The sequence below is a fragment of the Burkholderia sp. Se-20378 genome, assembly GCF_017104665.1.
In the GTDB taxonomy this organism is placed as follows: Bacteria; Pseudomonadota; Gammaproteobacteria; order Burkholderiales; family Burkholderiaceae; genus Burkholderia; species Burkholderia lata.
In genome coordinates, this window is record NZ_JAAGPG010000025.1 from 1 (window position 1) to 42,544 (window position 42,544).

A 42,544-nucleotide genomic window follows, 5' to 3' on the forward strand; every position below is an offset into this window, starting at 1 on the left:
GCGCTCTGCCGATAGAGGGGTGAGCGCGCCGACCGCATGGCCTTCGCGGGCCGAACGCGGCCGCGATTCCGGTAGCGCGCGCCAGACGAGTGCGAGGTTGAGCGCATTGAGCACCGCGGCCGCGACGAACGGCGCGCGCACGTGCAGCGCGCCGAGCAGGCCACCGAGCAACGGGCCCGCGATGAAGCCGATGCCCATCATCGCGCCGAGCTGGCCGAAGCGTCGTGCGCGATCGGGCTCGGCGGTGACGTCGGTGACATAGGCAGTCGCGACCGCGACGTTCGCGCCGGTGATGCCCGCGATCAGCCGCCCCACGTAAAGCCACGCGAGTGTCGGCGCGAGCGCCATCAGCAGGTAGTCGAGCGCGGCGCCCGCGAGCGACACGAGCAGGACGGGCCGGCGGCCGAAGCGGTCGCTCAGCGCGCCCAGCAGCGGTGCGCACAGGAACTGCGCGAACGCGTACAGCGCGAGCAGGATCCCGTAATGGGTGTCGGTGCTGCCTGCGTCGGCGAGCGAGCGCAGCAGCCCGGGCAGGATCGGCATCACGATCCCGACGCCGATCGCGTCGAGCAGGACCGTGGCCAGGATGGCAATCAGGGACGGATTCAAGAGCGTGACTCTATCGGTGATAGAGTGGCGATTATTCCACAGCTTTCCCTATCGGTGATAGAGATGAAGGACACAGGGGCGCGGCTGACGCGCGACTCGGTATTGCGCGCGGCGCTCGAACTGCTCGACGAAGTTGGCATCGACGGGCTGTCGACGCGGAAGCTCGCCGAGCGGCTCGGCGTGCAGTCGCCGACGCTTTACTGGCATTTCCGGAACAAGGGCGAACTGCTCGATGCGATGGCCGAGGCGATCATGCTCGAGCGTCACGATGCGTCGCTGCCGCGGCCGGGCGAAGCGTGGGATGCGTGGCTTATCGACAACGCGCGCAGTTTCCGTCGTGCGCTGCTGGCCTATCGCGACGGCGCGCGCCTGCATGCCGGTACGCGGCCGCGTGCGCTGCATTTCAGCTCGATCGAACGCAAGGTCGCGCTGCTCGGCGACGCGGGTTTCGCGCCGGACGAGGCGGTCGACTTGATGTATGCGCTGGGTCGCTTCGTGGTCGGATGGGTGCTGGAGGAACAGGCGGAACCGGACGGCGACGCCGATGCACCGCTGCCGGACGCGACCGAGTATCCGCTGCTCGCGAAGGGTTGGGCCGCGCTGCGCACGCGCGGCGGCGACGAAGCGTTCGAGCGCGGCGTCACCTTGATCGTCGACGGCGCCCGCGCGCGCCTGGCAGCGCGCGAGCGCGGCTGACGCGGTCAGCCCGGCGTGCTGCCGTCGCGCACGTGTTCGAGCGCGTCGAGTGCGCGGGCCGTCGAGTCCGGTGCGATGCAGTCGACGACGATCCGCTCCGGCATCGCGCGCAACCAGGTGATCTGGCGCTTGCAGAGCTGGCGCGTCGCGAAGATGCCCTTGTCGCGCATCGTCCGGTAGTCGGTGTCGCCGTCGAGGAATTCCCACGCCTGCCGGTAGCCGACGCAGCGCATCGACGGCAGGTCGGGATGAAGGTCTTCGCGACGGCGCAGCCGCTCGACTTCGTCGATGAAACCCGCGTCGAGCATCGCGTCGAAGCGCTGCTCGATTCGTTTGTGCAGGACGGCGCGATCGGACGGTTCGAGCGCGACCGGTACGAAGCGGTAGGCGGCGGCCGCATCGTCCGTGCGCCGCGGTGCCGCGAGCAGCGTCGACATCGGCTGCCCGCTCAGCATGAACACTTCGAGCGCGCGCTGGATCCGCTGCGAATCGTTCGGCGCAAGCCGCGCGGCCGTGTCGGGATCGACTTGCGCGAGCCGCGCGTGCAGCGCAGGCCAGCCGTCGCGCTCGGCTTCGGCATCGAGTGTCGCGCGCACGTCCGGATCGGCGCCCGGCAGGTCGTTGAGCCCCTGCGTCAGCGCCTTGTAGTACAGCATCGTGCCGCCCGCGAGCAGCGGCGTGCGGCCACGCGCGGCGATCTCGCCGATCAGGCGCAGCGTGTCCGCGCGGAAACTCGCGGCCGAATACGCGTCGGCCGGATCGATGATGTCGATCAGGTGATGCGGCACGCTCGCGCGCTCGTCACGCGAAGGCTTCGCGGTGCCGATATCCATGTCGCGGTAGACGAGCGCCGAATCGACGCTGACGATCTCGATCGGGCGGCGCGCGGCGAGCGCCAGCGCCGCGGCCGTCTTGCCCGAAGCGGTGGGGCCGAGCAGGCAGGCGATCGTCGTCGGGCTGGTGTGCGGTGCCGCGCTCATTGGCCGCGCATGAAGAGGCGGTCGAGATCGCTCAGCGTGAGCTGATACCACGTCGGCCGGCCGTGATTGCACTGGTCCGCGCGTTCGGTCGCCTCCATCTGCCGCAGCAGCGCGTTCATCTCGTCGAGCGTCAGGCGCCGGTTCGCGCGCACCGCGTGGTGGCAGGCGAGCGTGCCGAGCAGTTCGTGCTGACGCTCGGTGAGCACGCGCGAGCCGCCGAACGCATGCAGGTCGGCGAGCACCGCGCGCGCGAGCGACTGCAGGTCAGCATCCTTCAGCAGCGCCGGGACCGCGCGGATCGCGAGCGTCGTCGGCGACAGCACCGCCAGGTCGAAGCCGAGCGATTCGAGCGTGTCGCGTTCTTCCTCGACCGTACCGATCTCGACCGGCGTGGCCGTCATCGAAATCGGCAGCAGCAGTGCCTGCACGGCGACCGAGCGGTCGGCAAGCGCGTTCTTGAACTGCTCGTACAGGATCCGCTCGTGCGCCGCGTGCATGTCGACGATCACCAGGCCGTGTGCGTTCTGCGCGAGCACGTAGATGCCGTGGATCTGGCCCAGCGCGAAGCCGAGCGGCTGCTCGTCGTGTGCGGTGGCAGCGATCGGCGAAGCCAGGAAGCCCGGCAGCGGCGCGGCCGGCGCGTCGGCCGAATCGCGGGCGATGGTCGTCGTGCCGTCAGGCGTGCCCGCGCCCGTGTCCTTGCGGCCGAACAGCGCGTCATAGAGCGCGAGCGGCTGCGCGACGGGCAGCGTGCCCTGGGTCATCCGCGCCTGGCGCATCCAGGTATTGCCCGACGAGGAGGCCGAGGACGGCGAGAAGCCGCTGCCACCGAGTGCGTTGCCCTGCTGGCTCTGGCCGAGCGATGTATCCAGGAACGACGACGGCCCGCGCGGCGCCGGTGAGAGTTGCGCGGCATGGCCGCCCGCCGTGGTTTCCGGCGACGCGCCCGCGTGGCGTGCAAGCGCACGCTGGACGGCATGGAACACGTACTGGTGGATCGAGCGCGAATCGCGGAAACGCACCTCGATCTTCGACGGGTGCACGTTCACGTCGACGGCTTCGGGCGGCAGGTCGAGGAACAGCACGTACGACGGGTAGCGGTCGCCGTGCAGCACGTCCTCATAGGCAGCGCGCACCGCGTGCGTCAGCAGCTTGTCGCGCACGAAGCGGCCGTTGACGAAGAAATATTGCTGGTCGGCGCGCCCGCGGCTCGCGGTCGGCAGGCCTGCGCAGCCGTAGACCGCAAGCGGGCCGGCCTGCTCGTCGAGCGGCAGGTGCGCGGTCGCGAAGCTGTCGCCGAGGATCTTCGCGACGCGCTGGGCCGGCTCGGTCGCATTCCAGTGCTCGACCGCCTTGCCGTTGTGCAGCACCGAGATCGCGACGTCCGGCCGCGCGAGCGCGGCGCGGCGGATCATTTCCAGGCAGTGGCCGAACTCGGTCTGCTCGCTCTTCAGGAACTTGCGGCGCGCGGGCGTGTTGAAGTACAGCTCGCGGACCTCGATCGTCGTGCCGGTCGCGCCGGCGGCGGGCGACAGCACGCCCGTCTGCGCGTCGATCTTCATCGCGTGCGCGGCATCGGCTGTCCGGCTCGTGATCGACATCTCGGCCACCGACGCGATCGACGCGAGCGCTTCGCCGCGGAACCCGAGCGTGGCGACTGCCTCGAGCTCCTCGAGCGAGCGAATCTTGCTGGTGGCGTGGCGCATCAGCGCGAGCGCCAGCTCGTCCGGCGGAATTCCGCAGCCGTCGTCGGTGATCGAGATGCGTTTGACGCCGCCTTCTTCCAGCACGATGCGCAGCGTGCTGGCGCCGGCGTCCATCGCGTTCTCGAGCAGCTCCTTGACGACCGACGCCGGGCGTTCGACGACCTCGCCGGCGGCGATCTGGCTGATCAGCTGGTCGGGCAGGGGCTGGATCGCGCGCAGCGGGCGCGGAGCAGGGGCGGGCGCGGCGCCCGCGGCCGTTTCGGTGATATCGGACATGGCCGAATTATAGCGAGGCGGCGAGTGCGTGCCGGGGCGACCGCCGGTTACGTTTTTTCACGGAGCCTTAAGGTAGTTTCGGTATCATGGGTTCGTTACACGCACCGCCTTGACCGGCGGGCGCTTCAGCCTTTTTCGGCCGTTCCGGCCCTATCGCCTTCGAGGAATCGCATTTGGATACGCTGCTTCATTTCGTCAACCTTGTCCTGCATATCGACGCTTTCCTTGGCGATTTCATCCGGCAGTACGGCGCGTGGGTCTATCTCGTGCTGTTCCTGATCGTGTTCTGCGAGACGGGGCTCGTCGTGTTCCCGTTCCTGCCCGGCGATTCGCTGCTGTTCATCGGCGGCGCGTTCGCGGCGACGGGCGAGATGAATGTCGGCCTGCTGATCGTGCTGCTGCTTGTCGCCGCGATTACCGGCAACACGGTGAACTACATGATCGGCCGCTGGGTCGGCCCGAAGGTGTTCAATACGCATATCCCGGTGCTCGAGCGCTTCCTCGATCGCACCGCGCTGCAGAAAACCCATTCGTTCTACGACAAGCACGGCGGCAAGACGATCGTGCTCGCGCGCTTCATTCCGGTTGTGCGCACGTTCGCGCCGTTCGTCGCGGGCGCGTCGTCGATGAGCGTCGCGCGCTTCCAGCTTTTCAACGTGATCGGTGCGCTGGTGTGGGTGCTGCTGCTCGTGCTGCTCGGCTATTTCTTCGGCAATATCCCGTTCATCCGCCAGTACCTGAACGTGATCGTGCTGGTCGGGATCGGGGCGGCGGTCGTGCCGGTCGCGCTTGGCGCGGTGTGGAAGCTGGTGCGCGGGCGGCAGTCGGATGGTGCGCAGAAGACGGGCGGGCGCTGAGCGGGCGCTTCGTTTTCTTTTCGGTGCAATAAAAAAGCGTGGCAGGTGCCACGCTTTTTTTCGTCCGGTGCCGCCGTTACGCGTTGCGATGCGAGATCGGGGTTTCGGGCGTCGGGTATTGCGCGTCGCGGAACGTCTCGATGATCACGCGGTTGGTGTCGCAGTACACCTGCCAGTAGTTTTCGGGGGCCGTGGACGGGCGCACGAACAGCAGCGGGCCTTCCGGCGTGAACTGCAGCACGCCGACGTCCGGCGCCGGGGTGGTCAGCACGTTCGGGATCTGCTGGACCGACGACTTCAGGCGGTTGATCGCGTCGACTGCATCGACGCCGTTCGCGATCTTCGCGGTCAGGTCGACGCGACGATACGACGTTGCGCTGTAGTTGGCGATGTTGTCCGAGAAGATCTTGTTGTTGCCGACGATCGTCACGATGTTGTCGGGCGTGATGATCGTCGTGCCGAACAGGCCGAGCTCCTTGACCGTGCCCGTGACGCCACCCGCATTGATCACGTCGCCGATCTTGAACGGGCGCAGCACCTGCATGAACACGCCTGCGGCGAAATGCGCGAGCAGGCCGCCCCAGGCGGTACCGATCGCGAGGCCAAGGCCGGCGAGCAGGGCGGCGAACGAGGTCGTCTGCACGCCGAAGATCTGCAGGATCGCGAGGATCAGCAGGACCGTCAGCAGCACGCTGACGACGGAGGTCAGGTAGTCGGTCAGCGTCGGGTCGACCTTGCCGCTGCGGCGGACGACCTTGCCGAGCAGGCGCGCGCCGATGCGGATCGCCCAGCGACCGATGAACCACAACACGATCGCGGCGAGGAGGTTGAGGCCGAAGTCGAGACCGCGGGTCATCAGGAATTGCTGGGCTGTGGCGAGATCGATCATGCGTTCTCCGAAGTCAAGAGTAGAAAGGGCGGCGCATGCACCGGGTGGGTGGCGCTTTTATAACCTGAGCCGGGAGGGGCGGCAACCTGTCTGACACTGCTTGACGTAATGGAAAACGGGCAGGACGCGGGTGCGTGCTGCCCGTTGGGGATGTATCGGGATCGCGGCCGTGTGCGGCGCGCGACCCGGATTTTGCCGTGATTACGACGCTGCGCGGCCGTAGGTGTCTTCGAAGCGGACGATATCGTCCTCGCTGAGGTACGCGCCGGACTGGACTTCGATCAGTTCGAGTGGAATCTTGCCGGGGTTCTTGAGTCGATGTGGGGTGCCAAGGGGAATATATGTGGATTGATTTTCGGTAAGGATGATTTCCGCATCCCCGTTTGTCACGAGCGCGGTGCCCTTTACAACGATCCAATGCTCCGCTCGGTGATGGTGCATCTGCAGGCTCAGTTGCGCTCCGGGCGCGACGATGATTCGCTTGACCTGGAAGCGATCGCCGGCATCAATGCTTTCGTAGGATCCCCAGGGGCGAGGGACGCGGCGATGCGTGACTGATTCGAGTCGTCCCGATACGTTGAGTTTTTCGACGACCTTCTTTACGTCCTGGACATGGTCGCGATGCGAGACGAGGACAGCATCTGCGGTTTCGACTATGACGACATCCTGGACACCGATCGCGGCGACCATTCGGTGTTCCGCCCGGAGGTATGAATTTGCAACCTTGTCCGTATAGATGTCGCCGGAGATGGTATTGCCTTGGTCGTCGTGCGCTGAGATATCGGCGAGAGCGCTCCATGAACCAACATCGCTCCAGCCGAGTTCGGCCGCGACTACCACGGCTGCACGCTCAGTCTTCTCCATGACTGCATAGTCAATGGAAATGTCCGGGCAAGTGGCAAACGCTTCGTTGTCGAGGCGCAGAAAATCGTAGTCCTGCTGTGCGCGCTCAAGCGCCAGTGTTGCCTGCCGACTGATATCGGGTGCGTGCCGTGCGATTTCGTCGAGATAGACCGACGCGTTTAGCAGAAACATACCGCTGTTCCAGTAGTAGCGACCGTCCCGGATGAATTCGACGGCGCGCTCGCGGTCGGGCTTTTCGACGAATGCGTCGACAGCGTGAGCGCCATTACCTGCCTCAAAGGCTTCACCGCGGCGGATATACCCATAGCCGGTATGTGGCTCGGTAGGCGGAATCCCGAATGTGACGAGGTGTCCCTGCTTTGCGATTGCGACCGCTGTGTCGACGGCAGCGACGAATGCTGGCAAATTCTGCACGACGTGGTCGGACGGCAGCACAAGAAGCAACGCGTCCGGATCATCGCGCAATGCGATATGTGCCGCAACAGCAATCGCCGGCGCAGTGTTGCGACCGAGCGGTTCCAGCACGATGGCTTGTGGCTTGATCCCGGTGTGCTGGAGTTGTTCCGCAACCATGAAGCGGTGTGCATGATTCGCGACAACGATGGGAGGCGCGACTCCCGGCATTTCACTCGCACGCAGGACGGTTTGCTGGATAAGGGTCTGTTCACCCGCAAGCTTCAGATACTGCTTCGGGTAGTTGCTACGGGACATCGGCCACAGTCGACTGCCGTTGCCGCCGCATAGGATGATCGGGTGGATACTCATGCGGGGAATGCCTGGGCCGGGCCTCAGTTGTCGGGGCGAGCCATTCTAGCAAAGCAGGTGCTACGAAGTGTCAATTCGGTTGCCTATAGCTGCCGCGTAAGCACGGCTAGACCGAGCGTCCTCGCGTCATGACTTGTCGATACTGCCATGAAAGGTGCCGCAAAATATTGCGAGTCCAGCGAAATGCCTTTACGTAAGGGCGTGAGCGGTCCTGTGCGACGGTTTTAAGCGGGCGCGCAGCAGCCTCCGACAGCTGGCTGACGACAGCTTCGGGGGTTGTGAAGAGTTGGAGTTCCCAGTCCCAGTAAAGCGGATAGTGCAGCAGGGCGCCCGCCACCAGCATATCGAGTGACAAAGTCCGCTCCCGCCAAGGCAGCGGCCAGAGATCGTCGTCGGTCAGGCCCCAGCCGGCGTAGAACGGCAGCCCGTAAGTACAGACTGTCTTGCCGCGCAGCAGCGCGTCGAATCCGGCGAGTGACGAAAGCGTATGAACTTCATCGACAGCCTCGATCAGCGAGATCATGTCTGACTCGGAGTCGACGACGTTTGCCAGTTGGGAGGCGTCGACAAGACCGTTCCGGTTCCCGGACAGTACATCCGGGTGGGGCTTGTACACAATGAATGCGTCGGGGCGGCGCTCGCGTACGCGGCGCAGCAGTGTGTCGATATTGTCGATCCCGCGTGCGCCGAGGCGAATTGATGCGTCATCGGCGACCTGGCCAACTACAAGCACGACTTTGTGATCGGCTGGAGCCAACCAGGCAGGCGCCCTGCGCCCGAGGTTGTATTTGGTGATGCCAGCTGCCACGATTCGACTTCGTAATGCCGCAGCGCGTGCTAGCTCTTCTGGAAGGAATTCCAGGGTGTTGAGCAGAGTCGACAGATCGCTCGGCGAACTGGCGTCGAAATAAAGCCCGCGTCGGTCGATGACCTGACTGCGTGGTGCAGACATGTCGGAACCCAGGCCAGAGGAATGGATGAAGCCGTCCTCCATCCGTACCCGTGGTGTAGTGGAGGGCAGCGTTGTCGCGTCGCGCGCGCCCCATAAAACTGCATGTTCGTTGGCGCCAAGCGTGATCGGTTGCGTACTCCAGCGCAGGCGACCGCCACCCGCAATCAAATAGGGCGTCGCAAAAGGGCGTTTCCACCACTGAAAGCAGATGCCGGTAATGCGTTGGAGATCGGCGAAACGGTGCGCAACCGCATGTTGTAGATCGACAGCATCGAGAATTGCGTCGAGCGTGCCTGCCGCATACGTCTCGAGGTCGAGGTAACGGGCCGAGCGGGAAAAGGTGGCTTCAAACAGCGCAGCGAGAGTGGGGCGCGCGTGACGACTAGGCAGTGGCTGCGCATCGTTCGTGAGTCCCCAGCCTGCGTAATAGGGGGCACCGAATACATGGACGGGCACGCCGGCGAGCAATGCAGCCATGCCTTCCGAGGCGGCAACTGTGTAGAGATGGGTGATATGTCTCAGGACATCGCGTAGTGAACTCGCTTCGGAGAGGAACCGCACGTTATGAGGCAACGGTGTCCGTTCCGACAGCCACGCACCCCTTCCAGGATCGTTACTACGCAAGATCCAGATCTGCGCGCCTGATTGAAATTCCGTGAGCTGCTGGAGCAGCGCGGAGAATTGACGACACCGTTCGCGTGCAGGGACGCCCACGTCGATCTCTGAGCGGATGCGCTCGTCCATGACGACAACATGCTTACTTCCGTCTCTGAGGCGCAGCGCATCCGGTAACGGATCGATCCGGCTGCGCAGATGCAGGGCGTCGGTCTCAAGTACGCGCGACATCAGGTTTGTGATCCGCTCCGATTCGCCGAGCCAAGGTTCTGAGCCGAGAGTTGCGTCGAGCGAGTCAATTAGTGCGTTCTGTAGCGCCGCTCCGGCGGGCGCTTCGAACCACGACAGCCACGCTGCGGAAGGGGATGGCCGTGCAGCGAGTGGCCCGGGCAGGACTACCGTGTCCGCCAGTGTCGTTGAGTGCTGGGGGAGGGAGGCGCGTCGATGTCGCCATGGTGTAGATGCTTTCATGGCGCGTAGCATGCACCATATCTGCGTCGCATAACGTGGCGATTCGAGGCGGGACATTCAGAAGCGCGTCAAGCGAGTGAGTCGAGGAACGTGTCGACTCGATCAAAATGTTCGGACCAAGTCGGTTCGCGAAAATGGGCAATACGGGCCATCTGAGCGGAGCGTTCGGGGCTGTCGGTCGGCACGTACGCGAGGATTCTGCTGATCCACCCGGTGCCGTCAAGCGGGTCGAGATAGTCGGGCATGTCGGCCGCGATCTCCCGGAAGATCGCAAGATTGCTGGCGATGACCGGTACGCGCAGCATCAGTGCCTCGACAAGCGGCAGGCCGTAGCCTTCGACGAACGACGGAAAGAGGAGCGCCCGCGCATGGTGGAGCAGTGCGTGCAGGCGCTCATCGGAGCAATTTGATTCTTCGTGTACCAGGCCGCGCAGCTCGGCGCAGCGCTCGAGCATATCGATGACGTTCTCGCATTCCCAGCCGCGTCGACCGACGATTACGAGTCGCGGTGCTGCTGCTCCGAATTGTTCCGCGAGCCGACGCCAGAGGTGCAGGACAAACCAATGGTTCTTGCGTGGCTCAATGGTGCCGAGCATGACGAAGTAAGGGACGTCGAGGGGAGGCGGCGCTGACGCGTAGTGCGAGACTGCAGGTGCGAGATGTGCAACGACGCTCGGTGGCAACGAAAGTCCGGCACTCCTGGCCTCTGTGGCAAGTTCGTTAAGCGTCTCCTGTGAATTTGCGATCAGACCGCTCGCGTGCCGTAAGGCAGTGCGAATGCGTAGGCGATGCGTCGCGTTGACGCCCGGACGACAGTATTCGGCGTGGGTGAGAGGAATGAGATCGTGGATCATGAAAACCGGGCGAGCATCAAGCGCTCGCATTGCCCGGTAGTATCGCGGGAATTCCATTCCATTGTGGCTAGTATGCAACAGTACAGCTCGTTCGAACCGATTTGTACGGAAGCGATTCAGCAGTGCGCGCGCAACAATAAAGCGTACGGCATTTCTGTCTCGCCCGGACGAAAGCAGTAGTTTGAAGATGCGCTGCGAATTTCGTTCGCTCAGAACAGTTGATAAACCGCGCTCGCTAAGAACCGCCCGTGCATAATTTCCGTATCGCTGGATATACGCAAGCCCGACCCTGTCTACCCCTGTGGGAAGGAGACCATCGTAATAGCGCGTAGTCAGGCGCGTGACGTCGAGGAGAATTTGTGTCACTCGATTGAAATAAGAATGTGCTTACGAGGGGGCTTCAGATAAATCGTTTGGCGCCCTTAGTTAACATTGTGCCAATGGGGCGCGACAAATTTTCGGGGCCAATCATTCTATGGCATGTCCTATTGAGCGGCAATTTATTGGCATCCATATTTTGGGGCGCATCACGTTACGTCACGTGCCGATCTCCTCGCCGTAGCGAATTTTCCACGTCGATGGTCAATCCTCTCATTGGGTGTTCCGGCGTTCTGACTCTTGCCTGGTCGCCCCGTGTGTCTGGTCATATGGGGCGAGGTTTGTAATCTTCAGATAAGTTGATTTGGTTTATAAGTTTTCCGATAAAGTATTGATTGTTAAAGATTTTTGTGCGTGCGCAACCGTTCTCTTGTGTTGGCCGCTTGTGTCTGTCCGCTAGTGACTTGATGTTTCTTCGTGTCGCCAGTCGCTCAGTGATGAAGCATAGTTTTTTCGCGGACTGTGCACAATTACAGGTATTGTCGTGCGACAATTCCGGCCGCTAGGGAAAATACAGATGGAAGGCGATGTCGCGTTTGTCATATGGGGTGTTGTGGGCAACGTATGTTGCCGGGGCAGTCATGTTGGCGGGCTGCGTGGGAGCTATTCCAACTTCTGGGCCGAGCAGGTCGCAGATCGATCAAGTAAAGTCAGAGCCTGATGCAGCGGGGATCCAGATTGTCGATTTGACAGATGGTGTCGCTCGCAAGCTGTTTGCCGAGCGGCGTTCTGCCGATTTCGCCACAGCCCTTGGCAACAATACGGTGTTCAGGCAGCAATTAGGCATTGGTGACGCTGTTGAAGTGTCGATCTGGGAGGCGCCGCCAGCTGCGTTGTTCTCCGCTGCGCCTATGGACGGAAGGGGTAGTAGTGCTCCATCCCAGGTGACGGCATTGCCTGAGCAGGTGATCGATGGGGATGGATACATCACCGTGCCGTTCATTGGCCCTGTCAAAGCGGCGGGCCGTACGCCTACGCAATTGCAGCGCGATATCGTTGGGCGCTTGAAGGGTGTAGCGCATGATCCGCAGGTGCTTGTGCGCCTTGCGAGCAATGCCACTTCATATGTGACAGTGGTCGGCGACGTTAGCACTAACAAGCGTGTGCCATTGAGTGCGCGCGGCGAGCGTGTGCTCGATGCGCTTGCGTCTGCAGGGGGGGTGCGGGAGTCAGTCGACAAGGTGACGGTTCAAGTGACGCGTGGCGATACCGTAGCGTCACTTCCCATGCAGACGCTCATTCGCGATCCAAAGCAAAACGTGCCGTTGCACGCGGGGGACGTCGTAACCGCAGTATTCCAGCCGTACAGCTTCACGGTACTTGGTGCGACTGGCAAGAATCAGGAAATCAACTTCGAAGCCCAGGGTATCACGCTTGCGCAGGCCCTCGCGCGGGCCGGTGGTCTACAAGATTCGCGCTCCGACGTGCGCGGGGTGTTCATCTTTCGTTTTGAGGGTGTGAACGCGCTTACTTGGCCTGTCAACCCCGTTCAGACGACGGCTGATGGCAAGGTGCCGGTAATCTATCGAGTTGATCTGCGGGACGCCAATTCGTTTTTCGTTGCCCAGAATTTCATGATGGACAACAAGGATCTACTCTACGTGTCGAATGCGCCGGTGACCGAGTGGCAGAAGGTCCTGAATCTGTTCTTCTCGGTTGCATATCCGGTTGTAACCGGCGTGCAGACGTTCAAGTAGGCAATGTGTGTATTGTTCGGCGAGCTGTGTGACGACATCGCTGCAACTGCGACATGCGCTTTCCCGTTCGAGCCCGGCACGCTAGTTGGGGGCGGGGTATTGATAGAGGTTATTGCGAATGTTACTTGTTACAGGGGGCGCCGGGTTCATCGGCGGAAACTTTGTCATTGATTGGCTTGCAGGGTCCGATGAGCCGATCGTCAATCTCGACAAGCTGACTTACGCCGGCAATCTAGATACCTTGCAGTCGCTCGAAACCGACTCTCGGCATCAGTTTGTGTGTGGCGACATCGGTGATCGAGAGCTTGTGGCGAAGTTGCTGGCTGAGCACCGACCGCGTGCTGTGATCAATTTTGCCGCCGAGTCTCATGTCGACCGTTCAATTCATGGTCCGGGCGATTTTATTCAGACGAATGTCGTTGGTACCTTCAATTTGCTCGAGTCCGTGCGAGGCTACTGGCAGGAACTTGGGCTGCGCGAGCGTGAGGTCTTTCGTTTCCTGCATGTTTCCACCGACGAAGTTTTCGGCACTCTCCAAACTGGTGATGCACCTTTTGCGGAAGATCACCCTTACGAACCGAATAGTCCGTATTCTGCTAGCAAGGCGGCGTCCGATCACATTGTGCGTGCATGGCATCACACGTACGGCTTGCCGGTGCTGACCACCAATTGCTCGAACAACTACGGACCGTATCATTTTCCGGAAAAGCTGATTCCGTTGGTGATCCTGAACGCGATCGCCGGCAAGCCACTCCCTATTTACGGCGATGGTCAACAGATTCGCGATTGGTTGTACGTAAAAGATCACTGTGCGGCGATTCGCACGGTGCTCGAGAACGGCCGGCTCGGCGAAACTTACAACGTGGGCGGCTGGAACGAGAAGCCAAATCTCGAAGTTGTGCACACGATCTGCGGTATCCTCGATGAGCTAAAGCCGCGTGCTGACGGGCAGCCATACGCGGCGCAGATCAGCTTTGTGCAGGATCGCCCGGGCCACGATCGACGTTATGCAATCGACGCTCGAAAGCTTGAACGCGAGCTCGGCTGGAAGCCAGCCGAAACCTTCGACTCCGGTATTCGCAAAACCGTCGAGTGGTATTTGTCGAATCGGTCGTGGGTGGAGAACGTTGCAAGCGGTCAGTATCGCGCGTGGGTTGAACACCAGTACGGGGCGTGACGATGCCGCGTATCCTCATCACTGGTGCGAACGGCCAGGTCGGCTTTGAGCTGCAGCGCTCGCTTGCTCCGCTTGGCGACGTAGTGGCGGTGACTCGTCGAGACATGGATTTGGGCGATTGCGCGAGCATCGTCACCGCACTTGAGCGCAATCAGCCGGATCTGATTGTCAATCCTGCGGCTTATACCTCGGTGGACAAGGCCGAGAGCGAGCCTGAGCAAGCACGCGCTGTAAATGCGGTTGCGCCTGGCGTGATGGCCGAGTGGAGTGCGGCACGCAACGTGCCGTTCATTCATTACTCGACCGATTACGTGTTCGCTGGGAAGGGCGCGCAGGCGCACAGTGAGGACGCTCGGCTTGAGCCGCAATCGGTTTATGGGGTGACCAAGCGTGAAGGCGAGGACGCAGTTCGTCGCGCGGGCTTGCGCCATTTGATCCTGCGTACAAGCTGGGTGGTCGGCGCGCACGGCAGCAATTTTCTCAAGACAATTCTGCGACTTGCGAAGGACCGGGAGCGGCTCCGAATCGTTGGTGATCAAATAGGGGCGCCGACTTCGGCTGCCTTGATCGCGGATGTGACGGCGCAGTTGGTCGCCCGTTGTTTTTCGGAACCCGAACGTTTTGCGTTCGGGACATATCACCTTGCGGCGTCAGGCGAGACCAACTGGTGTGATTATGCTCGCCACATTGTGGGGCTTGCTCACGCTCATGGGGTTGAGTTGAGGTTACGGGCGCACGATATCGAGTCGATTGCGACGCGCGAGTATCCGCTTCCTGCAAAACGGCCCGCGAACTCCCGACTTGACTGTAGCAAGTTGACCTCGACGTTTGGGATTACCCTACCCGATTGGCGCAAGGGTGTCGACTATGTTTTTGCGCAAATACACGACTGACGCAAGATTGAGTAGAGCATGAAACGAAAAGGTATTGTTCTGGCAGGGGGGGCGGGCACCCGTCTCTATCCAGCGACACGTGCAGTTAGTAAGCAATTGCTGCCGATCTACGACAAGCCGATGATTTACTATCCGTTGAGCACGCTGATGCTCGCGGGTATTCGCGACATCCTGATTATCTCTACACCGCAAGACACGCCGCGTTTCGAACAGTTGTTGGGCGATGGCTCACAGTGGGGTGTCAGCTTCCAATACAAGGTGCAGCCGAGTGCGGACGGTCTCGCGCAAGCCTTTCTGCTTGGAGAGGCGTTCCTCGATGGCGCCCCCTCGGCTCTAATTCTTGGCGACAATATCTTCTATGGTCACGATTTCGCTAGTCTGTTGAGGCGCGCTACCGAAAAGACGTCGGGAGCAACTGTGTTTGCGTATCATGTACACGACCCGGAGCGCTATGGCGTAGTCGAGTTCGACCGCAACGGACGGGCGGTTAGCATCGAGGAAAAGCCTACGGTGCCAAAGTCGAACTACGCAGTGACAGGGCTCTACTTCTACGATGAACGGGTGGTCGATTTTGCGAAGTCGCTTAAGCCATCACCTCGCGGTGAGCTTGAGATTACCGATCTGAACGCGTTGTATCTCAAGGAAGGGCTGCTCGACGTTCAGACCATGGGCCGTGGCTATGCATGGCTCGACACTGGCACGCACGACTCAATGCTTGAAGCTTCACATTTCATCGCGACCATGGAGCACCGTCAAGGGTTGAAGATTGCCTGCATCGAGGAGATTGTGTATAGGCTCGGCTATATCGATGGCGCGCAGCTCGATCGCTTTGCGAAGGCGCTCAGCAAGAACGGTTACGGTCAATATCTCCTGAATGTTTTGAGGGAGGGAACGGCACCGTGAACTGTATTCAAACTGCCATTCCGGAGGTTAAGCTTTTCGAGCCGAAAGTGTTCGGTGACGAGCGTGGCTTTTTCTTCGAGAGTTTCAATCAACGCGTGTTCGAAGAAGCGATTGGGCGTCCCTCGGTGTTTGTGCAAGATAATCATTCGAAATCGATCAAAAATGTCGTGCGCGGCTTGCACTATCAGATCCGGCATGCACAGGGCAAGCTTGTTCGGGTGATTGCTGGGGAGGTGTTTGACGTCGCAGTCGATATTCGACGATCCTCGCCGACCTTTGGCCAGTGGGTCGGTGTCACGTTATCGGCGGAAAACAAGCGTCAGCTGTGGGTGCCGGAAGGCTTTGCGCACGGCTTTGCCGTCACCTCCGAATCGGCGGAATTCTTGTACAAGACTACCGACTATTGGTATCCGGAAGCTGAGCGCGCGATCTGCTGGAGCGATCCGGAGCTCGCGATCGAGTGGCCCATCGACGCAGCGGCGCTTGTATCCAGCAAGGATAGCGCGGCGCCAGCGTTCAAAGATGCCGAGCATTTTTGACATACCCGCGCGAGACCGGATGAGCGTCCGGCGCTTGTCGAAGCGTTCGGGGGGGCAGGTGGTACGTGGGTCGAATCGCAAGGCGCACTGCACCAATTCCCTCGTGGGGCGCAACGTCGAGCGACTATTCTTACTAACACTGTTCAATTGTGCCTTTCGATCGAACGGATGGTCGAAAAAATGGTGCCGAGAGAAGAGTGATAACGATCACAAATCGAGCAAATTATGAGTTCAGTTGTCGAGATTGAGACCGTGGCGCCGGAAAAAAAGAAGGCACGCAAAAAACTCTTGCCAAAGATAAATCGACTATTTTGCATAGTGGTACTTATTCCTACGCTAACTTCCAGTATTTATTACGGATTGATTGCGTCGGATATTTATGTGTCGGAATCTCGTTTTATCATCAAGGGGACTCGAAACGAGGTCAAATCTGGAATTGGTGCCTTACTGCAGGGCGTGGGATTTTCGCGCTCTGAGGACGATGCGCATAGCGTTCACGACTATGTGCTTTCTCGTGATGCAGTTAAAAAGCTTACCGATAAATTTGAGCTTGATCAGATATTTGGAAATAAGAAGATCGATATTTTTAGTCGATATTCCCCCTTTGGTTTCGACAAGAATTTTGAATCACTATATAAATACTATCAAAGGCGTGTGGCGCTAGATACCGATTCGTCTTCCTCTATTTCCGTTTTGCAGGTGCGCGCATACACAGCTGAGGACGCGTATAGGATTAACGAGACACTGCTCGAGATGAGCGAGAATCTGGTTAATGAGCTAAACCAACGCGCCCTTCAGGATACGATCAAATTTGCTGCGCAGGAAGTGAATGCTGCTGAGAAGCGCGATGCCGAGGCGGCGCTGCAATTGGCGCAATACCGAAATAAATTGGACGTGTTCGATCCTGAACGCCAATCGGCAATGCAGCTTCAGATTATCTCGAAGCTACAGGATGATTTGATCGCGGCGAAGACACAACTTGCTCAACTGAACAAGGTTGCGGCACAAAACCCACAGATTCCACCGCTGCGCGAGCGGATATCATCACTTCAGAGTGCAATAGATGCGCAAATGTCGCAGGTAACCGGTGGCGATCGTTCGCTCACGAAAAAATCTGCCGAATTTGAGCGGCTGAAATTGAATCTCGAGTTTGCCGACAAGCAGTTGACGCTTGCGCTGGCATCGCTCCAGCAGGCGCGCGATGATGCTCAACGTAAGCAGGTATATTTGGAACGTATCGTTCAACCGAACGAACCGGACAAGGCCATAGAACCGCGCCGCATTCGTGCCGTGCTGACCACTTTCGTGTTGGGCCTAATCATCATGGGCATCTTGAATTTGCTGATAGCTGGGGTTCGAGAGCACAAAGACTGAAGGGGTGATATTTTGGGAAAAGGGTCATTTAAACAGAGTGCTGCGATTCAGGGCCGCGTGATCGGTGCACTTTTGCTCCGTGAGGTCATTACTCGATATGGTCGTCACAACATCGGTTTTCTTTGGCTGTTTCTGGAGCCGATGCTTTTTACGCTTGGTATCACTACGCTTTGGACCTTAGTCAAGGCGAACCACGGGTCGAATTTACCCATCACTGCGTTTGCAGTGACGGGTTATTCGTCGATCCTGCTTTGGCGAAATTGCAGTAACCGTATGGTGAAGGCGCTCGAAGTCAACCACAGCCTGCTTTATCACCGAAATGTTAGGGTCCTCGACGTATTCATCTCGCGGCTTGTGCTCGAAATTGCGGGCGCGACGTGTTCGTGTGTGGTGTTAACAATTGTGTTTGCATCGCTCGGACTCATGCATTTCCCTTCGGATCTACTGACAGCACTTTGGGGCTGGATACTATTAGCGTGGTTCGCGGTTGCCCTGGGTTTGTTGGTGGGCGCTGCCTCGGAGCGTGCGGAAATGGTCGAGCGCGTCTGGCACATCGTGACTTATCTACTCTTCCCGCTATCGGGCGCCGCATTCATGGTCGATTGGCTTCCGGAAAGTGCGCAACAGCTCATTCTCTGGATTCCGATGGTTCACGGGACCGAAATGATTCGACACGGCTTCTTTGGAACCGAAGTCCATACGTATGAAGATCCGGTTTATCTTATCATTGTGAACCTCGTGCTCTCGTTGTTTGCCTTGGCGATGGTTAGAGAGACGAGTCGTCGGGTGGAGCCGGAATGATTAAGCTCGAAAATATTACCAAGATTTATCATACAAGACAGGGCGCGCGCACCGTTCTAAATAAACTCAATCTTAAAGTAAATCCGGGGGAGAAAATCGGTATTTTGGGGCGTAATGGTGCCGGAAAATCTACGCTGATTCGAATCATGAGTGGTGCCGAACGGCCCACGCACGGAGTAATTCATCGTGGTTTGAGTATTTCTTGGCCGCTGGCTTTTGGCGGTGGTTTTCAGGGTAGCTTGAGTGGATACGACAACGTTCGATTCATTTGTCGTGTTTATGGTGCGCCTATCGATCCTGCCCTTGAATTTGTACGCGACTTTTCAGAGTTGGGTAGCTATTTACGTGAGCCGGTGAAGAAATATTCATCAGGTATGCGAGCGAGATTGGCATTTGCAATATCGATGGCTGTCGAGTTCGATTGTTTTTTGATTGATGAAATTGTTGCGGTTGGAGATGGTAGTTTTCATGAAAAGTGCCACCAAGAGCTATTTGAGAAACGTAGCGATCGCGCGATGATCATCGTTTCACATAATCCAGATTATGTCCGGCGTCACTGTCAGACGGCAGCGGTGCTAGAAAGTGGTGTTCTGCACAAATTCGAGCAAGTCGATGACGCATTCGCGTTCTACGAGTGCGGTTCGCAACAAAAGACGCGGGTCCAGTTGTAGCGGCGGAAGTTGGTTTCAACAGGAAAAACTATCTTGATTACAGTATCCAGCTTCATTTTTAGAATATGGGGCGGGATAGTGATCTCTTGTTATATGTAATGGAGCTTGACCTTACGATGCGTACTCTCTATATACATGCCGGTGGAGTAAAGACTGGGTCAAGTGCAATTCAAAATTTCTTAGAGTTGAATGCGGATCGCTTGACGGAGTACGGTGTCGCGTACGAAAACAGGGTAATAATTAAAAGCCCTTTCGAAATCACCAGTGGAAATGGCGGTATTCTATACGAGGCGTTGATTTCAGAGGCGACGTCGGACGATACAATTGATAGTATTCTTTCCTCGTATCTTGGCGGTTGTGGTCGGGCCATTTGTTCCTCAGAACATTTTACTCATCTGTCGTCACGTGGGTGGGCGCGACTTGACCAATCGGCAAGCCGATTGGGTATCAACTACCGCATTGTGTTTTTCATGAGAAATGTATTGCCTTTTCTCATGTCGTCATACGATCAGATGATTAAGCGACATGGTGAATGGTGTGATTTTGAGCAATGGATTGAGGATGCGGCGTGGCAGCACGATGATGCTCTTAAGGCGATGGTAGAAGTAGTGCCATTCGACCGTATTCATGTTGTCAGCTACGACTCAGTCAAAGAGAAATTGTTCGAGGCATTTCTGAGTGAAATTGAAATAGATGGCGATATCATATTCGATGCATCGAGTCGAAATATTGCGGTTAATCGGAGCTTGTCCGAATTTGAGCGTAACATACTCAGAACTTTAAATCGTATCGTCGGTGGGGAGTATTCGGCGGAGCTTTCGAATCTGATGATCTATGCGGAACCGGAAAAAGTAGTGTTGCGTCCGCCGGTCGATAAGCGAGTTCTCGATATTCTGCGAGATCGATTCATCGCGCAAGTGGTTTGGGTCAACGAGAACGCACACGTTGTTAACGGCCCAATCTCGTTGGGTATTGACCAGTACGACTTCCAGCAATCAAATGCCATCGCTTGTGACGATGACAAAGGCGGAGCAGTATCTGGCACGGTGTTGCGGTGGCTTGTTGAGAAACTTCCGAAATTTTTCGAAAATCAACTGGATCGTGTCAATAATATCGCGTGCGGCGAATACGGTCATTCCGTTGCGAAAAATCAGCAGCAGTTACCAACTGATTTCGATCCACTTGCCTATGTGTTACTTAATCGAGATGTTTTCTTTGCTCAAATCGACCCGGTAGCACATTTCCTAACGTACGGCCGAATAGAGCAACGCGCCTACAAGTTCGAGCAAAGAGTATCTCGTAACCCGACAGTATCCACCGAAATCTCAGCGGCGGATCGTGACCCAGTACGATCACTAAACGTATTGTTCGAGACTCACGAAGGACGTGCGTGCGATAAATGGGCAAGTTATGTGGAAATCTACGAAAAGGTATTTCGCGAATTTTCGGAAAGTAATGTCCGCCTACTTGAAATCGGTGTCCAGAATGGTGGTTCGCTCGAAATTTGGACGAAATATTTCTATCGTGCAGAAAGAGTAGTTGGATGCGATATTAATAAAAATTGTGCGCAGCTTACATTTGGCGATCCGCGAATTTCGGTTGTGGTTGGAGATGCGAATGAGCAGGCGATCCAGGAGAAAATTCTATCAATATCGCCATATTTCGATCTTATTCTAGATGACGGATCACACGCTTCTGGTGATATCTTAAGATCGTTCGAGCGTTATTTTCCGGCGCTGTCGGATGGTGGCGTGTATCTAATCGAAGATCTGCATTGCAGCTATTGGGCGGATTACGAGGGCGGATTGTCTTACCCCTACTCTTCAGTCGCCTTTTTCAAGGAGCTTGTTGATGTCGTTAACCATGAACATTGGGGTATCGATTGTAGTCGTGTGACATACTTAAATAGATTTAAGGAGAAGTATGGAGTGAATATCGACGAAACACAGCTCGCTCATATTCATTCGGTCGAGTTTCTGAATTCAGTCTGCGTAATCAGAAAAGAGAAACCGACACTCAATACACTTGGTCGTAGGCGAGTAACGGGTCGTGACGCGGTAGTTTGCGCGGATGTATTAAAATTGCGGTGGACCGAGATTCCGCAGTCGGATCAACGTGCAAATGTGTGGTCGAAGCAACTGATCTCGGTCCATGAAGCGTTGGATAGAAGCGCCGCAGCTGTCGCGCTGCTCGAGCGGCAGCTCGACAGCGCTACTAATGAACTTGCCGATTCCAAACAAGCACATGTGGAATCCGAGAAAGGTTGGGAATCGCGGTTGAAGGCTACTGCGGAGGCACATGAAATTTCGCTTCACTGTATAGCGGAAGGTGAGAGACGACACGCTGAACAACTAGAAGAAATTTTGCGCGTTCACAGTTTCGAAACTGCAAGACGGGAAGATGAGCGGAAAGTTCGCGAGCATACGTTGATCGAGCAATTGGCTTTTGTTCGAGGCAAGCTGGAGCAGTTGGTTGCGGATCAAGCGTCTCGAGAGTGCAGCTTCAACGCGCAGTTTGCTAAATCGAACCAAGTTCACTCACAGCAGTTCAAGGGTTTGGTAGAAGAACTGAAGATGCAAGACGCGAGATACAACGCGTTTTTGGCACAGAAAGAAGTTGAATTAATCAATTTAGGCCGCGAGCGCGACATGAGAGAGTCGGAGCTTAGAGATTCATTGGAAAAACTCGAAATGAAAATGTCGTTTCTTCTTGAGTCGAAATCGTCGAGTTGGTTTTTTCGACTCATAAAACCAGTGAATCGAAGGCGCGTAGCTAAAGAGGACATGAGTCAAGATTAATTAAATCATCTTTAGTGAGCGGTTAAATTGGTGTTCGCCATGAATTGTTGGCTCGGGGTGCCGCCAACGTCGGCGAATTTTGTAGCAAAGTGGATAGGAATTGTCATGTCTAGATCTAAAATAGATAAAAATAAGGTCAGCTACAGGGGGCTCATTTCTTACGAAGGAGAACATTTTCTCCGGGTCGCCTATCAAGCGATATTGAATCGAGCGCCAGATCCCCAGGGACTAACTTATTACTCTGCTAGACTCAATAATGGCGTAAGCAAGACAGAGATTCTTGCTCAGCTGATGTTGAGTCCGGAGGGAAAATCACGTGAGATCGCCGTCGAGGGACTTGACGATGCGATCAAGGCGCATGTGCGCCAGAAAAATCCAATTATCAAGGCTTTGAACTTGTCGGGTTTTTTTAATTCGGAAGCTCGGATGGCACGGAGTTATGAGGCTAGTGACGAATGGCGCGCAGCTGTTCAGGCTGTTTCGTCTAGCGTACAGCATATCGCCAGTGTACTGGATGAGCAACGATCAATGCTGAAGGCCGTGAAGTCTATGCTCGGTGACGGCGAGCAGGATTGCGGTTCTCCTATTCCTGCAGAGGCGGAGTATTACTTCGACGGTGCGTGGTATGTGGCCCAGTACCCGGACGTTGCCGAGAGTGGTATGAGTCCGTTGATTCATTTTGATAAATTTGGTTGGAAAGAATATCGTAATCCTAATGGATATTTTGATACTCAATATTATTTGAGTGAAAATCCAGACGTCCAACTTTCTGGCGTTAATCCGTTTTTCCATTGGGTAAAACACGGTCGTCACGAAAATAGGCGTATCAACTCTTACGCCAAACCGGATTATGCCATTGTTTCGCAGCCTGCTACGGAGGTGGCTTTTACCTCGGGTGTACAACTGCCGGAGGAAATGGGTCCCGCACGCGCGCTTTTCGATGCTCCGTGGTATTTGCAGCAATACCCAGATGTAATTTCGGCAGATATGGACCCGTGGGAGCACTTCTCCAGTTTCGGCTGGAGAGAAGGGCGTAGGCCGAATCGAGAATTTAATACTAGTTTCTATATCGATTCGAATCCGGATGTCGCACGGGCGGGCGTGAATCCATTAAATCATTGGGCATTGTACGGGAAGGCTGAGGGACGGAAAATTGAGCAAATCAAGGTATCGCCGCGAGGTAAAATTGCGCCGGTGAATAGTCCTTCCTTGATTTTTGTATCTCATGAAGCATCTCGCACCGGTGCACCTGCGGTGTTGCTGTCGCTGATGCGATGGATTAAAGAAAATACGAATATCAAGTTTTCCGTTGTCATCGGTTACGGTGGTCCGTGGAACAGCGAATTCGAAAAGATTGCAGACTGCTTCTATCTTGATCGTCATTATCGCCGCCCTTTGAGGGACGAATTACGAGAATTTTGCGGCAATCATGTGAAAATTGTATATGCCAACACGATCGCATCGGGATTTTATGCCGAACATCTACGATTTCTTAATGCGAAATTTGTTACGCATGTCCATGAAATGGAAAATGTTTTCAAGATTTTTGAATCTAATTTCAATGCGCTTAAAGAATTTTGTTCCGAATACATCGCTGTCTCAAAGGGTTCATACGAAGCCATTGTAAAGCGTGTTGGTACTAAGTCGGCTAAAATTACAAAGCTGCCTCCTTTTATTGAAAAAGGGCGTAATTCTGAAGGTGGTGAAGCTTTTATCCCGTCGCGCAAGGCTATCTTTGGGTGTGGAGCTGTTGAGTTTCGCAAGGGGTTCGATATTTTTTGCGATGTCGCCGCGGAACTCATTCGCACCGGATATAGCGACTTCGTGATGTACTGGATAGGCGCGGCCACCGAGGAACTCAATCCGAACGTCGAAATTCAGCGCAGGGGTCTGGTCGGTCACGTCGAATGGCTAGGCATCAAATCGTATCCCCGCGAATACTTCAGGAACGGCGCGCTCTTCCTACTTCCATCACGGGAAGATCCGTTTCCGCTTGTCTGCATGGAGGCAGCTGAGTGCAGTTTGCCAATTATTTGCTTCGACGAGCGCGCTGGTGACATGCATACCTTCGTCGAGGACGACGCCGGTGTCGTGGTTGCGCACGGAGATGCTGCCGCGATGGCAGCAGCAGCACACGCACTATTGACTGACGAATCCCGGCGTAGCAAGCTGGGGGCAGCAGCCAAGGAGAAGGTGAAGCAGCGGCACTACGCCGATGTTGTTGTTCCTGCCATTCTCGACTTGCTGCCGGAGATGGAACGCGTTGACGTAACGTCGGAACTTGACTCGTATATCAAAGCCATTCAGGACAAGCGCGCGATTTCGTTTGATATTTTCGATACGCTTGTGACACGTCGGGTCGACAATCCCGAGGTCGTGTTCGACGTGATCGAGCAGGATCTTACGAAAAGCGAAGGGGCTCTGATTCCCTTGTTCGACGAGCGCATGGCGACGGCCGGCCGTGTTCTATCTCGACGCGCAGGCATTGTGGACGATATTTCGATCGACGACATTTATCATGAGATGTCGTTCTATAAGAATCCGGAAGCGGAAAAGCGTATCGAAATAAATATGTGCGTTCCACATCCGATTGGCATTGAGCTCTACAAGGCCGCAGTCAAACTCGATAAGATTATCTACATCACAAGCGACATGTATCTGGATCGCAAGACGATCGAGACCATTCTCGAGAATTGCGGCATTAATAAATGGAGCAAGTTACTCCTGTCTTCGGAAGTGGGCAAAAAAAAACACACCGGACGTCTGTATGCCGAGCTGATTGAAACCGCAAAAAGCCACGGTGTTGGGAAGGCCGATATCGTTCATATTGGTGACAGCTGGGTCGGTGATATCGACCGCGCGCGCGAAAAAGGCCTTGCTGCGTTGCGTTTCACGCCTCTTTACGACAAACCGTATCGCATGTTCTCGCTGAGCAAGGAGCAATGCGCCGAGCTGTCGCAAGACGGTCGTATTTGGAACAGCTTCTGCGAACAGTCTACGAAATTGTGGATTGAAGCTCGGCAGGAACGAGCGAATGACTTCTTTACGCGCCTCGGCTTTGAGTTAACCGGGCCGCTAGCGGCAATGATCGCGATGTTCGTGCGTCAGGAGGCTATGGAGAAGGGAGCAAAGAAAATTGTATTCATGGCTCGAGATGGTCGCGTCATCAAGAAGGCCTTCGACACAATCTACCGCTCAGATGTTGAGGCGGGCACATTCGAGAGCCTGTATCTGAATCTCTCGCGTGCGACGGTCGTGCCAGCGTCACTGGAAAACCCGTTGACGTCGAATGACTCATACTTTTTGATTGAAGGCCTGCATTTGGCATGCAAGCCGTTGAGCTACTACTTCAACAAAGCCGGCCTCAACCTTTACGATCGTGAAATCACCAAGGTGGTCAAGAAGCAGTTCCGCAATCTTGACTACATCCCAAATTGGGATGATTTGCCGAAACTCTCGAAAATTTTCGATCAACTTTCGAATCAAATTCATTGGGCTAATAAAAAAAATCGCGATGCGTTGAAAGCCTACCTGCTTGAAGCAGGTTTCGACGATGCCGAAAATATAATCGTGGTCGACGTAGGGTGGTATTTGAACATTCAATCGCGGCTCGCAAAATTTCTCAAGTCCATTGAGGCACGCGCGACGCTACACGGTTGCTACGTGGGTTCGCAGGCCCGTATCGACAAAAGTGTGTCGCATTCAGCACTGCTGTTCGAGCGTGGTGATCCCCATATGTATGCGAAAAGCGTTGCAGACAACACTACACTGTTCGAGGTCCTGTTCTCCGCCCCAGAGGCTTCGGCCGCAGCACTTGAAATCGACGAAAACGGTCGCGCGAAGGTGGTGTTTAATCAATTGACCATGCCGCCCGATTCGGAGTATTTGGTCGCACAAAAGATTCAGGCTGGGGCTGAAGACTTTTTCCTATTCGCGAAAGACGCCATTGCGGACTTCTTGCCGCCTGCCATCGTTAAAGATTTCTTCTTTGCGCTATTCGATTGTTTTGTAACAACCGACGATCCGTTGGCGATTGCCAGTTTTGCAAAATTCGACGTAAAGCTGGGCGGTGCACACGATCTGGCTTCTACGCAATCTTTGATTCGAAACGATTCTTTTGTGGAATATGTGCTCGACAGTGAAGATGAATATTTCGAGCCGATTTCGATACTAAGTAAAGCTGCTCAAAACGTAGTCATTGTGACATCGGCGGGCCGAGACAATGGTTCGACTCGTTATCGCGCCCTGAATTTACTGAAGAGTCTCAGTGCGTGTGGAATTGGAGGTGCGCTCATTCATGCAGCTACGGAAATCGATCAGGCGTCGGAACTGATCGAGCATGCAGACGCGGTGATTTTTCAGCGTTGCTTCGAAGGCCAAGGAAATGTCGGTGCTTTACTGAAGATCGCACGCAAGTTCGGGGTGCGATGTGTTGGCGAGATGGATGATTTAGTGTTTCCGGACTTCATAGCCTCTGTCGGCTCTGTCGCGGGTGGGGAGTGGGATATTCACCAGGCGAAGTTCGTGTCAGAGTCTTACATGGCATTCGTTAAGAAAATGGATGCGTGTATCGTTTCGACGCCGACATTGCAAAAATATCTCAGCGGCCTACTGAATGCGCCGATCGCAATTTTCCGTAACAAGATCGAAGAGAAGTACTTCAATGCACGTGAGGCTTCTGGTGATGAGTTCAGGATTGTCTATAGTTCCGGCACCTACTCGCACAAGGTGGACTTTCAACTCATATCAGACGCGCTAATCGGTTTCCTTCTGCGCCATCCCAAAGTTAGGCTTTCGGTTCTTGGCGCAGCTCAGGTACCGGAGGAACTGCTCGGGCTACCTAATGTGCATAGCTACGGCGTAATGCCGTATGGGACTATGCTCGAATTCGTATCCGAGCATGACCTAGTACTGGTGCCTCTTGAGGAAAATATTTTCAATGAGGCGAAGTCGTCAGTTAAATTTATCGAATCGGGCGCGGTTGGGGTGCCAGTTTTGGCGACGAAGATCGGTGAATTCGATTTCGCGATTAAAGATGGAGTTAACGGCTTCCTCGCGTCGTCGCTGGCGGATTGGGAGCGTATTCTTGAGGAAATCGTTGCGGATTTTGATCGAGCCTTTCAGGCTGGAAAACAAGCCTACAATGATGTAAGGGCGTCTTACTGTACTGACCGGATGGAGAGCGAGGCGCTGGAAGCGATTCTGGGTTGCGTGTCTGCCCAAGAAGCGCGTAAAGTCGTAAGACTGGACGTCGACCCGAGAGCCTGGACGCGTGTTTGATCTCGCGCGTCCTTGCGGATATGCGCTGGTATGTGGATCTGTTGAGTGCTTCAGAATGTGTTTCGGTCCTCAACAGACCATTCACTTTATGCTATAACGACGAGCAGTGGTTTTTATTTTGAAATGGGCGTTCGAAATGTCGATTTGGTCCTCTATTCGTGATCTTGGTGGGTATCTGAGGCTGCGATGGGCTAACTACGAATTGGGTGAAATCAATCATAAAAACTTAAACAAATTCACCTCGGACATCTTGGTAAAAGAAAATCGTGAGACAGTGATTTCGCCAATTGGCTTTATACCAGGCGGCTGGTATATGATTGAAATAGAAGTGTGTGCTGAAGTAACAAAAATAGATGGTTCGATATTTATATGTCAGGTTCGGCAGAATTCTCCATCCATTCTGAAATTTCCTGTCCGTGTTGGTCAACGTTGTAAACGCCTCATTTTTATTCCGCGTAGGGCGCGGCTGTTTGTGTCGTTACCGGATCGCGCGCGAAGCAGCGCGGTGATGTACTTCCAACTGTCGCGAGTGACCAGCAGATTTGCTCGCGATAGAATGTTGAAGAAACTTATCGCATTGCATCCCGATTATAAGATATCAATTCGCGGAAACGCAGAGGGGCGTCTGATTTTTCAAGAATCACGGACGATTGCCATGCTGTGGCAGGATTACTGTGATGTCTTTGAAAGCGGCGGAAAAACGTCTTCATATGGCAGATGGTTGGAAAGATTCGGCGCGCCAGCTGCAGCGTGCCGCGAACGCGTGCGAAACCTAATTTCTCAATTCGATATTGCGCCGCTTATTTCGATCGTCATGCCGGTGTACGATCCGAATCTCAAATGGCTTGCGGCGGCGATAGAATCCGTGAAGAGGCAAGGCTATAAAAATTGGGAGCTCTGCATAGCCGATGATGCATCCAAAGATCCCCGTGTCCGCGAGCGGCTACTCGCATATACGAAAGAAGATCCGCGAATCAAGATCGTTTTTCGGAACGAAAACGGCCATATCTCGGCGGCATCGAATAGTGCAATAGAAATCGCATCCGGCGATTGGATTGCATTGCTCGATCAGGACGATCTTTTAGCGGAAGAAGCGCTGTTCTGGGTAGTTGAGGCCATTAACAGGAATCGCGACGTACGACTGATCTATTCGGACGAGGACAAGATTGATGAAAGTGGCCAAAGATTTGAGCCATATTTTAAGTCTGATTGGAATCCGGATTTGTTCCTGTCACAGAACATGTTCTCGCACCTCGGAGTCTATTGGGCTAGCTTGATTCGAGAGATCGGCGGTTTTCGATTGGGTGTAGAAGGCTCGCAAGACTATGATTTGGTGTTGCGATGTATCGAAAAAATTGACGATCGTCAGATTTATCATATTCCACGGGTTCTGTATCATTGGCGGGTTCATTCAAAAAGTACGGCATATTCTGCAGACGTAAAGCCCTATGCGGTTCTCGCGGGGGAGAGGGCATTGAATGACCATTTTGTGCGTACTCGGAAAATGGCAGTTGCGACCGTAGACAAGTGCGGCTATCGCGTACGTTATTCATTGCCCGACGATAGCCCGCTAGTGAGTATCATTATACCGAGCCGAAATGCGCGAAAATTGCTGAATGCCTGTATTGGTTCGATAATCAAAAAGACGGCATATGATAATTACGAAATTATTGTTGTCGATAACGGCTCAGATGAATCCGCGACAGTGAATTTCTTGCGCTCTCTAGAGAGAAATCCAAGGATTCGAATTCACCGCGATGGTAGGCCATTCAATTTTTCGCAGCTGAATAACGAGGCTGTCAAGATCGCACGCGGTTCAATCATATGTTTGTTGAACGACGATGTGGAAGTGATCACATCGGATTGGCTCGGCGAGATGGTCAGTCATGCGCTGCGTCCGGAGGTTGGGGCAGTGGGGGCAAAGCTGCTCTATCCCGATGATACTGTGCAACATGGCGGTATCGTATTGGGAACCGATGGTGTCGCAGGGCACGCGCATCGATTCGAGAAGCGCGAAAGTGGTGGATATTGCGGGCGAGCTGCGCTCATCCAGTGTTTTTCAGCGGTTACCGGAGCTTGTCTTGTTGTGCGCAAATCGGTGTATGAGTCAGTTGGCGGCTTGAATGAGCGTGAACTGGCGGTGAGCGGCAACGATGTCGACTTCTGTCTTCGGGCATATAAGGCAGGTTACCGTAACATCTGGACGCCTTACGCTGAGCTGTATCATTATGAGTCAGCCTCTCGTGGCTCAGACGAAAGTGCCACTAACCGACCACGCGCGCAGAAGGAAGCCACCTATATGAAGGACACGTGGGCAGATATGATTGAGAACGATCCGTTTTACAACCCGAATCTCACACTTGACGACGAAGGCTTCGGTCTGGCCTGGCCACCTCGGGTTAGTCAGTTGAGTGCCTAGTGCTGGTTGCGGTGTCGTAACTCGATTTCACAGTATATGACTATGAAAAATGGAAAAACCGGTCGGGTGAGGATAAGAGCCTTACTGGAAATGCGTCCGGCGTTCGATGGCTTCGCGGGTATCCCGCAGGAAGCGCGCCTGTTGTTTCGGGCCTTGGCGTCTAGTGAAAAGATCGAGGTGGAAGGCCTATTGCAGACATCCTTGCGTTTCTTGGCGCCCGGCGTGGGCAAATCGAGCAATGACGAGGCCTTGGGCAGTACTGCAAGTCATATTAATACGCACTCGCGCGCAGTGGTTTCGATGAGTACGAAGCCCTCGAAAGATTTTTTTTCGGAAATTTATATATATATAAAGAGACGATATGTTGCGTGGCGACTTATGCTGTTGACGTATCTTTTGCGATCAATATTCAGTGTAAAAACGTACCTCTTCGAATCTCGATTCTTTGAAGCGTTCTTGTGGGATGCATTATTTGATAAGACGTTGCCCACAGGCGATTTTTCGCTCGTGACTTCGAAGAATTTTCGAATCTGCCAGATTCCGTGGAATATTTTTCAATTGGCTGGGCTGAAGTCACTGAAAATTTCGTCTCGGGTATTATACCCGTGTCTCAACACGTTGGGATTCGACTGCTTCATTGCTCAAACTCCTTATCCCGGTAGGGTTAGCCGGGACACGGCACTGATTGTGCGTTACCACGATGCACTGCCTATTTTCATGCCGCATGCTTTCGCTAACAAATCTCGGCATCAGTCGATGCACTTTCATGCACTTCGTAGCAATGTAGCTTCAGGGGCTTATTTCGCGTGCGTGTCGGAGTCTACTCGCCAAGATCTGATCCAGCTTTTTCCGGAAGCTGAGGCACGCAGCGTTGTGATTCATAACGTGGTGTCGCAGCACTATTTTTTGGAAGCCTCATCTAGTCAACAGGTGTCAAGAATTGTCGCACTGCGCCGCAATCACGCGTTGATGGGCGACGCGTCGGTTCCTGAGGCGGGTCAGGATTCATTCAAATACGTGTTGATGGTTTCGACTATTGAGCCGCGCAAGAATCACATGCGTTTGATGGCAGCGCTGGATCGGATTCGCGAGCGGTGCGATTCGAATTTGAAGCTTATTGTGGTCGGTAACGTTGGCTGGGAGGCAGAGCACATCGTTAAGGAGATCAAGGTTCGCGCGCAGGCAGGCATTATGTATGCGTTGAACGACGTCGCCGCCAGCGACCTTCGTGTTTTGTACCGCCATGCGGAGGCCACCGTCTGTCCGAGTCTGGCTGAGGGATTTGATTTCTCCGGCATTGAGTGCATGCGGAGCGGAGGGGTGGTCATCGCGTCCGATATAGCGGTGCACCGCGAGGTCTTCGGCGAAGCTGCGATGTATTTTAATGCATATTCATCTGGAGAATTGGCGGATGCCATGGGTAGACTGCTCTATGACGAAGGCGCAATTGAAGAGCGGAATCGATTGCGCACTCATGGGACAATGGTGTCCGAGCGATATCTTCCGGAAGTCATCCTGCCGCAGTGGGAGCGTTTCCTGTCTCGCGTTGCAACTGACAGATGATATGTAGCCTGGCTGCTCTCTTTGGCGGTAGAGTAAGAGTGTTGCGCGTTTGGCGAGCCAGATTTAAATGCGACGGCGTGCTGTTCGGCTGAAGTATTTTGACGATTTTCGTTCTTAGATTGTCATTGCACCAAGAGCACAACCAGCTTGTCTTGTACGTTCCTAGTCTGTACCGGGGATCGCTGGCGGGAGGGAGGCACTGCCGGCGCGGCATTCTAGCCGACGTACATGAACTTTGCTAGCGCGTTGAGCGTGGCTTCGAGGGTTGTCGGAAATTGCGCAATTACTATATTGGTTTTGCGTTCCTTAGGGTATTATTCGCTACTTGACCCAACCAAGCAATTTCACAATACTCCACGGGGCTTACTGTATCGAACACCTCGCGAGGAGGGTGGATATCGGCGAGGCCCGGTATGCCTTTCATAGAAGCAGATGTTCCGCTCATTTCTTGTTTTGCAAGGCGCGGCCTCCCCGTTTTTTAGTGGGCTTGCTGTCGCGCTAAAAGAACGTGGTCACGGGGTCCGTAAAGTCAACTTTTGCGGCGGTGATCTACTCTATTCCGGTGCGGTCCCAACATGGAATTACTGCGGAAAAGCCGATGATTTGCATGCCTGGTACAAAGGGGTAGTGCAAGTCGGGAACTTCACAGATGTGATCATGTTTGGCGATTGCAGGGAAATTCATCGCCCGATGCACGCCATCGCAGTTGGTGCGGGTTTGCGTGTGAATGTCTTTGAAGAGGGTTACGTTCGACCTCATTGGTTGACAATGGAGCGACATGGTGTCAATGGCCGTTCGTTGTTGCCCCGTGATCCAGCTTGGTATCTCGATCGGCGGCATGTCACGCCTCCAAGCCCGGTCGGTTGTGCCACCGGCTATAATCTGTTCGAACGCGCCTGCCATGACATTCGCTACCGCGCGGCGAACTCACTTTTCGCAATGCGTTTCCCGCACTACAGGAACCATCGCCCAAGAAATGGCTTCTTGGAGTACGCGGGTCTTGCTGCGCGCGCTCTTAGGCAGCGCGTCCATCTTCGTGATGCTGAGTCGGTTACACGGGAACTCCTCGAATCCGATCTTCCGTACTACCTCTTTCCGCTGCAACTTAACTCCGACTCGCAGATTGTCGTTCATTCGCCGTTTGACGGTGTCCGAGATGCGATTGCTAAGGTAATTCAATCGTTCGCACGCTGCGCACCAGCGAACACTTGGCTGGTTATCAAGAACCACCCACTCGACACTGGGCTCATCGATTATCGCCAATACGCGGAGCGACTCGCGTGTGAATTTGACGTGGCTGACCGCTTGCGTTTCATCAACGCCGGCCACTTACCAACGCTGCTCGAACACGCATGTGGTGTCGTGGTGGTCAACAGCACTGTCGGGCTCTCGGCCCTGCATCATCGCTGTCCGTTGATCGCGCTCGGCACGGCGATCTACAACATGCCGGGGTTGGCATGGCAAGGTGGGCTCGACGACTTCTGGCAAGGCGCGCCTCCGCCCGATATGAACTTGTACCAGGCGTTTCTTGACTATGTCGTCCATCACACGCAGATCAATGGCGACTTTTACACACGCACGGGCATCGAAATGGCGACTGCCGGTGCGGTTGTTCGTCTTGAGGCGGCGAATGGCTAGCGCCGCGCCGCGCCACATCGTCATTACCGGCGCCAGCGGAGGCATCGGGCGCGCGCTCGCGATCGCTTATGCGGCGCCCGGCGTGGTGTTGGGGCTCGTTGGGCGAGACATTCAGCGCCTCGGCGCTTGTGCTGAAACGTGTCGTGCACGTGGCGCGCAGGTGGTTACTGCACAGGTCGATGTACGAGATGCGAAGGCGATGCACGCATGGCTCTGGCAGTTCGACGACTCTTATTCGATAGATTTGTTGATTGCCAACGCCGGTGTGGCTAGTACGCTCAATTCCGCTGATGACTGGGAGGAGCTTGATCGTATGACGGCAGTTGTTGATACCAACTTCTACGGAGCAATGCATGCTGTTCTGCCGGTGGTTGCGCGCATGCGGAAGCGTCGGAGCGGACACATTGCGTTGGTTAGTTCCATTGCCGCAATCCGTGGTATGGCGATTTCACCCGCTTACTGTGCGAGCAAGGCGGCACTCAAGGCGTACGGCGATTCGGTGCGACCATTGTTGGCGCGTGATGGTATCAATCTCGCGATCGTGATGCCCGGGTTTGTCAAGACCGCGATGAGCGATGTATTTCCAGGTGACAAGCCGTTCATGTGGTCGGCAGACAAGGCCGCCGACCATATCCGCCGCAAGCTCGCGGCGCGGCGGCCAGAGATCGCGTTTCCGGGGCTGCTCGCGCTCGGTATGCGGCTGTTGACGCTGCTGCCTGCGCGGCTCGGCGACGCGATACTTGGTGGATTGTCCTATCTGCCCCGCCGGGAGCGCTAGCTTGAGTGTTGGCGTATTGCTCGCGATCGCGCTTGGTGCGTCATTCGTGCTGGATGTTTCGGCACTGCCGCGCGCACGACAGTATTCAGGTGCTGCGCACGTGCTACATGCCACTACTCTCGTGTTTTTGATCGGTGCGATGCTGCTCGTGACCCGGCGACTTGTGTTTTCCACATGTATCGCGGTCGCGTTGGTCGGCCTGTTGGCGACGGTGAGCAATGCAAAGTACGAGTCACTACGCGAGCCGTTCGTTTTTACCGATCTAAGTCTGTTTAGTCAGCTGTTCGCGCATCCTCGGTTGTATTTGCCGTTTCTGAGTGTCGGCAAGATGATCGGAATTGCGATCGGATGCGGAGCGCTGGTGGGCGGCTTTTTCGCGGAGAGGCCATTGCACGGTGGGCTCTGGCAGGTGGCGGCGCTCGTCTCCGCGTGCACCATTGCGGCCTGCTGGCTTGCCGCACGCTTGCCGCTTACGCTCGATGCCTGCGTGGATCAACAACGGCACGGTTTTTTCGCGGTGTTTGTGGCGTATCTACTGAACGGCTTGCGGCCTGCTACGCTGCGCGCATTCGAACGGGTTGCGCGGACCAGTCCGTACGTATCGGGCGAATCGACCGCGGGTCCCGACGTGATCGTAATCCAGAGCGAGTCGTATTTCGACGCGCGGCGCCTTGGCGCGGCAATCAATCCGGCGAACTATCGCCACTTGGACGTCGCGCGTCGGGGCTCCTTCTGCTACGGTGAACTGAGCGTGCCGGCCTGGGGGGCGAACACGATGCGGACGGAGTTTGCGATGCTGAGCGGACTGGTGCCTGCGCGTCTTGGCTATGCTCGTTTCTATCCATACGCCTTCGTGCGGAGCGCCTGTGCATCGATTGCAGCTTGGTTTCGGAGGTGTGGTTACAAAACTGTCGCAATTCACCCTTACTACGCAGACTTCTTTGGAAGGAACCGGGTCTTTCCGCTGCTTGGATTCGACAAATTTCTGGATATCGAACATTTTTCCGATACCCATCGGACTGGTCCGTATATTGCCGATTCAACCGTCTTGGATGTAGTCGTCGATGCGTTGGACGAGCCGAGGAGTGCACCGTTGTTCGTATTCGCGATGACGATGGAAAACCACGGCCCGCTGCACCTCGAGCAGGTTTTGCCCGGTGAATCGTCTTCAAGGCATACTCTTGGCGAAGACGCTTCCTGGCGCGATCTGACTGCATATTTGCGACATATTGAAAATGCGGACGCAATGATCGGGCGCTTGCTCGATCATTTGCGCACCAGCGATCGTGAAACAGTCGTTTGCTTTTACGGCGACCACGTTCCCGCTTTGCCCCATGTTTTCGAGAAACTAGGCGTTTCTCCGCAACACAGCGACTACTTCATTTGGCGAAATTACGGCGCAGATACCCCTGAATGCCGGGACTTGGCAGCCGAGGAACTGGGGGCGGCACTGCTGCGTGTGGTACAAGACGACGGAAATCGTACGGAACAGCCGTGCGCATCCGAGAAAGCGACATAAAAGATGAACAGTAAGATTGCAATAATTGGGGTGGCTTGTCGGTTTCCCGGGAGCGCGAACAATCTCGGCGACTTCTGGCAACTGCTGCGCGACGAACGCGATGCAGTGACCGAAATCCCCGCCGACCGCTTCGGCACCGATTTCTACCAGCACCCGTCCAAGCGCGAGCCGGGCAAGAGCTACACGTTCTCGGCCGGCGTCGTCGACAACGTCGCCGGCTTCGACGCCGCGTTCTTCGGCATTTCCCCGCGCGAAGCGGCCCAGATGGACCCCCAGCAGCGCCTGCTGCTCGAACTCGCATGGGAAGCATTCGAGGACGCGGGCGTACGCCCGGCCGACATGCGCGGCAGCAATTGCGGCGTCTTCGTCGGCGCCGCCAGCATGGATTACGGCAACCGCAACATGGACGATCTGAACGTGATCGATCCGTATTCGGCGACCGGCAACACCCTGAGCATCGCGTCGAACCGCGTGTCCTACCTGTTCGACCTGCGCGGCCCGAGCATGTCCGTCGACACGGCCTGTTCGTCGTCGCTCGTCGCGCTCCACCAGGCCGTCAAGGCGCTGCAGTCCGGCGAAGCCGACGTGGCGCTCGCAGGCGGCGTTAACCTGCTGCTGCACCCGTTCGGTTTCGTCAGCTTCTCCAAGGCGTCGATGCTGTCGCCGCGCGGCCGTTGCCGCGCGTTCGATGCGACCGGCGACGGCTATGTCCGCTCGGAAGGCGGCGCATTCGTGCTGCTCAAGCCGCTTGATCGCGCGCTCGCCGACGGCGATACGATCCATGCGGTGATCGCCGGCTCCGGCGTGAACTCGGTCGGCCATTCGCCGGGCGGCATCAGCGTGCCGGGTGCGGCCGCCCAGGCGTCGCTGCTGCGCAGCGTGTACGCGCGCGCAGGCATCGATCCGCAATCGCTGGCGTATCTCGAAGCGCACGGCACCGGCACGGCGGTCGGCGACCCGATCGAAGCGCGTGCGCTGATCGACGTCGTGTCGGGCGGGCGCCCGGCGGATCGTCCGCTGCTCATCGGTTCGGTAAAGACCAACATCGGCCATCTCGAAACGGCATCCGGCATGGCCGGGCTGCTGAAGGCCGTGCTGTGCCTGAAGCATCGTGCGGTACCGCGCTCGCTGCACTTCGTGACGCCCAATCCTGGCATCGATTTCGACGGCGGGCGTCTGCGCGTCGTCGATCGCTACATGCCGCTCGACGCGGGCGACGCGCCGCTGACGGTCGGCGTCAACTCGTTCGGCTTCGGCGGAACGAACGCACACGTCGTGCTGACCGAGGCGCCGGCTGCAAACGAGGCGTCGACGGCCGCGCCCGAGCCGACTGAAGCGCTGCCGTCTCCGCTCGTCCTGACCGCGCGCAGCGCGAATGCGCTCGGCGCGCTCGCAGGCCGTTATCTGGCGATGCTCGACAGCGGCGGCGACTGGCAGGCGCTGGCCGCCACGGCCGCACGTCGTCGCCAGTGGCTGGAACATCGCGCAATCGTTGCACCGGCCGGCGTGGCGGAAGGCCGTGCGGCGCTGGCGGCACTGGCCCAGCCGGCAGCGGAAGGGTTGCCGGCCTGCGTGGCAACCGGTCAGGCGCCCGCCGACGCGGTGCGCACCGCGCTCATCTTCTCCGGCAACGGCTGCCAGTGGGTCGGGATGGGCAACGAACTCTATGCGGAGAACGCGGTGTTCCGCGCGGCGCTCGACGAAGTCGACGCGCTGTGGTGCGCCGACGGCAGCCCGTCGCTCGTCGACGTGATGCGCGGCGGCCCGAGCGCGGAATGGCTGGCCGGCGCAGGCGCCGAATGGCTCGCCGCGACGGAGAACGCGCAGCCGCTGCTGTTCGCGATCCAGGTCGGCATGATTCGCGTGATCGACGCGCGCGGGATGCGTTACGACGCAGCGATCGGCCATAGCGTCGGCGAGATTGCCGCGGCGTGGGTGACGGGTGCGCTGTCGCTCGCCGACGCGGTTCGCGTGATCAAGATTCGCAGCCGCGCGCAGGCGATGACGCGCGGCAGCGGCCGGATGGCGGCCGTCGGCATCGGTGATGCGGCGGCACGCGAACTGATCGCACGCCACGGGCTGGCGCGGCGCGTCGAGATCGCGGGCATCAACAGTCCCGACGCGGTGACGCTCGCGGGCGAGCTGCAGGGCTTGCAGGCACTGGAGGCCGCGCTGCGCGGCAGCGGCAAGTTCTTCCAGATGCTGGATCTCGACTACGCGTTTCACAGCAGCCATATGGATCGCATCGAGCCGGTCGTGCTGGCCGAACTGGCCAGCCTGCGGCCGCAGCCGGGCAACGGCACGTTCGTGTCGACCGTGACCGGCGGCGCGCTGGCCGGCACCGAACTCGACGCCCGCTACTGGTGGCGCAACATTCGTGAGCCGGTGCGCTTCGGCGACGGCATCGCGCATCTGATCGAGCAGGGCGTCCGGTTGTTCGTCGAGGTCTCGCCGCATGCGATCCTGCGCACGTACGTGAAGCAGGCATTCGCGGCGGCCGGCGCGACCGGCGTGGCGCTGCCGACGCTCAAGCGCGATCACGGCAGCGCGGCAATGCTGCAGCATGCGATGCTCGCGGCGATCGCGCACGGTGCGAGCGTCGATCCCGACCGCTTCGCGCCGGGTGAATCGCGAGCTGCATTGCCGTCCTATCCGTGGCAGCGCGACCGCTTCTGGTTGACGCCGACCGTCGAAGGCTACGGCCTCGTCAATCGTCGTCGTGAGCATCCGCTGCTCGGCTATCGCCTGCACGAGCACGCATTCGCGTGGGAAAACCAGCTCGATCCGGCGAAGCTGCCGATGCTGGCCGATCACGTTGTCGACGGCGGCGTGGCGTTCCCGGGGGCCGGGTACGTGGAAATGGCGCTCGCCGCGGCACGCACCTTCTTCGATACGCAGGACGCGGCGCTCGAAAACGTCGAGATCCGCACGCCGGTGGTATTCCAGCCGCAGCAGGCGAAGCTGTTCCGGCTCGTGATCGAGCCGCGCACCGCGACCTTCACGATCGAGACGCGCGACCGGATGTCCGACGGCACATGGACATTGAACGTGACAGGGCGGATGCTGGAAAGCGGCAACGCGCTCGGTGATGCGAGCGTCGTGCCGTCCGACGCGCTCGATCGTCTGCTCGCGCTGCCCGCGGCCGACGGCGACACGCTGTACGCAAACACGGCAGCTATCGGCCTCAGCTACGGGCCGGCATTCCGCTGGGTCCGCACCGTGCGGGTCGCCGCGGATGACGGCGCGGCGCTGGCCGACATTGCCGCGCCGGCCGCATGCGGCGACGCACGGGCCTTGTCCGCCTATTTGCTGCATCCGGCGCTGATGGACAGCGGGTTTCATCCGCTGTTCGCATTGCTTGCGGCGCACGCGCGCGAAGGCGAGCATCCGGCTTACGTGCCGGTGCAGATCGGCCGGGTCGACTATCTGCGCGGCGACACGGTCGAACGGGTGCTCGTGCGGATCGACCGGCACAGCCCGCATTCGATCGTCGCGCATTTCGAATTCCTCGATGCGCGGGGCGCGATCGTCGCGCGGCTCGGCGCTTGCCGGTTCCGGCGCGTCGATCTCGTCGGCCGCCGGCAGAACCTGCCCGCGCGCTTCGTCTATCGCCTTGAAGAAGTGCCGCTGCCGGGCGAGGTCGACGCGGCCGGTCTGCCGACGCCCGATGCGCTGCTCGCGCAGGCTGTCACGCGGCTCGAAACGACCGGGCACGACGGCCGCCGGACGCAGCATCTGACCGAAATCCTGCCGCTGCTCGATGTGCTGGCGAGCCTCTACGCGCTTCGCGCGTTCGATGCGCTCGGCGCATTCGCCGGCACGTGGCAGCCGGCGGCCGGGCGTGCGGCGCTGGCCGCACGTCTTGCCGACATGCTGGTCGAGGATGGTCTCGCTCATCGTGATGGCGCGCTGCTGGTGCGCGACGACGCGGCGTGCGCGGCGGTGCCGCCGCTCGCCGAGCTGTGGCGCGGGCTGCTGGCCGAATCGCCGGGGCACGTGGCCGAGCTGACGCTGCTCGCGCATTGCGGCGCGGCGTTGCCGGACGTGCTGAACGGTGCGAAGGACGGCGCTCGCCTGCTGTCGCCGACCGGGCACAGCCTGGTCGAACAACTCCTTGCCGCATCGCCGACGTGGCAGCACGTGCACGCGTTGCTGACCGCAAGCGTCGAGCAGGCAGTCGACGCATGGCAACCGGCACGCCGGTTGCGCGTGCTCGAGCTGGGTGCGACGGACGGCGACGTGCTGCAGACGCTCGGCATGCATCTCGCGGCCGCGCGTTGCGATCACACGATCGCCGCGACGGCCGGCCAACTGGCCGGGTTCGACGCGGATGCGGAAGCGGCGGTGCGCACGGTTGCGCTGCAGTCGGGCGAGCGGTTGTCGCTGGCGGCCGACGAAGCCGGTCCTTACGACCTGATCGTCGCGAACCGCGCGTTGAGCGGCCGTCACGATGTGGCCGACGCGCTGAATGCGATGCGGTCATGGCTGGCGCCGGGCGGATTGCTGCTGCTGGCCGAGTCGCGTCGCGGCCGTTTTTCCGACATCGTATTCGGTGCGCAGGCTTCGTCGACGGAAGCCGACGCGCCCGTGGCGCTGGCGCCGGCGGATCTCGATGCAGCGCTCGAACGCGCAGGCTACGTCGATGTCGTGCGGCACGTCGAGCAGTCGCTCGATCTGGATGGCACGCCGACGTTCGTCATCGCGCGCAACCCCGCGAGCGCCGTCGTTGCACAACGCGGCGACGATCCGAGCGATCTCGATACGCTTGCGCGCAGCGAACAATGGCTCGTGATGCACGCACCGGACGCCGCCGGCAGTTTCGGCGGGCGGCTGGCCGATGCGCTGGCGCGCGCGGGCTATCCGGCCGATATCGTCGACGTCACACATGCGGCCGATGCGATTGCATCGTTGCCGGCCGGGCAGCCGGCGCATGTCGTGTTCTGCGCGCCGGAAACGCCGCTCGCCGAATCGGCGACGGGGGATGGCCTGATGGCCGCGCAGCATAACGGCGTGATCGCCCTGGCGGCACTCGTCCGTGCGCTCGGTGCGCAGGCGAACGCGGCCACGCGGCTGACCGTCGTCACGCGTGGCGGCGCGCCATTCGCCGGGACCGCGAATGCGCATCCGGAACAGGCGACGCTGTGGGGCCTCGGTCGCGTGCTGGCGAACGAGCATCCCGAACTCGCATGCCGCCTGATCGACGTCGATCGAGCGGTGGACCGGATCCCCGACGCGCTGATTCGCGAACTGACCGGCGCAGCGGTCGAGGAAGAAGTCGTCCTGGGTGCGCACGGCCGGCAGGTGCCGCGCATGCTGACCGCCGCGCAGGCTGCGGCCCGCAACGATGGCGCGATTGCGCGTGCGGCCGTGCTCGCGTTCGATGCGCCGGGCTCGTTGCGCAATCTCGAATGGTTTGCGTTGCCGGAAAGCCCGCTGGGTGACGACGAGGTGGAGATCGAGCCCGTTGCAACCGGCCTCAATTTCCGCGACGTGATGTATGCGATGGGGCTCTTGTCCGATGAAGCGGTCGAGACCGGCTTCGCGGGCGCGACGATCGGCATGGAGCTGTCCGGCCGGGTCGTCCGGGTGGGCAACGCCGTGACGGAATTCGCGCCGGGCGATGCGATGCTCGGCTTCGCGCCGGCTTCGTTCGCGACGCGCGTCAGGACACGCGCGCAAGCGATCGCGCTGAAACCCGAGCGGCTGTCGTTCGAGGAAGCGGCGACCGTGCCGACCACGTTCTTCACCGCGTATTACGCACTCGTCGAACTCGCGCGTTTGCGTCGCGGCGAGCGCGTGCTCGTGCACGGCGGCGCGGGCGGTGTCGGGATCGCCGCGATCCAGCTCGCGCGCCACTTCGGCGCGGAAGTGTTCGCGACGGCCGGCAGCGACGAGAAGCGCGAGTTCGTGCGCCTGCTCGGCGCGGACCACGTGCTCGATTCGCGCAGCCTCGCGTTCGCGGACGAGATTCGCGCGCTGACGAGCGGCCAGGGCATCGACATCGTGCTGAATTCGCTCGCCGGCGAAGCGATGGTACGCAGCATCGATACGCTGCGGCCGTTCGGTCGTTTCCTCGAGCTCGGCAAGCGCGACTTCTACGAAAACAGCCATATCGGACTGCGACCGTTCCGCAACAACATCAGCTATTTCGGTATCGATGCCGACCAGTTGATGGGGGCGCTGCCGGAGCTGACCGCGCGTCTGTTTGGCGAAGTGATGGCGCTGTTCGAGGCCGGCGTGCTGCATCCGCTGCCGTATCGCGCGTTTCCGGCCGAACGGGCGGAAGATGCGTTCCGCTACATGCAGCAGGCGCGCCAGATCGGCAAGGTGCTCGTGACCTATCCGTCCGGCACACCGGCCCCGACGCGCGGCGTGACGCGCGCGGGTTCGCTCGCGCTCGATCCGCATGGCACGTACCTGGTGGTCGGCGGCACGGGCGGCCTTGGTTTCGCGAGCGCGCGCTGGATGGTCGAGCGCGGCGCACGCCGGCTGACGCTGGCGAGCCGTTCCGGCGCACTCGCTGCTGCCGCACGCGAGGAAGTCGAGCGCTGGAACAAGACGCTCGGCGTCACGGTCGATGTCGTGTCGTGCGATGTGACCGACGCAGCGGCAGTCGATGCGATGATCGGCGCGATCGTCCGGCGCGGCAGCCCGCTCAAGGGCGTGCTGCATTCCGCGATGTCGATCGACGACGGCCTCGTGCGCAATCTCGACGATGCGCGCATGGCCGCGGTGCTCGCACCGAAGGTGGCCGGCGCGTGGAACCTGCATCGCGCGACGCGCGCGTTGCCGCTCGACCTGTTCGTGGTCTATTCGTCGGCGACGACCTATCTCGGCAATCCGGGGCAGTCGAACTACGTCGCGGCCAACAGTTTCCTCGAGGCGCTCGTCGAACATCGTCGCGCGGCGGAATTGCCGGGCACCTTCATGGCCTGGGGGCCGCTCGAGGACGTCGGCTTCCTCGCGCGCCACGCGGATACGCGTGAGGCTTTGCAGTCGCGGATCGGCGGTGCGTCGATCACGTCCGACGAGGCGATGGTCGCGCTCGAGCGCGCACTGGTCGCGGGCGCGGCCGGCGAAGCCGTGGTCCGGCTCGACTGGCACGCCGTGGCGCGCGGGATGCCGGCCGCGAAGGCGCGCCGGTATTCGCTGCTGCAATCGCATGCGAAGGGCGGCGATGCGCGTGACGGCGGCACGCAGCTACGCGAAGAAGTGCTGGCTTTGCCGCGCGACGAAGCGATCGCGCTGGTTGCCCGGACGCTGCAGGGGCAGATCGCGCGAATCCTGCACATGACGCCGGATCGCATCGCACTCGACAAGTCGGTGCTCGACATGGGCATGGATTCGCTGATGGGGATGGAACTCGGCCTCGCGGTCGAGGAAGCGTTCGAGGTCAAGCTGTCGGTGATGGCGATTGCCGAGGGCGCGTCGGTGACGACGCTGGCCGGACGCATCGTCGATTCGATCGGCGCGTCGACCGATGCGGACGCCGGTTCCGCGACGGATGCCGCGCAGGAGGCCGTCGCGGCGCTCGCCGCGAAGCACGCGATCGACGGCGAAGCACGCGCGATGCTCGATACGC

Annotated in this window: 25 protein-coding genes; 18 read left to right on the forward strand and 7 right to left on the reverse strand. The window is 58.1% G+C overall.

The window, feature by feature from the left end; translation table 11 throughout:
* On the reverse strand, positions 1-609 hold a 609-nt coding region (locus G3N93_RS05780; protein WP_206132488.1), incomplete at its 3' end, for an MFS transporter.
* Between the two features lie 63 nt (positions 610-672).
* On the opposite strand from G3N93_RS05780, the gene tetR reads away from it, so the two are divergent.
* A complete protein-coding gene (gene tetR / locus G3N93_RS05785; RefSeq protein WP_174939289.1) occupies positions 673-1,305 on the forward strand; it encodes a tetracycline resistance transcriptional repressor TetR in 633 nt (210 codons plus the stop codon).
* Positions 1,306-1,310: 5 nt separating this feature from the next.
* Here tetR and miaA read toward each other — a convergent pair whose 3' ends face one another.
* Entirely contained in the window at positions 1,311-2,285 is a 975-nt protein-coding gene (miaA, locus tag G3N93_RS05790) for a tRNA (adenosine(37)-N6)-dimethylallyltransferase MiaA (RefSeq protein WP_206132489.1), read from the reverse strand.
* Positions 2,282-4,267, reverse strand: a complete 1,986-nt coding sequence (gene mutL / locus G3N93_RS05795; protein WP_206132490.1) for a DNA mismatch repair endonuclease MutL — start codon at positions 4,265-4,267, stop codon at positions 2,282-2,284. Before mutL ends, miaA begins: the two co-directional genes overlap by 4 nt.
* A gap of 173 nt (positions 4,268-4,440) precedes the next feature.
* Here mutL and G3N93_RS05800 point away from each other — a divergent pair, with 173 nt between their 5' ends.
* Positions 4,441-5,124: a DedA family protein gene (locus G3N93_RS05800; RefSeq protein ID WP_174953948.1), complete on the forward strand. Its 684-nt coding sequence runs from the start codon at positions 4,441-4,443 to the stop codon at positions 5,122-5,124.
* A gap of 76 nt (positions 5,125-5,200) precedes the next feature.
* Here G3N93_RS05800 and G3N93_RS05805 read toward each other — a convergent pair whose 3' ends face one another.
* The 4 genes from G3N93_RS05805 to G3N93_RS05820 form a co-directional block, all read right to left on the reverse strand.
* A complete protein-coding gene (locus G3N93_RS05805; RefSeq protein ID WP_174984160.1) occupies positions 5,201-6,013 on the reverse strand; it encodes a mechanosensitive ion channel family protein in 813 nt (270 codons plus the stop codon).
* Between the two features lie 201 nt (positions 6,014-6,214).
* Positions 6,215-7,642, reverse strand: a complete 1,428-nt coding sequence (locus G3N93_RS05810) for a mannose-1-phosphate guanylyltransferase/mannose-6-phosphate isomerase (protein WP_206132491.1) — start codon at positions 7,640-7,642, stop codon at positions 6,215-6,217.
* A 106-nt stretch (positions 7,643-7,748) separates the two neighbouring features.
* Positions 7,749-9,692: a capsular biosynthesis protein gene (locus tag G3N93_RS05815; protein ID WP_374196417.1), complete on the reverse strand. Its 1,944-nt coding sequence runs from the start codon at positions 9,690-9,692 to the stop codon at positions 7,749-7,751.
* A gap of 56 nt (positions 9,693-9,748) precedes the next feature.
* Positions 9,749-10,900: a glycosyltransferase family 1 protein gene (locus G3N93_RS05820; RefSeq protein WP_206132492.1), complete on the reverse strand. Its 1,152-nt coding sequence runs from the start codon at positions 10,898-10,900 to the stop codon at positions 9,749-9,751.
* Between the two features lie 539 nt (positions 10,901-11,439).
* On the opposite strand from G3N93_RS05820, the gene G3N93_RS05825 reads away from it, so the two are divergent.
* The 16 genes from G3N93_RS05825 to G3N93_RS05900 form a co-directional block, all read left to right on the forward strand.
* Complete coding sequence (locus G3N93_RS05825; RefSeq protein WP_206132493.1) at positions 11,440-12,609, forward strand: polysaccharide biosynthesis/export family protein; 1,170 nt, start codon at positions 11,440-11,442, stop codon at positions 12,607-12,609.
* 118 nt (positions 12,610-12,727) lie between these two features.
* Positions 12,728-13,786: a dTDP-glucose 4,6-dehydratase gene (gene rfbB, locus G3N93_RS05830; RefSeq protein WP_206132494.1), complete on the forward strand. Its 1,059-nt coding sequence runs from the start codon at positions 12,728-12,730 to the stop codon at positions 13,784-13,786.
* A 2-nt stretch (positions 13,787-13,788) separates the two neighbouring features.
* On the forward strand, positions 13,789-14,679 hold the full coding sequence (gene rfbD, locus G3N93_RS05835; RefSeq protein WP_206132495.1) for a dTDP-4-dehydrorhamnose reductase: 891 nt from the start codon (positions 13,789-13,791) through the stop codon (positions 14,677-14,679).
* A gap of 18 nt (positions 14,680-14,697) precedes the next feature.
* Positions 14,698-15,582 (forward strand): glucose-1-phosphate thymidylyltransferase RfbA, encoded by an 885-nt coding sequence (gene rfbA, locus G3N93_RS05840; RefSeq protein WP_206132496.1) that lies wholly within the window; start codon positions 14,698-14,700, stop codon positions 15,580-15,582.
* Positions 15,579-16,121: a dTDP-4-dehydrorhamnose 3,5-epimerase gene (gene rfbC / locus G3N93_RS05845; RefSeq protein ID WP_206132497.1), complete on the forward strand. Its 543-nt coding sequence runs from the start codon at positions 15,579-15,581 to the stop codon at positions 16,119-16,121. Before rfbA ends, rfbC begins: the two co-directional genes overlap by 4 nt.
* Positions 16,122-16,346: 225 nt before the next feature.
* On the forward strand, positions 16,347-17,495 hold the full coding sequence (locus tag G3N93_RS05850; RefSeq protein ID WP_206132498.1) for a hypothetical protein: 1,149 nt from the start codon (positions 16,347-16,349) through the stop codon (positions 17,493-17,495).
* A 57-nt stretch (positions 17,496-17,552) separates the two neighbouring features.
* Positions 17,553-18,296 (forward strand): ABC transporter permease, encoded by a 744-nt coding sequence (locus tag G3N93_RS05855; RefSeq protein WP_307873395.1) that lies wholly within the window; start codon positions 17,553-17,555, stop codon positions 18,294-18,296.
* On the forward strand, positions 18,293-18,967 hold the full coding sequence (locus G3N93_RS05860) for an ABC transporter ATP-binding protein (protein WP_206132499.1): 675 nt from the start codon (positions 18,293-18,295) through the stop codon (positions 18,965-18,967). Before G3N93_RS05855 ends, G3N93_RS05860 begins: the two co-directional genes overlap by 4 nt.
* Positions 18,968-19,083: 116 nt before the next feature.
* Complete coding sequence (locus tag G3N93_RS05865) at positions 19,084-21,765, forward strand: class I SAM-dependent methyltransferase (RefSeq protein ID WP_206132500.1); 2,682 nt, start codon at positions 19,084-19,086, stop codon at positions 21,763-21,765.
* A gap of 105 nt (positions 21,766-21,870) precedes the next feature.
* Positions 21,871-27,045: a glycosyltransferase gene (locus tag G3N93_RS05870; protein ID WP_206132501.1), complete on the forward strand. Its 5,175-nt coding sequence runs from the start codon at positions 21,871-21,873 to the stop codon at positions 27,043-27,045.
* A 106-nt stretch (positions 27,046-27,151) separates the two neighbouring features.
* Positions 27,152-29,464 (forward strand): glycosyltransferase family 2 protein, encoded by a 2,313-nt coding sequence (locus tag G3N93_RS05875; RefSeq protein ID WP_307873396.1) that lies wholly within the window; start codon positions 27,152-27,154, stop codon positions 29,462-29,464.
* Between the two features lie 36 nt (positions 29,465-29,500).
* Positions 29,501-31,027, forward strand: a complete 1,527-nt coding sequence (locus G3N93_RS05880; RefSeq protein ID WP_206132502.1) for a glycosyltransferase family 1 protein — start codon at positions 29,501-29,503, stop codon at positions 31,025-31,027.
* Positions 31,028-31,459: 432 nt separating this feature from the next.
* Positions 31,460-32,665 carry a capsule biosynthesis protein gene (locus tag G3N93_RS05885; RefSeq protein ID WP_206132503.1) on the forward strand — a complete coding sequence of 402 codons (1,206 nt, stop codon included), beginning with the start codon at positions 31,460-31,462 and terminating at the stop codon, positions 32,663-32,665.
* Positions 32,658-33,443: an SDR family oxidoreductase gene (locus G3N93_RS05890; RefSeq protein WP_206132504.1), complete on the forward strand. Its 786-nt coding sequence runs from the start codon at positions 32,658-32,660 to the stop codon at positions 33,441-33,443. The genes G3N93_RS05885 and G3N93_RS05890 overlap by 8 nt, the downstream gene beginning before the upstream one ends.
* Position 33,444: 1 nt before the next feature.
* Complete coding sequence (locus G3N93_RS05895) at positions 33,445-34,962, forward strand: LTA synthase family protein (RefSeq protein WP_206132505.1); 1,518 nt, start codon at positions 33,445-33,447, stop codon at positions 34,960-34,962.
* 3 nt (positions 34,963-34,965) lie between these two features.
* A partial coding sequence (locus G3N93_RS05900; protein ID WP_206132506.1) for a type I polyketide synthase occupies positions 34,966-42,544 on the forward strand: 7,579 nt, incomplete at its 3' end.

Bases quoted from the DNA above. Each gene is read 5' to 3' on its own strand.
- G3N93_RS05870 (WP_206132501.1), top strand. From the start codon at position 21,871: ATGTCTAGATCTAAAATAGATAAAAATAAGGTCAGCTACAGGGGGCTC.
- G3N93_RS05815 (WP_374196417.1), bottom strand. From the start codon at position 9,692: ATGCTACGCGCCATGAAAGCATCTACACCATGGCGACATCGACGCGCC.
- G3N93_RS05865 (WP_206132500.1), top strand. From the start codon at position 19,084: ATGCGTACTCTCTATATACATGCCGGTGGAGTAAAGACTGGGTCAAGT.
- rfbB (WP_206132494.1), top strand. From the start codon at position 12,728: ATGTTACTTGTTACAGGGGGCGCCGGGTTCATCGGCGGAAACTTTGTC.
- G3N93_RS05885 (WP_206132503.1), top strand. From the start codon at position 31,460: ATGTTCCGCTCATTTCTTGTTTTGCAAGGCGCGGCCTCCCCGTTTTTT.
- rfbA (WP_206132496.1), top strand. From the start codon at position 14,698: ATGAAACGAAAAGGTATTGTTCTGGCAGGGGGGGCGGGCACCCGTCTC.
- G3N93_RS05805 (WP_174984160.1), bottom strand. From the start codon at position 6,013: ATGATCGATCTCGCCACAGCCCAGCAATTCCTGATGACCCGCGGTCTC.
- G3N93_RS05890 (WP_206132504.1), top strand. From the start codon at position 32,658: ATGGCTAGCGCCGCGCCGCGCCACATCGTCATTACCGGCGCCAGCGGA.
- G3N93_RS05825 (WP_206132493.1), top strand. From the start codon at position 11,440: ATGTCGCGTTTGTCATATGGGGTGTTGTGGGCAACGTATGTTGCCGGG.
- G3N93_RS05880 (WP_206132502.1), top strand. From the start codon at position 29,501: ATGACTATGAAAAATGGAAAAACCGGTCGGGTGAGGATAAGAGCCTTA.
- G3N93_RS05860 (WP_206132499.1), top strand. From the start codon at position 18,293: ATGATTAAGCTCGAAAATATTACCAAGATTTATCATACAAGACAGGGC.
- G3N93_RS05810 (WP_206132491.1), bottom strand. From the start codon at position 7,642: ATGAGTATCCACCCGATCATCCTATGCGGCGGCAACGGCAGTCGACTG.
- rfbD (WP_206132495.1), top strand. From the start codon at position 13,789: ATGCCGCGTATCCTCATCACTGGTGCGAACGGCCAGGTCGGCTTTGAG.
- miaA (WP_206132489.1), bottom strand. From the start codon at position 2,285: ATGAGCGCGGCACCGCACACCAGCCCGACGACGATCGCCTGCCTGCTC.
- tetR (WP_174939289.1), top strand. From the start codon at position 673: ATGAAGGACACAGGGGCGCGGCTGACGCGCGACTCGGTATTGCGCGCG.
- G3N93_RS05850 (WP_206132498.1), top strand. From the start codon at position 16,347: ATGAGTTCAGTTGTCGAGATTGAGACCGTGGCGCCGGAAAAAAAGAAG.
- mutL (WP_206132490.1), bottom strand. From the start codon at position 4,267: ATGTCCGATATCACCGAAACGGCCGCGGGCGCCGCGCCCGCCCCTGCT.